The 57671-nt window shown below is 57.2% G+C and carries 48 protein-coding genes, 4 tRNA genes and 1 riboswitch (1 of these 53 only partly in view); of the genes, 33 read left to right on the forward strand and 19 right to left on the reverse strand.

The annotated features are described in order from the left end of the window. Together D6Z24_RS20655 and D6Z24_RS20660 are read right to left on the reverse strand one after the other, a co-directional pair. Nucleotides 1–1678, reverse strand: the 5' portion of a protein-coding gene (locus D6Z24_RS20655) for an aldehyde ferredoxin oxidoreductase family protein (protein WP_129127844.1). The gene continues 125 nt to the left of window position 1, outside the view; only the first 1678 of its 1803 coding nucleotides appear in the window; the start codon lies at nucleotides 1676–1678; its stop codon lies off the left edge, out of view. Between the two features lies 1 nt (nucleotide 1679). After that, the gene (locus D6Z24_RS20660; RefSeq protein ID WP_129127845.1) at nucleotides 1680–2159 is read right to left on the reverse strand and encodes a 4Fe-4S dicluster domain-containing protein; all 480 of its coding nucleotides are present in this window, start codon (nucleotides 2157–2159) and stop codon (nucleotides 1680–1682) included. Between the two features lie 207 nt (nucleotides 2160–2366). Further along, nucleotides 2367–2443: riboswitch (cyclic di-GMP riboswitch) on the forward strand. Between the two features lie 72 nt (nucleotides 2444–2515). Here D6Z24_RS20660 and D6Z24_RS20665 point away from each other — a divergent pair. After that, the gene (locus tag D6Z24_RS20665) at nucleotides 2516–3385 is read left to right on the forward strand and encodes a response regulator (RefSeq protein ID WP_129127846.1); all 870 of its coding nucleotides are present in this window, start codon (nucleotides 2516–2518) and stop codon (nucleotides 3383–3385) included. 166 nt (nucleotides 3386–3551) lie between these two features. Here D6Z24_RS20665 and D6Z24_RS20670 read toward each other — a convergent pair whose 3' ends face one another. Next, the gene (locus D6Z24_RS20670; protein ID WP_129127847.1) at nucleotides 3552–4217 is read right to left on the reverse strand and encodes a hypothetical protein; all 666 of its coding nucleotides are present in this window, start codon (nucleotides 4215–4217) and stop codon (nucleotides 3552–3554) included. 453 nt (nucleotides 4218–4670) lie between these two features. Here D6Z24_RS20670 and D6Z24_RS20675 point away from each other — a divergent pair, with 453 nt between their 5' ends. The 18 genes from D6Z24_RS20675 (at nucleotide 4671) to D6Z24_RS20760 (ending at nucleotide 28653) form a co-directional block, all read left to right on the forward strand. Then, on the forward strand, nucleotides 4671–5201 hold the full coding sequence (locus D6Z24_RS20675; protein WP_162605163.1) for a UpxY family transcription antiterminator: 531 nt from the start codon (nucleotides 4671–4673) through the stop codon (nucleotides 5199–5201). Between the two features lie 158 nt (nucleotides 5202–5359). Continuing rightward, on the forward strand, nucleotides 5360–5941 hold the full coding sequence (locus D6Z24_RS20680) for a hypothetical protein (RefSeq protein ID WP_129127849.1): 582 nt from the start codon (nucleotides 5360–5362) through the stop codon (nucleotides 5939–5941). Nucleotides 5942–6195: 254 nt separating this feature from the next. Further along, nucleotides 6196–7560: a right-handed parallel beta-helix repeat-containing protein gene (locus D6Z24_RS20685; protein WP_162605164.1), complete on the forward strand. Its 1365-nt coding sequence runs from the start codon at nucleotides 6196–6198 to the stop codon at nucleotides 7558–7560. 29 nt (nucleotides 7561–7589) lie between these two features. Then, on the forward strand, nucleotides 7590–9116 hold the full coding sequence (locus tag D6Z24_RS20690) for an oligosaccharide flippase family protein (RefSeq protein WP_129127851.1): 1527 nt from the start codon (nucleotides 7590–7592) through the stop codon (nucleotides 9114–9116). A gap of 47 nt (nucleotides 9117–9163) precedes the next feature. Continuing rightward, complete coding sequence (locus tag D6Z24_RS20695; RefSeq protein WP_129127852.1) at nucleotides 9164–10342, forward strand: glycosyltransferase; 1179 nt, start codon at nucleotides 9164–9166, stop codon at nucleotides 10340–10342. 133 nt (nucleotides 10343–10475) lie between these two features. Further along, entirely contained in the window at nucleotides 10476–11714 is a 1239-nt protein-coding gene (locus tag D6Z24_RS20700) for an O-antigen ligase family protein (protein ID WP_129127853.1), read from the forward strand. A gap of 262 nt (nucleotides 11715–11976) precedes the next feature. Then, nucleotides 11977–13014 (forward strand): glycosyltransferase family 4 protein, encoded by a 1038-nt coding sequence (locus D6Z24_RS20705; RefSeq protein ID WP_162605166.1) that lies wholly within the window; start codon nucleotides 11977–11979, stop codon nucleotides 13012–13014. A gap of 70 nt (nucleotides 13015–13084) precedes the next feature. After that, nucleotides 13085–15547, forward strand: coding sequence for a nucleoside/nucleotide kinase family protein (locus D6Z24_RS20710; protein ID WP_129127855.1), 2463 nt, complete (start codon nucleotides 13085–13087; stop codon nucleotides 15545–15547). Then, nucleotides 15544–16800: a glycosyltransferase family 4 protein gene (locus tag D6Z24_RS20715; RefSeq protein WP_129127856.1), complete on the forward strand. Its 1257-nt coding sequence runs from the start codon at nucleotides 15544–15546 to the stop codon at nucleotides 16798–16800. Before D6Z24_RS20710 ends, D6Z24_RS20715 begins: the two co-directional genes overlap by 4 nt. A gap of 35 nt (nucleotides 16801–16835) precedes the next feature. Next, nucleotides 16836–18047 (forward strand): glycosyltransferase family 4 protein, encoded by a 1212-nt coding sequence (locus D6Z24_RS20720; RefSeq protein WP_129127857.1) that lies wholly within the window; start codon nucleotides 16836–16838, stop codon nucleotides 18045–18047. Nucleotides 18048–18289: 242 nt separating this feature from the next. Continuing rightward, a complete protein-coding gene (locus D6Z24_RS20725) occupies nucleotides 18290–18949 on the forward strand; it encodes a WecB/TagA/CpsF family glycosyltransferase (RefSeq protein ID WP_198419577.1) in 660 nt (219 codons plus the stop codon). A gap of 105 nt (nucleotides 18950–19054) precedes the next feature. Further along, entirely contained in the window at nucleotides 19055–20569 is a 1515-nt protein-coding gene (gene xrtD / locus D6Z24_RS20730) for a VPLPA-CTERM-specific exosortase XrtD (RefSeq protein ID WP_246014709.1), read from the forward strand. Next, nucleotides 20570–22198, forward strand: coding sequence for an MraY family glycosyltransferase (locus tag D6Z24_RS20735; RefSeq protein WP_129127860.1), 1629 nt, complete (start codon nucleotides 20570–20572; stop codon nucleotides 22196–22198). It begins immediately after the preceding gene. Between the two features lie 29 nt (nucleotides 22199–22227). Continuing rightward, nucleotides 22228–24315 (forward strand): tetratricopeptide repeat protein, encoded by a 2088-nt coding sequence (locus tag D6Z24_RS20740; RefSeq protein ID WP_162605167.1) that lies wholly within the window; start codon nucleotides 22228–22230, stop codon nucleotides 24313–24315. Nucleotides 24316–24397: 82 nt separating this feature from the next. Continuing rightward, entirely contained in the window at nucleotides 24398–25000 is a 603-nt protein-coding gene (locus tag D6Z24_RS20745) for a polysaccharide biosynthesis/export family protein (RefSeq protein ID WP_246014710.1), read from the forward strand. A gap of 40 nt (nucleotides 25001–25040) precedes the next feature. Continuing rightward, the gene (locus D6Z24_RS20750) at nucleotides 25041–26192 is read left to right on the forward strand and encodes a porin family protein (protein ID WP_129127862.1); all 1152 of its coding nucleotides are present in this window, start codon (nucleotides 25041–25043) and stop codon (nucleotides 26190–26192) included. A 23-nt stretch (nucleotides 26193–26215) separates the two neighbouring features. Continuing rightward, nucleotides 26216–27778, forward strand: coding sequence for a GumC family protein (locus D6Z24_RS20755; protein WP_129127863.1), 1563 nt, complete (start codon nucleotides 26216–26218; stop codon nucleotides 27776–27778). 14 nt (nucleotides 27779–27792) lie between these two features. Further along, complete coding sequence (locus D6Z24_RS20760; protein WP_129127864.1) at nucleotides 27793–28653, forward strand: AAA family ATPase; 861 nt, start codon at nucleotides 27793–27795, stop codon at nucleotides 28651–28653. A gap of 255 nt (nucleotides 28654–28908) precedes the next feature. On the opposite strand, the gene D6Z24_RS20765 is transcribed toward D6Z24_RS20760, so the two are convergent. The 8 genes from D6Z24_RS20765 to D6Z24_RS20800 form a co-directional block, all read right to left on the reverse strand. Further along, nucleotides 28909–28993: transfer RNA gene (locus D6Z24_RS20765), tRNA-Leu, on the reverse strand. Nucleotides 28994–29049: 56 nt separating this feature from the next. Next, nucleotides 29050–29125: transfer RNA gene (locus tag D6Z24_RS20770), tRNA-His, on the reverse strand. 12 nt (nucleotides 29126–29137) lie between these two features. Then, nucleotides 29138–29214: transfer RNA gene (locus D6Z24_RS20775), tRNA-Arg, on the reverse strand. 22 nt (nucleotides 29215–29236) lie between these two features. Then, nucleotides 29237–29314 (reverse strand) — tRNA-Pro (locus tag D6Z24_RS20780). A gap of 306 nt (nucleotides 29315–29620) precedes the next feature. Then, nucleotides 29621–30214: an XTP/dITP diphosphatase gene (locus tag D6Z24_RS20785; RefSeq protein WP_129127865.1), complete on the reverse strand. Its 594-nt coding sequence runs from the start codon at nucleotides 30212–30214 to the stop codon at nucleotides 29621–29623. Beyond that, nucleotides 30211–30930, reverse strand: a complete 720-nt coding sequence (gene rph / locus D6Z24_RS20790; RefSeq protein ID WP_129127866.1) for a ribonuclease PH — start codon at nucleotides 30928–30930, stop codon at nucleotides 30211–30213. The genes D6Z24_RS20785 and rph overlap by 4 nt, the downstream gene beginning before the upstream one ends. Before the next feature lie 219 nt (nucleotides 30931–31149). Further along, nucleotides 31150–32265, reverse strand: coding sequence for a right-handed parallel beta-helix repeat-containing protein (locus tag D6Z24_RS20795; RefSeq protein WP_129127867.1), 1116 nt, complete (start codon nucleotides 32263–32265; stop codon nucleotides 31150–31152). Next, nucleotides 32262–33332, reverse strand: coding sequence for a sensor domain-containing diguanylate cyclase (locus D6Z24_RS20800; protein WP_129127868.1), 1071 nt, complete (start codon nucleotides 33330–33332; stop codon nucleotides 32262–32264). Before D6Z24_RS20800 ends, D6Z24_RS20795 begins: the two co-directional genes overlap by 4 nt. A 235-nt stretch (nucleotides 33333–33567) precedes the next feature. On the opposite strand from D6Z24_RS20800, the gene D6Z24_RS20805 reads away from it, so the two are divergent. Continuing rightward, nucleotides 33568–35799, forward strand: coding sequence for a vitamin B12-dependent ribonucleotide reductase (locus tag D6Z24_RS20805; protein WP_129127869.1), 2232 nt, complete (start codon nucleotides 33568–33570; stop codon nucleotides 35797–35799). 233 nt (nucleotides 35800–36032) lie between these two features. On the opposite strand, the gene D6Z24_RS20810 is transcribed toward D6Z24_RS20805, so the two are convergent. Then, nucleotides 36033–36866 carry a hypothetical protein gene (locus tag D6Z24_RS20810; protein WP_129127870.1) on the reverse strand — a complete coding sequence of 278 codons (834 nt, stop codon included), beginning with the start codon at nucleotides 36864–36866 and terminating at the stop codon, nucleotides 36033–36035. A gap of 842 nt (nucleotides 36867–37708) precedes the next feature. Continuing rightward, entirely contained in the window at nucleotides 37709–38362 is a 654-nt protein-coding gene (locus tag D6Z24_RS20815; RefSeq protein ID WP_129127871.1) for a fibronectin type III domain-containing protein, read from the reverse strand. 507 nt (nucleotides 38363–38869) lie between these two features. On the opposite strand from D6Z24_RS20815, the gene D6Z24_RS20820 reads away from it, so the two are divergent. From D6Z24_RS20820 to D6Z24_RS20835, 4 genes are all read left to right on the forward strand, one after another. Beyond that, nucleotides 38870–39829, forward strand: a complete 960-nt coding sequence (locus D6Z24_RS20820) for an SGNH/GDSL hydrolase family protein (protein WP_129127872.1) — start codon at nucleotides 38870–38872, stop codon at nucleotides 39827–39829. 332 nt (nucleotides 39830–40161) lie between these two features. Beyond that, nucleotides 40162–40608, forward strand: coding sequence for a hypothetical protein (locus D6Z24_RS20825; protein ID WP_129127873.1), 447 nt, complete (start codon nucleotides 40162–40164; stop codon nucleotides 40606–40608). A gap of 265 nt (nucleotides 40609–40873) precedes the next feature. Continuing rightward, complete coding sequence (locus D6Z24_RS20830; RefSeq protein WP_129127874.1) at nucleotides 40874–41521, forward strand: response regulator; 648 nt, start codon at nucleotides 40874–40876, stop codon at nucleotides 41519–41521. Nucleotides 41522–41558: 37 nt separating this feature from the next. Beyond that, nucleotides 41559–42467, forward strand: a complete 909-nt coding sequence (locus D6Z24_RS20835) for an AEC family transporter (RefSeq protein WP_129127875.1) — start codon at nucleotides 41559–41561, stop codon at nucleotides 42465–42467. A gap of 53 nt (nucleotides 42468–42520) precedes the next feature. Here D6Z24_RS20835 and rnk read toward each other — a convergent pair whose 3' ends face one another. Further along, entirely contained in the window at nucleotides 42521–42949 is a 429-nt protein-coding gene (gene rnk, locus D6Z24_RS20840) for a nucleoside diphosphate kinase regulator (RefSeq protein ID WP_129127876.1), read from the reverse strand. A gap of 902 nt (nucleotides 42950–43851) precedes the next feature. On the opposite strand from rnk, the gene D6Z24_RS20845 reads away from it, so the two are divergent. Genes D6Z24_RS20845 through D6Z24_RS20855 form a run of 3 tightly spaced genes read left to right on the forward strand, consistent with a single transcriptional unit; the run spans nucleotide 43852 to nucleotide 45591 of the window. After that, nucleotides 43852–45045, forward strand: a complete 1194-nt coding sequence (locus D6Z24_RS20845; RefSeq protein WP_129127877.1) for an MFS transporter — start codon at nucleotides 43852–43854, stop codon at nucleotides 45043–45045. Nucleotides 45046–45083: 38 nt separating this feature from the next. After that, on the forward strand, nucleotides 45084–45308 hold the full coding sequence (locus D6Z24_RS20850; RefSeq protein ID WP_129127878.1) for a hypothetical protein: 225 nt from the start codon (nucleotides 45084–45086) through the stop codon (nucleotides 45306–45308). Between the two features lies 1 nt (nucleotide 45309). Further along, nucleotides 45310–45591: a J domain-containing protein gene (locus tag D6Z24_RS20855; RefSeq protein ID WP_129127879.1), complete on the forward strand. Its 282-nt coding sequence runs from the start codon at nucleotides 45310–45312 to the stop codon at nucleotides 45589–45591. A gap of 12 nt (nucleotides 45592–45603) precedes the next feature. Here the strand turns inward: D6Z24_RS20855 and D6Z24_RS20860 are convergent, their stop codons facing one another. Beyond that, nucleotides 45604–46206: an outer membrane protein gene (locus D6Z24_RS20860; RefSeq protein WP_162605168.1), complete on the reverse strand. Its 603-nt coding sequence runs from the start codon at nucleotides 46204–46206 to the stop codon at nucleotides 45604–45606. A 525-nt stretch (nucleotides 46207–46731) separates the two neighbouring features. On the opposite strand from D6Z24_RS20860, the gene D6Z24_RS20865 reads away from it, so the two are divergent. From D6Z24_RS20865 to D6Z24_RS20890, 6 genes are all read left to right on the forward strand, one after another. Continuing rightward, nucleotides 46732–47019 carry a hypothetical protein gene (locus D6Z24_RS20865; protein ID WP_129127881.1) on the forward strand — a complete coding sequence of 96 codons (288 nt, stop codon included), beginning with the start codon at nucleotides 46732–46734 and terminating at the stop codon, nucleotides 47017–47019. Between the two features lie 13 nt (nucleotides 47020–47032). Continuing rightward, a complete protein-coding gene (locus D6Z24_RS20870; RefSeq protein WP_129127882.1) occupies nucleotides 47033–47659 on the forward strand; it encodes a LysE family translocator in 627 nt (208 codons plus the stop codon). Between the two features lie 595 nt (nucleotides 47660–48254). Further along, nucleotides 48255–50369, forward strand: coding sequence for a methyl-accepting chemotaxis protein (locus D6Z24_RS20875; RefSeq protein WP_162605169.1), 2115 nt, complete (start codon nucleotides 48255–48257; stop codon nucleotides 50367–50369). Nucleotides 50370–50461: 92 nt separating this feature from the next. Further along, entirely contained in the window at nucleotides 50462–50797 is a 336-nt protein-coding gene (locus D6Z24_RS20880; RefSeq protein ID WP_129127884.1) for a type II toxin-antitoxin system RelE family toxin, read from the forward strand. A 3-nt stretch (nucleotides 50798–50800) separates the two neighbouring features. Further along, the gene (locus D6Z24_RS20885; RefSeq protein WP_129127885.1) at nucleotides 50801–51925 is read left to right on the forward strand and encodes a glycosyltransferase family 61 protein; all 1125 of its coding nucleotides are present in this window, start codon (nucleotides 50801–50803) and stop codon (nucleotides 51923–51925) included. Nucleotides 51926–51941: 16 nt separating this feature from the next. After that, a complete protein-coding gene (locus D6Z24_RS20890; RefSeq protein WP_129127886.1) occupies nucleotides 51942–52376 on the forward strand; it encodes a PaaI family thioesterase in 435 nt (144 codons plus the stop codon). 13 nt (nucleotides 52377–52389) lie between these two features. Here D6Z24_RS20890 and D6Z24_RS20895 read toward each other — a convergent pair whose 3' ends face one another. The 4 genes from D6Z24_RS20895 to D6Z24_RS21890 form a co-directional block, all read right to left on the reverse strand. Further along, the gene (locus tag D6Z24_RS20895) at nucleotides 52390–53172 is read right to left on the reverse strand and encodes an enoyl-CoA hydratase-related protein (RefSeq protein WP_129127887.1); all 783 of its coding nucleotides are present in this window, start codon (nucleotides 53170–53172) and stop codon (nucleotides 52390–52392) included. 180 nt (nucleotides 53173–53352) lie between these two features. Beyond that, entirely contained in the window at nucleotides 53353–54471 is a 1119-nt protein-coding gene (locus tag D6Z24_RS20900; RefSeq protein WP_129127888.1) for a radical SAM protein, read from the reverse strand. 161 nt (nucleotides 54472–54632) lie between these two features. Then, complete coding sequence (locus tag D6Z24_RS20905) at nucleotides 54633–55406, reverse strand: IclR family transcriptional regulator (RefSeq protein ID WP_129127889.1); 774 nt, start codon at nucleotides 55404–55406, stop codon at nucleotides 54633–54635. Between the two features lie 193 nt (nucleotides 55407–55599). Next, nucleotides 55600–57603: a methyl-accepting chemotaxis protein gene (locus D6Z24_RS21890; protein WP_246014711.1), complete on the reverse strand. Its 2004-nt coding sequence runs from the start codon at nucleotides 57601–57603 to the stop codon at nucleotides 55600–55602. Between the last annotated feature and the right edge of the window lie 68 nt (nucleotides 57604–57671).

A 57671-nucleotide genomic window follows, 5' to 3' on the forward strand; every position in this document is an offset into this window, starting at 1 on the left:
GCAAAGGCTCCTCGAGGATGCGTTTCGGGAGGGTGTCCTGGGACGGGTCGATCCCGGCCTTCAGGTTGAACAGGCGCTCCAGGGTATAGATCCGGTCGCCGATTTCCATCATCTGCTCGTCGGAATAGCCGCTGCCGGTCGCCGCGTTGAAAAGCCTGGTCACCTGCGGAATGCCGATACCGAAGGTGGTGAAAAGGCATACCCCGGCGGAGTCAACCACCGCGGTCACGTCCTGGAACGCCTTCGCCCATACCGCCTTTCCGGCCACCGCCTCGGGATCGAGCTTCTCCGGGACGCCGAGGATTTCCGGGGAGACCAGATAGCCGCGCACGTGGCACGCACCGCGGTTACTGGTCGCGTACTCGAGCCCCATCCCCTGGATCGCCCTGCCGTCGTAGGCGGGGAACTCCTGCTTCTTCACCGACATGGAAAGCTCCGGCGCACCGCAGCTTTCCGCGAGACGGTAGGAACCAAGCCCCGCCCTGACACCGAAGCCTTCCCCCTTGCCGGTCATCTCCACGAGCTTGACCATCGCGTCCCCGTCGCCGAACTTAAGCGGCATCCCGGTCTCGGCGTCGCCGAGCAGGCCGCGCTCGTAGAGCTCCATGGCGCATGCCACCGTCGACCCCATGGTGATGGTGTCCATGCCGTACTCGTCGCAGAGGTAGTTCGCCTGGACGATGGCAGCGAGGTCCGAGACGCCGCAGGCAGCACCGAGCGACCAGAGCGTTTCGTACTCCGGCCCCTCCCCGGTACCAGAGAAGCGCGGGTCGGCAAGCCTGGTCACCCGCCCGCAGGCGATGACGCACCCCATGCACCCCTTGTTGCGCTTCAGATAGGTCTGCGCCAGGCGCTCGCCCGAGATATCCTCGGCCTTGTCGAAAGTCCCGCATTGCGAGTTGCGCGTCGGCATCGCGCCGCTCTGGTTGATGATGTTGACGAGGACCGCCGTCCCGAGCGCCGGGAGCCCCTCCGAGGTCACCGGATGCTGGCGCAGCATCTTCATGGTGTCGCGGGCCGCGGCGCGGAAGGCGGCGTTGTCTGCGGTCGCCACGCCACCGGTGCCGCGCACCGCCACGGCTTTAAGGTTCTTGCTCCCCATGACCGCACCGACGCCGCTGCGTCCGGCGGCCCGGTGCTTGTCGTTCACGATGCAGGCGTAGTGCACGAGCGACTCGCCGGCGGGGCCGATGCAGGCGACCTTGGCGTCGCCGTGGAATTCGGCGCGGATGGCGTCCTCGGTCTCGGCGGTGGTCTTCCCCCAGAGATGTCCCGCGTCGGCGAGCTCCGCCTCGCCGTTTTTGATCTTCAGGTAAACCGGGCTCTCCGCCTTCCCCTCGATGATGACGAGGTCGTACCCCGCGTACTTAAGCTCGCAGGGGAAGTACCCCCCCGAGTTGGAACAGGCGATGGTCCCGGTGAGCGGCGACTTCGTCACCACCATGTACCGGCCGTTCGCGGCGCCGTAGGTCCCGGTGAGCGGGCCGGTGGCGAGGATCAGCTTGTTTTCGGCGGAAAATGGGTCGACGGTCGCATCGACCTCGCTGGTTAAGTATTTGGAAGCAAGTCCGCGCCCCCCGATGAAGGCGGCCGCCCACTCCATGTTGAGGGGCTCAACGGTACAGCTCTTGTCGGTCAGATTCACACGCAGCACTTTGCCATGCCAGCCGTTTCCCATATCACACCTCCCCCTGGCCGTCTTTCATCGTTCTCGCGAATCTCAGCACCTTCTCCCTCAGCGGCAGATCCTCCTCGGAATACTGCAGGCAATGGGTCGGGCAGAAGGCGACGCACTCGGGGAAATCAGGGCCGCACAGGTTGCACTTGTCCGCTTTACCGGTCTCGTCCAGGTACTTGATCATCCCGAAGGGGCAGGCGCTGACGCATGTTCTGCACCCTACGCACTTCATCTCGTCCACGGTGACGATGCCCGACGCCATGTCCTTCTCTATGGCCCCCTTCGGACACGCCTTCATGCACCACGGCTCGTTGCACTGCATGCAGGTCACCGTGATGAACTGGGCTTCCTCCATGAACACCTCGTTGATGATGCGGGACTTGCTCGGCGCGAATTCGCCGCGATGCCTGAAGGAACAGGCCATCTCGCAGCTCTTGCAGCCGATGCACTTGGACGGCTCGATGCGAATCAGCTTTTGCATGATGCGACCTCCCTGAGTGAAAGTTTAACAACTATTACATAGAACCGGAAAAACTCCAGCTTGTGAGAGTACCCGAATCACAGAGCTATTCGTTGTCCTGATCGGTCAGGATCGGCGTCCGGAAGAAGTATGTCATTACCGCATCTTGTTTCATCTTGACAAAAGAAGGCCTATGAGTGTAAGCATAATGAAAATAATTTCAGCGATAAACGACAATACTAAACCATTCGCGAGAGTGGGGCGGAAAGCCTAAAGGGTCTCCAAGAGACAGCCGGGTTGCCGAAGTATCCAATGCGATATTCAGCCCCGGCTTTTTTGTGTCCAGAAGAGAAGCCGGAGCTACCAGGGAGGCCCCGATGAACCCACCAAATCAGGCGGCACAACAAGGCCAAGGGAGTTCCAGGAAGAAGCTGGGCGAGATTTTCGTGGAGCAGGGGATCCTGTCCGCCCTGACGGTGGAAAGGCTCGTTGCGTACGCCCGCAAGAAGGGAAAACGATTCGGGACCGTACTCGAAGAACTGGAACTGGTGACGCCGGACGAGCTTGCCGAGGCCCTTGCGCGGCAGCACAACCAGAAGTTCCTGGGCGACTTTCACCGCCACAGGTTTTCCGACGAACTGCTCAAGATGATTCCGCCCAAGGTGGCCATGGCGAACCTCGTCTTCCCGCTGAAGCTGCAGGGGAACAGGCTTGCCGTCGCGACCAGCGATCCCACCCTGCGCGATGTGCTGCAGGCCATCGAGAAAGAGCACGGCGTGACGGTAATGCCGTACGTCTCCACGCGGCGGGAGATCATGACCGCGATCAAGCTGCACTACCTGAAATCGACCCCGGCCGCAGCCGGCGACAGGAAAGCCGTGCTCGTCGTCGATGACGACAAGGCGGTGAGCAGCTTCATCTCCGCATCGCTTAGGCGCAAGGGTTATCATGCCGTGTGCGCCGGCGACGGCATGGAAGCCTTCCGCGAAATCATGTCGAACCGCTTCGACCTCGTGATCACCGACAAGGAGATGCCCAAGCTGAACGGTTACGCCGTTCTGGAGAGCCTGCGCACCTTCCCCGAAACCGAGAAAGTGCCCGTGATCCTGATCACCTCCACCGCCACGGTGGACGAGGAGGCTACCGCACTCAAGCGCGGCTTTTTCGATTTCATCCCGAAGCCGCTGCGCGAAGCCACCCTCGCCGTGAAAGTAGAGCGCGCCCTCGCCATGGCTGAGACGTATTAAGCGGCGCCGGTGCGCAGCCAGAGCGAAGGCTTTGGTCGAAGCATTGACTCATATGCTTGCGAGCACTGACAGTCAAAGAAAAACGAGGCCGCCGAATTCGGCGGCCTCGTTGGTGGGCAAGTTTTCCAGCACGCTTGCGGTTACCCGACTCTTTGGAACTGGGACCTCAGCTTTGCATCCGCCTCCTGACACCTAGCAGTCCGAGAAGGCCGCTGGCGAGCAGCCAGGCCGTCGCTGGGATAGGTGTTGTAGCGTAGAACGTGTCACCGGTCAGGGGTAGGACGTGAGCGGCCAGGAAGTTATCTTTGGCATTGAGCGCTATGATTTGGCTCAGGTCGGTTAGGTTCAGGCCATCCCACGTCAGGGTGAGGGTGACTCCATCAACGGCTCCCGCAAGCCCTTCGCTGCCAATCATGGAAAAGGTGTAGTTGAAAACGCCAAGACCATCCATGTTCCGTTCGGTGGGATTGTTGTAAAGCCCCCCAGGGTCACTGGTCCAACTGACCGTAGCTGGATCAGGAATCAGATTCAGGCCTATGGCGCCGAGTTTGTAACCATCGTAGGCGTCGAAAGTAAAGGTTGCCGTCGGACCGGAAACAGCGGCCGTTACGGTAGCGTATGGCCCTCCCGTAAGGCCGATGTTGCTGGTGCTCAAGGTATAGCTGTCAGAGCTCAATGCTAGTGCAGTAGTTGGTATGATCGTGAGGCAGGCGACCAATGTGAGGATGTTTCGAAATGACCATTTCATATTATCCTCCATCTGTTCACGAAGCCAGTTTGGTGTTGAAAATACTGTAATGATTACGGTAAACAACGGGCCGCGCACGGCCATCCCCAATCGCCACCACCACCTTTCATTTCGTACACGGCGTTTAGCATGCATGCTGGACTTGCCCACACAAGCATTGAACCACGTTTCAAAATGAGAGTCGCAGATGGATCCGACTTCTGTGTGTAAACAGGGTGTTATGGTCTCATCACTTTCTGTGTGACTCACAAAGTTTACCAAGATGCCGAGCCCATTCTATCCTCCCGCTTTCACTTTGCAAGCATGAGGTCAGCAGGCCCCATCGTAGTCACTTTTCACAGCCTTGCGTCTTTTTTTCTCACAGTGGAGCGGTTTGACAACGTGGGTTTGCTATCTAGAATTGCGTCAAATGAGCTGCTAAATCCATTACCAAAAGGCAGAATTGCAACTACATTCAACAGGCGGCCCGCGCTCCGACTGACGCTCTACTGAACCGTAGAGCACTCCCTCCAAGGGTCGGTCATCAGGAGACAGCCTTTGATACTCCCAGTAGACAGAGCGACGGGCGGATCTGCCGCATGGTTCGCCTTGTACGTGAAAGCGCACCACGAATTTGTTGTGCAAAAGCACGTTTGGGAAAAAGGATTTGAAGTATACCTCCCTACCATAAACAGGATGCGGCACTGGAAAGACAGGATAAAACGCATCGATTCCCCCTTTTTCCCCGGCTACCTCTTCACCCGATTGCTTCCCGTACATGACCAGTTTTTGGATTTATTGAAAACGCAAGGTGTCATCCGCATCCTTTCAACGGTCCCGGGGACACCCACTCCGGTGCCAGAAGCGCAGATCGCCGCCCTGAAGATCCTGCTGGCAAACGATCGTGAGCTGGACGTCCATCCGGAGCTGGAGCCTGGGAAGGTCGTGCGGATAACCAGAGGTCCCTTGAAGGGCGTGGAAGGATGCATATGTAGAAAGAACGGCCAGTTGTTCCTGCACGTAAACGTGACGATCATGGGAAGATGCGTTGCCGTGAAGATGTATCAGGATGAAGTGGAACTGGCCTAGGACAAAAGCCGACTCTGAGAAGTAGCCCCCTCCCCCATAGCGATGCAACGCTCGGCCATTCGGCAGGAGTTACCGAATGTGACTGACACGGCGAAGCTATACCCCTCCCCTCCCTATAAGTGCAATACTTTCCTCTCTGGAAGGAAGGAGTGCATGTCATGCTGAATCTGTCGAGACGCCCTCTCGGGAAGCTGTTAGTCGATGGCAAGCTTCTATCCCCGCATAACCTCGAAAGCGCCCTGACAAACCTAAAGCGCACCAAGGAACTATTGGGACAGACACTTGTCAGGATGGGGGTACTGACGTCGCCAGAGGTCGATATCACCCTTCACCTGCAAGGACACCTAAACCACATCGAGGACGCGGTAAAGGTTGCGGCAGGAGAGCGTCGGTTGCTTGGTGCCCTGCTAGTCGAGTCCGGCCAGATCGGCAGCGGACAGCTCGACCAGGCGATTGCCGAACAAAAGCGCAGCGGGGAGAGGCTGGGTGAGGTGTTTATCCGCCTCGGCCTGCTCACCAGGAGGCAGCTAACCGCCCTACTTGATTTTCAGCAGAGCCAGGATGCCACCGCCGAAAGCCCTTTAAGACTTGGAGAACTACTCGTTGCCACCGGGTACATCTCCCGCGAACAACTGGAACATGCGTGTGAGGGATTAGCTATGACCACAACAATAAATGGCCTCAGTTCTTGGGGAAGAGTAAAAATATTGTGTGTGTGTTACTTACAGCAATACTATTAACCATGTGCTGCACAGCTAGGGCTTTAGCAGTTGATTATTATGTCAGTTCATCGTTAGGATCAGACAATAATTCTGGGTTGTATCCTGATACACCATGGAAATCGCTGTACAAACTCAATCACACGATATTGAGTCCAGGCGACCATATATATCTGAAAAAAGGTGATGTTTGGCGCGAAGGCCCAGGCATAATTATTTCGTATTCAGGTAATTCTAGCAACAGCATTGAATATAGTACATATGGTAGCGGATCAATGCCGGTAATCAATGGGAGTGTAGTCTTATCTGGCTGGACTAATAGCGCAGAAGGTAAATTTTATTTAGATTATACTGGTACATGTGAAGGCTTGCTCCAAGATGGATTACCTCTTACTAGAGCATCTACCTCTGAGCTTTTGGATGGAAGCTGGTATTTTGATGGAGCAAGAATTTACTATAAACCTACAACCGGCTCTGCTAGTGACCATAGTGTCGAAGGATGCAAGCTGACCGTCGTCCAGATCCTTGCACAAAACTATGTTACTCTAAAAAATATAGCCTTTTATGGAGGGGCCGGCATAGGAGTAGGAGTGGTGAACTCTAGCAATATACAGATAATAAACTGCACAATTACAGCCAACGCTTGGGCTGGAATAGGAATAAAGAATGACCCGACTAAGGCCGGCTCGCCGAGTTCAAACATCTTAATACAAGGGAACACCATAGGCTGGAATGGAAACGGGATATACTTAATTTCAGAAAACGGAGCTGCAGGACTAGAAAAGATAAACGTAGTCGAAAATGTTGTGGAGTATAACGACTTCAATGAGGTCTGGAAACATAAGACCTTAGATGGTCACGGTCTTGGAGTCCAAAATACCAGCAATAGCTATTTCGGCAAAAATGAGTTTAGGTACAACAATACCGGACCTATAATCTGGACAAGTCTCGACCGTAGAAGTGACAACAATATCATTGCTAGAAACTACTCACATCACAACCAGAAATTTGGCATGGCCCTGACGGGAGAAGGTCAGGATAATAGCTCAAACAATAGGTGGATATACAATATTATTACAGATAACGGATCAAGAGATGGGTTCGATGGTGGTTTGAGGATAAACCGATCGAATCGTGGCAAAAATTTCTTTATTCACAATACCCTAGCACGAAATGACGTGAACATTTATCTATATTCTTTAACAGATTATGCAATTATCAGTAAAAACATATCTTTTTCACCTCTTTCATTCCATGTGTTACTCGAAGTCCCTTTGAGTCAAAATATTTTCGCAGAAAACCTTTACTTTCCTGATGGCACTGGTCTGTTCGGAATTCAGCTTTTAAGAACACTAAACTTCGCGGGGTGGCGTGCTCAAACAGGAGGTGAAAAAGGGTCTTCAGTCGGCGATCCATTATTTGCAGATACATCATTGACACGACCCGAGCATTTTGTCCCATCACCAGCGTCACCTGCCTGGATAAAGCTGCTTCCTCCAGTGGGAGCTCGCCCGAAAAGTGGACCGTTTTCTGTAACTACTTTGGAGCCCGACCTGCCGCTTGAGTACAATGTCGATTATTTCGGCCAAACTCCTGGCAACGCCCCCTTCAGAGGCGCTATTCAAGGATCGCTGCAATAACTCTACTTAAAGCAGCTCCCATTATCTAAATGCCCGGTGCACATTTAAACAAACGGCGACTCTTCATAAACATTCTAGGAGCGATCATCCAACCACTGGTCGTAACTAGTACTCTCCTTTTCCTATACCGATTCCTTCTTCGGACCATAGGTGTGGATAAAGTTGGAATTTGGTCACTAGTACTTGCCTCAACGTCAATTTCTCAGATTGCAAACATGGGTATGTCAGGAGGGATAGTCAAATTCGTAGCCAAATACTTTTCACAGTGTGAACCAGAAAAAGTAAATGGCGTGGTTCAAACTGCTTTGTTAGCATTAACAGTTGTGAGCGGGCTAATGCTTTTACTTTCTTATCCTGCATGTTACTACGTTCTATCTTTGGTCTTAACTTCAAACAGGTTACCGGAAGCATTAGCAGTCTTGCCTCATGCTCTTATTGCAGTTTGGATCATGTTGATAGGCACGGTTTTTCAATCTTGCTTGGACGGTGTCCAAAGAATGGACCTGAGGAGTACAACGCAGATAACAGGGGCGCTGGTCTACCTCGCGTTCTGCCTTCTGCTTGTGAGGGATTTCGGCCTGCTTGGCTTGGCATGGGCCAGAATCATCCAAAATTTCTACATTGTTGCCTCAAGCTGCTTTTTACTGAAAAGATATCATCCACAAATCTCACTTTTTCCACAAAGTTGGGACAGATCATTATTTAAAGAAATGATCGGGTATGGGACAAGCTTCCAGGTCATGTCGTTGATGAGCATGCTTTATGATCCAATTACAAAAGCGATACTTAGCAAGTTCGGCGAACTCACTCTTGTCGGATATTACGAGATGGCGTCGCGAATGGTAGCGCAACTGCAATCTGTCACTACCTCTGCCAACGGTGTCATTGTTCCTGTTGTAGCAGAATTACAGGAAAAATCACCGGAGAAGATCAAACATCTCTATCTAACTTCTTACCAAGCAATGTTTTATATATCACTACCGTCATATTCGTTTGTGATAATGATCGCACCTTTTGTTTCCAAGTTATGGATAGGCCATTACGAACCAAGCTTTGTAATATTTGCAACATTTCTCACAGTTGGATGGCTTCTTAATTCCTTGAACAGCCCGGCCTACTTCGCTTACCTTGGAACAGGCGATCTTTACTGGAATACGTTCTCACATGTCACCATCGCAGTTTCTAACACACTCATAGGAATTTTACTTGGCCTTATTTTCGGAGGGGCAGGAGTTGTTGCAGGTCGAGCGTGCTCCATTGCACTAGGGAGTTGTGTAATAACCAGTTCATTTCACTTCAAGAACGGTATCTCATTGAAGGATTTGTTGCCAGAATCAAGTAGGTTAATGTTCAGCGCCTGTTCATTGGGTATTGTCGCCTCTATTTCATTAAATTTGTTATACCACGTTTCATTTGATTCAATAAGCGCAGTTTACAGTTTAGTTTTAACTGTAGTGTCTTTACTTATCCTGACTTCAATGTGGTTTCATCCAATCAGGCATGAGATTTGGTTACAAATCAATGCAAGTTTTAGAAAAAACATTGACGTACTGTGAAGCTTAAAACGGTAGCATCCTCTTTTATCACAACAAGGAATACCAACATGTTTAAAAGCATATTCATAACGGCCTCACAGGGAGACGAAGGCCAAAACTTCGAACATATCATGAGGGTCATTTTCCTAAGCAGATTCTCAGCACTCACCATCATAGTCACATCTGGAGCAAATTTTGACCGCTACCTTCATCCGGGCACCAAGACCGTCAGATCTCCTTTTTCTGGGAAATTAGGCCTGATTTTTTACTCAACTTACTGGTTATTTAAGCACCGTAAGTATCTGGATGATGCCATATTAGTTTGTGAGCCCACAGTGACAGGTGTGGTAGGTTTCATCGCAAAACACTTCGCCAACATCAAATGGATCGTTGACGTTTGGGATATCCCCATTAGACACATCAAGAGTCCTGACACAGTAAACGGACTTGCTGAATTCCGCATCGCGCTCACCAGACGAGTCATGAGGTTGGTCTACAAAACTGCAGATCTGTTTATTGTGGGTATCAAAACTAATTTTCAGTTTGAATTTTACCGAATTCCAGAGAGGAAGATCCTTGCTTGGCAAACCACAATATGGTTACCAGAACAAAGTATGGACGCAAGCGATAATGAATTCTCTCCATTCAACGTGTTATGCATGAAGAGTTTGCATTCTCATGAATGCGGTCTGGATATCCTCCTGCGGGCTTTTTCAATATTTAAAGCTCAAGCACCAGATTCTCGTCTTTGGATCATTGGGAAAATTAGAGAGGATGCTGAATCCTCGATTAAACAATTTGCTGCCGTCGAGGATGTAGAGTATTTTGGCTTTTTGGAGCATAAGCAATTAATGAACATGATCAGGCGAGCAAATGTCTGTGTCATCCCATGGCGCAATGAGGTTGACAATGCTCAACTTTATCCAACCAAGGTAATGGAGTATATGACAGAAGGGAAAGTTGTGCTCGCAGCTAAAGTCGCTGGAATTTCTGAGATGATCGTAGATGGAGAAGACGGAATCCTACATCGGGCTGGAGATGCTGATGATCTTGCAGGAAAGTTGTTCACATTATACAAGGACAAGGAACTAAGAAAACGTTTAAGCGATAACGCAAGGAAGTACCATCCCAGATTTGACACCATACGTAAACACGAGGAAATTTTCAATGCGCTCAAAAGGCTGGTAAATGACGATTCAGCCACTGATCTAACCGGAATCAGGCCCCTAAATTTGCCTTCAAAGTAAATACATGTACTAGCTGTGCAAAGTGTAAATCACGAACAAAACAATCGTGAAAAACAACCATTTTATAATAGCAGCCACCACTATTTGCTTTTTCGTCCTCAGCCTATTTCTGCCAGGACCGCGGGACTGGTTCATGTCTTTAAGAAGAAAGCCGCTTGTGGCGTTCCTCGTATTCCTGTCACTCGTCGCAGCAATCTTTCTAAGCGGCGCACGAGAGGGTAAAGCCGTGGGTGACGAACTAATTGACGCGCTGCGTCTTCTCCGAATCATCATTCTTTCCGTAATGTGTACAATGGCGCTATTGGCCTATCTATTGAAAAGTAAGCGAGCTAGCGCCAGTGCCAGTTTATTCTTTTTCGCCATTTACGGTCTTCTTGCGATGTTGTCAGGGACTTATTCCTTATTCCCAATGTTATCCATGTATAAAGCATTTGAAGTAATCACATTTGTGGCTTTAGGGCTCGCGGTAGGCGCCTATCTCCACACGTGGCGCGATATAGAAGATGCAGTTAATATTGTTCTCGTATCGGTATGGTACCTCGTACTTTCTGCCTCGGTCGGAATAGCACTTGCCCATAAAGAGGCGTTGGGCAATCCGCTTGTTGATAACTCTTTTACATTTACCTTTGGAGGTGTTTTCCCAGCCATCAATCCAAACTCCCTGACACAATTTTCCGGGATCTTAGCCGTGTGTGTCATTTCTTGGTTGTTCACTCAGCAAAGACACAATAGTTACATAGGACTCTCAATCATTCTCTGTGTCAGCATCACTACCATGATCCTGGCTCATAGCCGCACCTCACTGTTTGCTTTTATAGCTGCCACGACATTGGTGGTTATAACATACAGGAAAATACTTTTAGCTGCTTCATTCATAACCCTGGGAGCGTTTATGACATTAGTTCTCCCTTTATGCGACTTCTTGATGAGTTATTTTATGAGAGGTCAGTCGTCTGAGCATTTCACCTCTCTCACAGGACGTACTCTTTTCTGGCCCTTAGTCCTTGACCAAGTTTATAAATCTCCCATCGTTGGACATGGCTTCTATGCCAGTCAGTTTATGCTGTTCGGCGTGCCGAGCGTCGACAATACGTATCTTGAGGTATTACTCGGACTTGGAATTATCGGGCTTGCTGCCTTTTCGATCGTTGTCGCAAGCGTCACGTACAACATCTGGCTATCCAGACATAAAGCGTGCACTGGGTCGCTTGAACATCGGCTGATTTGGACAGAAATCGCCGTGATCTTTATTTTCCTTTTCTTTCGTAGTTTAACAGGCCCATCCTTTCAAAATCTCAACTTTAACCTTACGATTTTTGTTTTCGTAATGGTCTGTGCCTCTGCCATTCGCCGTATAGTCGTCCATCAATAAACTAATCTGCGGCCACGGGTAGACCCGATCAGGTCGCTCCCTACAGCGACTCCAAGTATGGAACCAGAAACCCGAGCGCTTCTCCACACAAAATGAACGGCTCAACATGTTAAAACTTCGAAATGCTACCGTTGGTTGGCTTGTGCCAATTCTAGGCTCAGGCGGTAGCCTTCTATACAATCAATCCTTGTTTGAATCTCTTTCGGAACGCTGCCACTCTTTCCGTGTATTTACGACCGAATTCCATGGAGACAAGGAGCCTTTGAAATTCAAAGTTGAATGCCTTGGCGGAATCAGAAGGATGTACCCGCCCGAAAGGATAGCCAACCAGGGAACACAGGGGCGCCTTGATGAAATCTGCCTGATCAATCCTGCAGTAATGGCACCTCTACGCTATTACCGCCCTGACCTTCTCATAACGAATGAATTCAGCCTCTTGTCCCTTTACGCAATAATTTATCGTCTACTATTTAATGGAGTCCGCGTATTACTGGTGATGGAAACACGGCCTTGTTTTGCCCAAAATAAACTAATATCACTTCTTAGGCGGGTACTTCGTACTGCAGTAGCCAATAATGTTGATGTCATCCTTACAAATAACCTTGAGGGACAGGATTATCTTGTCGATGTATTGCATGCTCCAGAGAGAAATATTGTAGTACGCCCTTATGTAGTATCTGATATGGCATTAATGTCCGGAATAGCAAGAAACGATCTTTGTAAAGGTCAACCCTCAAGGAAGTCCCCCCCCACAATACGTTTCCTTTTCGTAGGGCGTCTAGTCGAACTGAAAGGACTGCAGTATGTACTAGATGGTATGAAGTTACTTATGCACAAGTATCGTGGGCGTTTCATATTTGATGTCGTGGGAGATGGACCATACAGAGAAAACCTGGAGCAACAATCCCACGCTTTGGGATTATCCGATCACGTTGTCTTCCATGGAAAACAACCATATTCTGGATTATGGGCGTGGTATAAGGAAGCCGACGTATTTTTATTCCCAACGTTAGGGGATTATCGGGCCTTGGCACCGTTCGAGGCAATATCCATGGCACTGCCAATCATAGCTTCTATTCATGACGGTGGCATCGGAGAAACCGTTGACGAGGGGCGAAATGGATTTTCAATCGAACCGCGAGATACCAAGGCTTTGGTCGAAATCCTCTCACGCTTTCTGGAGTCGCCAGCTATTATCCCCCATTTCAGCAGGAGGTCACTCGAAATTGCTTCTGCCTACACCTTGGACAAGGCTGTAGACTCCTTAGCCTATGCATGCGAGAGAGCACTGCATTCCTGATGTTGTTCCCCAAGCAACTCCTTCCCTTTACGTACACTCAGGCCATTAGAGAAGAAGAAGGAACATCGCTATGACAGGAACTGAAACGTCTAGATCATACCTCCTTTTGGCGATTCTCGAAAGGATTGAGGCAAGACATGTCCCCTACGCCATCTTAACGCCCGCTAGCGGTCAGGTCCCTGACACTACTTCCGATGTTGATCTGGCGCTTGATGCTGATCCTAGAAGCACAATAGAGCCTATTCTTCTAGAAATGCAGGGTCTAGGAGAGGTTAAGATCCTTCAGCGGTTGTACTACGAGGTGCCGGCAGGCTTTTGCTACACATTGGTTTCAAACGAGCAACAAAATCAAGATATTTTGTCCCTCGATTGCCTCTGGGATCCTTATGGCATCAGTCGTTACAACATAAATACTCTTGAGTTGGTGGCAAGACGGGTAAAGGAGCAATGGGGGTACCGGGCTAGCGATGTAGACCTTGCCGTCTATTTTTTGAAAAAAAGAGCGGCCAAAGCTGCCCATTTCATGCTCACTACTAACAAGAGCCAACTGGACAATCTACAGCAAATTCTTCAACGACTGCAAGCGGCGGATTACCTTATAATAAAAGAGAGTTTCCAAGGCTGCGATACAGAGGGAATCATCAAATCCATTGGGACAGCAAAAACCTTAAAAGATGCCAACTCAGCAATAATGCGCGTTTGGCAAGCCTGGGGAAAACATCGCTGGAGTAGACACCCGTTGCTGTGGCTTCACAGTCTGTGGAGAAACTTTCTCCGGCTGACTCACCGACTGTTACACCCCACGGGCCTTTTCGTAGTTCTTGTGGGGCCAGACGGTTGTGGAAAATCCACGATCGCCCAAGCCGTAACCCAGAAACGACCACGAATATACAGGCGATCATGGTCTTTCCATTGGCGTCCCGGTTTTCTGCCAAAACTCTCCAGATATATGCAGAGACCAACTCCAGCGAGTCCTGAACCACAACGAGAAGCCGTTTACGGAACAGTCACTTCATTTGTGAGGTATCTATACTATCTTACCGATTTCACATTTGGCTATTGGTTTCTGGTCTACCCACAAAAAGTGGCAACCGCCCTCATTGTCGGCGAGCGATGGTATTATGACATCATCGTTAATCCGCAACGCTATGGCTTCCGCCTCCCTTCTTCTGTTTTGCGGTTTGGACAAAGATTTGTGCCGAGACCTGATATTGTTTTTATGCTGAAGGCTTCAGCGACTGAAGTTTATAGACGCAAGCCAGAATTGACTACCGAAGAAATCAAGACTCAAATTGATAAATTCGATCTTCTTCTCGTCAACGAGCCAACAGTTGAAATTGACACGGGAACAGATGAATTGAGTTCAATCCAGAGGGTACAGTTCGAAATTTTGGAAGAATCAGCACGGGTTACCGGTCAACGTCTTAAACACGTTCTGACATGGGTTGGATTTGGGCCCCGTTCCGGCACCAAAGTCTGGCGACACCCCAAAGTCCCCCCACGGAGAGCGCTACAATTGTATCATCCCGCATCAACGACAGGGCGGTTGGCAAAATCTGTCGCGTCAATTCTCCCATCCCCTCTGTCCACCCGTTTACTCTTCCGCACATTGCCATCATCAGCAGTAGTTGAAAGGCTGTGTCAATATTCCAAGACAATACAAAGTATCTTATCTGAGCCAACAGCCACAGTCAGTTTTGCCACAGGCACTCCAGGACCGCACCGCAAAACGGTAGCCCAGGTCGCAGTGGACGATACAGTAAGCGCGTATGTCAAGCTCGACATAAACAACACACTTAAAGTACTTTTTGATACAGAGAACGCTGCCCTGACGTTAATTACTAAATCTCAAGCGACTCCATTCAGGCATCCCGTAGTTCTCTATGACGCAATAGTGGAAAACATTCGGTATTTATTCCTTAGTGGGCCAGAAAATGGTTCACACGCACGACATCTAAAACCGGACCACTTGGACAGGTTGTTTCTTACGTACTGGATAGATGCAGAGTCAGCATCAATTCAGTTAAACGACCTCCTTACGAACATTGTCACACACTATTACGAAAGCGCCCTCCCCTTAGTTCTGACTAGCGCCATAGACTTCGTGAGAACCAGTTTCAAGGAAAGCGCTGCGCGTGCGTGGCCCAGCCACGGAGACTACGCCCCGTGGAACACCCTGCTGCTCAGTGACAACTCCCTCTATGTATTTGACTGGGAATATTTCGATGTCCAAGCGCCTGCATTGCAGGATTTCTTCCACCGAATTTTCATGCCGGCCAAGTTGAGTGAATCTCTCTCCCCGAAGCAACTCATCATGCGCCTGCTGTCCATACGCAATGACACCTTTTGGGGGCCGATACTGGACTATTCAGGAGTGCGCGATCATGAGTTACCCGGGTATCTAATGCTTTACCTGTTGAGGCAGGTAACCCGTCAAGAAACCGTTGCCATTTCAGAAAACACCTCCACGTCCTATGTCCTCGCCTGCATACACAGTCTCCTTTTGCAATCAAACTATCCAGACATCACATGAAAGTACTCGTCTCCGCCTATGCCTGCGAACCCAATAAAGGTTCAGAACCAGGAATTGGATGGAATCTGGCAAAACAAGCTGCCCTGTTCCATGAAGTATGGGTGCTGACCAGAAGGAACAATCGCGAAGTGATTGAGGAGGAAATGCGTTTAAATCCTTGCACGTCTTTGCACTTTATATACATAGATTTACCTGGTTGGTTTTGTTTTTGGAAAAGAGGCGCAAAAGGACTCCATATTTACTACTGTCTCTGGCAGGTTGCGGCTTACCGTCACGCAAAACGCCTTCTTAGAGAAATCGACTTTGATCTAGCACACCACCTGACGTTTGGCAACGTCTGGCTCCCCACCCTCCTTTGGAAGCTACCAATTCCTTTTATTTGGGGGCCACTGGGGGGGTACGAAACAATTCCTCTGACATTTTGGAGGATGTTCAAATTGAAATGGAAGTTGTTTGAATTCATCAGATGCCTAATTCGGTTCTGGGCACGCTATCTTGATCCTTTAACCATGAGAACAGGGGAAAAGGCGTCAATTATAATAAGTCGCACTTTTGAGACCGAATTAGCATTGTTAAAAGCATTTCCAGGCAAGATTCGATCTATGCCAGGAAATGGTCTTAACAGATACGAAATTGAAGATAAATTTTTGAGTTATTGCAACCCAATTGATACGCCCATACTCAACGTGCTAATGGTGGGAAGAATGATCCACTGGAAAGGATTTGACATGGGAATCCAGGCCTTTAAAAGATTGGCTACGGCTAACACTGCCGCAAAATTACATATTGTCGGATCAGGCCCGGAAGAGAAACACCTGAGAAGCCTTTGTTCGTCCATTGGTATCGGCGAGAAGGTCATTTTTCACGGCCAAACGAGCCACCAGGAAGCCTTGGGCCACTTTGAAAAAGCTGATATTTTACTACACCCAAGCCTGAAAGACTCTGCCTGTTCCGTCATCTTTGAGGCCATGGCAGTCGGAATCCCGGTAGTTTGCTTGAATTGCGGGGGGCCTGGCGAGGTCGTAACTGAAGCATCCGGCATCAAGATCACTCTCAAGAACCCACGTCAAGCAGTAGAAGATTTAGCCGCAGCGCTCATTCATCTAGGCAATGACAAGGCGTTGAGGCAGGCGCTCGGCGCTGAGGGAAGAAGGCGATTGGAAGAGTTTCTCTGGGAGCAGCAGGGATACGCTCAAAGGGAACTTTACATCGAAGCTGTCTCTGCCGAGGCATTCAAACACAGGCAGAATTAGTCGGCAAAACCAATCGAAGACCTTCTAGCAAAGCAATGAATATTATCTTAGGTCATAACTACTATGGTTCATCATCACCCAGTGGCGAAAACATGGCTTTCGATGCGGAGGTCTTGTTATTGCGCCAGCACGGACACACGCTTACACAGTTAGTGCGGCACAATGACGAGATTCGAAACCAGGGAGTGTGGGGCTGCGTACGTGGCGCGCTGAGTGCTCCTTGGAATCCTTTTAGCGAATGGGCCACAGAACAGTTAAGCAGGACGAAATCATTTGATATTCTCCATATCCACAACACTTTCCCACTTCTCTCACCTTCAGTATTTTATGCCGCAAAGAACTCAAGGCCAGCAACGGTTCTAACCCTTCATAACTTCCGAACCTTCTGTGCAGCCGGCATCCTGATGCGGGAGGGACGTCCATGTACCGAATGCCTTGATAAGCGAAGCGTTGGCCCAGCCTTACGCCACAAATGTTACAGGGGTGGAATCTTCGCAACGGCCCCTCTGGCGACTATGATATGGCTTCACCGCACACTGAAAACCTGGGAGAAGCAGGTTGACGCTTTTATAGCGTTGACCGAATTCCAGAAATATATCCTCTGCAATGCCGGACTCCCTAGCGCCCGTGTATTCGTAAAACCCAACTTTTACCCTACCCCTCCAGAGCCATTGCCGTGGGGGGAAAGAATACGCAAGGTTGCGTTTATCGGGCGGCTCAGTGTTGAAAAAGGCTGCAACGTCCTCATAAAGACGTGGAAACTGTGGGGCCGTGAGGCACCACTCCTCGAGATCATTGGAGATGGTCCTGAGCGTTCAAAACTTGAAGATTCAGTATCTGCTGCCGGTTTATCTAAAAAGATAATTTTCCGAGGCCAATTATCCTTCAATGAGGCACAGACAAGGCTGTCAACGGCTCGCCTGCTAGTAATCCCATCGCTCTGCTTCGAGGGGTTCCCAATGGTCATTCGGGAAGCCTTTGCTTTCGGCATCCCAGTAGTAGCTTCCAGACTTGGATCAATGCCTTGGATAATTGCAGAAGAGAGTACGGGGACACTATTCCAGCCAGGAGATGCCAAAGATCTCTTAGACAAGATACAAAATATTTGGGAAAATGATCACAAATTATCAACTATGGGTACAAACGCAAGAGAATCATTTTTGCAAAAATATACAGCAGATGTTAACTACAATGAGCTTATCCAAATTTATCAATTTGCCATTGATTACAGAAATAAAAAATTTTAGCAAAATAAACAAACGTCATCTGTCTCACTCAACGTTACTACACTTAATCACTTTTTTCATAAAATGTTACTTCACATTTCTCAGAAGGTTCTCAACCCCGATGCCATAAAATTATTTTTATCAAAATGACACAACACACACCGGTGGTTGACATCTTTGGATATCAAGTCAGCGCCCGCGGCGTTAGCGGCGACATTGAACAAGCGTGTCGATTGATTTTCGTGGGACACCACGGACAGTACATGGCCTGCGCAAACCCCCATTCACTCGTGATCGCATCAAGAGACGCACCTTTCCACACAGCCCTTCTGCAAGCGGATCTTCTGCTCCCAGATGGCGTAGGAATTGTTCTCGCTTCGCGAACTCTCAATCAAACTACATTGAGTCGGGTTGCAGGCTTCGAGTTTTTTTATGGGCTCACAAAGACTTTAGATCGGTTAGGGGGGGGACGATATTTTTTTCTCGGCTCTTCAAATCATGTCTTAAATGAGATAACAGTACGACTGAATCGTGAATTTCCATCGATAACGGTATGCGGAACACTCTCACCTTCATTCACTAAAGAGTTTAGTGACACAGAAAATGAATCGATAATTTCAGCGATCAACGCATCTAAGCCAGATGTTTTGTGGGTGGGCATGACTGCTCCGAAGCAGGAAAAGTGGATATACCGGAACAGGAACAAACTCACCGTGCCGTTTATCGCTGGAATCGGAGCAGTGTTTGATTTTTACGCCGGTACCAAGAAACGCTCCTCCGTTTTTTGGCAGAAGGTTGGACTTGAATGGCTCCCCCGTTTTTTGCATGAACCTTGTCGACTTTGGGAGAGGAATATGAGATCGACCCCCATATTCCTTTACTGGATCGCCCGTGAAAAATACAAGATTCTCTTCAAGCGATAGACCATCCCCGCACGCCCGGTTTTATGGACGCACTTACCGCCCTGGTAGAACGCTCCGCCTCACAACAACGGCATCCTGACCTGTAACGTCATGGGAATTTCCTTCATGCATCAGCGCGTGTTGGCAAGCATCTACCTGATTCTTTTGTTACTCCTGTTCAGGGAGAGCACCTCCTACTTGATCAGGATGTGGAACGGTGAGGAGCATACCTACTGCTATGTTGTCCCGTTCATCGTGGGATACCTCCTCTGGGATAAGCGCTGCATGTTGAGGGCTCGCCCCTCAACTCCTTCCGCGTGGGGGCTACTGCCGTTGGGAGTCGGGATTTTGCTCTACCTGTTAGGGGATTTGGGAGGGGAGTTCTACACGCTCTTCCTCTCATCCTGGTGCATGGTAGCAGGGCTGCTATTGATGCACCTCGGATGGCAAAAGCTCCGCGTTATCCTGTTCCCCCTGCTCTTCAGCATGGCCATATTCCCCTTTCCGGGTCTCATCAACAACACCCTGTCCCTCAACCTTAAGCTGGTCTCCTCGGCGCTCGGCGTGCACATCCTGCAGGTATTGGGCGTCACCGCGTTTCGCGAGGGCAACGTGATCGACCTGGGCTTCACCCGACTGCAAGTGGTGGATGCCTGCAGCGGGTTGCGCTACCTGTTGCCGTTGCTAATTCTCGGGGTGTTGCTGGCCTATTTCTTTCGCGCGCCGTTTTGGAAACGTGCGCTGCTGGTTGTTTCGACCGTCCCGCTGACCATCATCGTCAACGGTATGCGTATCGCTAGTGTGGGGCTGCTCTATCCCGTCTTCGGCGCACAGGTGGCAGAAGGATTTTTCCACGATTTTTCCGGCTGGCTGATCTTCATGGTGAGCCTTGTGGCCCTGCTTGGGGAAATGCGGCTGCTGAAACGGCTCCCGGAAAACCCGGCTGAACCTTCGTCCCCGAAATGCAGCCGTCACGACATCGCTGCCGGCGGCGCTTCGGCGCTCTGGCTCAAGTGGTGCGCAGCCCTTCTGCTGGCCGGGCTGGTGATAACGGTGAGGGTGGTGGATTTCCGTGAGCGGGTGCCGCTGGCCAAGCCTCTGTCGGAATTCCCCCGATCCCTCGGCCAGTGGCAAGGAAATCGATTGACGATGGAACGCGCAACTCTTGATTCCCTCAAACCGAGCGATTACCTGCTGGCTGATTTCAGGGACACCGGTGCCAAAACGGTGAGCCTGTACGTGGCATATAACGAGAGCCAGCGCAAGGGCGAATCAAGCCATTCACCCTCCAGCTGCCTCCCCGGAAGCGGTTGGCTCTTTGAAGGTTCCGGACTGACGATGCTCCCCATCGGCCCCCGTGGCGAACTCTGTTCTGTCAACCGGGCCGCGCTGCAGAAAAACGGCGAGAGGCTTCTTGTCTACTACTGGTTCCCCCAGCGAGGGCGGGTGCTGACGAACATGCTTGAACTGAAGCTTTACGCTTTTTGGGACGCACTCATGCTTCGCCGTACCGACGGGGCCCTCGTGCGATTGATTACGCCTATTGATGCCGGTGAACAGGCCGCCGATTCGGAACGCCGGGTTGCCGACTTCGCCCGGCAGGCCATGCCGGTCCTGGCAACGTTTCTGCCGAGTCGTTAAATGAACCTACTGACCACACTCATCGCATCGATGCTGCTGACAGCCGTGGCCATCCCGATCCTGTCACGGGTGGCGCTTTGGTGTAACCTGGTCGATCTCCCAAACGAGCGCAAGGTGCACAACCGGCCGATCCCCAGGGTGGGAGGCCTCGCCATGGTGCTGGGAACCTGCGCGCCGCTCATCCGCTGGGAATGGGGGAACGAGTTCCTGCACGCCTACCTTGCGGGCGCGCTGGTCCTGGTCCTCTTCGGCCTGGCGGACGACCTGTGGGACATTTCCCCACTCTGGAAATTATGCGGCCAGTCCATCGCCGCAACGGTAATCATCGTCGAGGGAGGGGTGCGCATCGCGACCCTCGGCTCGTTGTTGCCCGCATGGCTGACCGTCCCGGCCTGGATGCTGACGGCATTGACCCTGATCACCATCGTCGGCGTGACCAACGCCATCAACCTGGCGGACGGGCTGGACGGCCTGGCCGGGGGGATTAGCCTGCTGTGCATCGCCGAGATCGGCTTCATGGCCTGGCAGGAGGGCGACGCCATCATCTGCCTCATCGCCGTGGCGCTTTGCGGCGCCATCTTCGGCTTCCTGCGCTACAACACCTTTCCCGCATCGGTCTTTATGGGAGACACCGGAAGCCAGTTCCTGGGCTTTTCGGCGATCACGCTCGCACTGTCCCTGACCCAGGGTGTGACGCCCCTTAGCCCGGTCGTTCCGCTGCTCATCCTCGGCTTCCCGGTTCTCGACACTATGACGGTGATGACAGGGCGCATCGCCCGGGGATGCTCCCCTTTCGCGGCCGACAAGACCCACTTCCACCATAACCTCCTTGCCCTGGGCCTGCACCATACCGAATCGGTCCTGGTGATCTACCTGATCCAGGTCTCCCTCGTGGTGGCGGCCTATTACCTGCGCTTCTTCTCCGACTGGCTCCTGCTCGGAGGTTATCTGCTCTTTTCGACGGCGGTGCTTGCCCTTTTTGCCCTGTCGCGGAAAAGGAATTGGGAGCCAAGGCGCACCCGGGCGTTGACGCGTGTCAAGGAGCGCCTGCGCGTCATGCGCGACGAGACGCCGGTGGTCATCTACATGTTTCGCGCGTTGTGCTTTCTGTACCCGGCGCTACTCGTTCTGACCTTCGCCTTGTCAGGACCTCCCAGCACCCCTTTTGCCCTTTCGGCCGTTGTGTTCATGCTGGCGCTGGCCGCCATGCGTTTTTTGCTCCCGGCGGGCTTTGAACCTCTGCTCCACGCCATCATCTACCTAATCGTCCCCTACGGGGTCTACCTCTCGGGGCAGTGGCTCGACAGCCAGGCGCCCCTTGCGGCCAGGGCATGCAACGTCGTGTTCGGCCTCGTCACGTTCCTTTTCATCCTGGTCCCCAAGGTGACGCGACGCAACGCGGCCTTCAAAAGCACCCCGATGGATTTCCTCATCGTCTTCCTGGCCGCGGCTGCGCTGCTGCCGGAAGCGGCGACGCCCGATTTCAGGCTCGGCATGGTCGCAGTGAAGATCCTGATCCTCTATTACGGCTGCGAGGTGCTGATGGCTGAATTGCGAGGGGAGTACGCAGTCTTGGCGGGCGGCACGGTAGCCGCCCTGGCGATACCGGTGGTACGGTGGGCCGTGTGATGCCATTCATATCGGCAAGGGAGGACGATATGCCTCGCGCAACGGTAGTGCTCGTGCTCGCGCTGCTCACCTTCCTGAACGGGTGCAGCAGCCCCGACGAGAAGAAGATGCGTTTCTACAACAAGGGGAAGGAACTCATGGACAAGGGGGACCTGGTAAAGGCCTCCCTGGAAATGAGGAACGCCATCCAGATCGACCCGAAATTCGCCGACGCGCATTACCTGCTGGGCCTGGTTGAGTTGCGCAAGGGGAACGTATTCCGGGCCTTCCAGTGCTTCCAGAAGGTCGTGCAGATCGCCCCCGACCACCTAAATGGCCAGGTGGAACTGGGCAAGCTTCTTTTGCTTCTGGACGAAAAGGGGAAGGCCCAGGCCCAGGAAAAGGCCGACCTGGTACTCAAGGCGCGCCCGGACCACGGGGAAGGGATGATGCTGCAGGCAGCCATCCATATGGTCAGAAAGGACTGGGGACGGGGGCGCGAAATACTCGAGCGGCTGATCGCGGGAGGGGTAACGAAGCCGGACGCATACCAGAGCCTCGCCCTGGCGCGCCGGGCCATGAAGGATGACGCGGGTGCCGAGGCGACACTGAAGGAAGGGGCGCGCAGGAATCCGACCTCTGTCGGCATCCTGAAGTCGCTGGCGGATCTTTACGCGGCGAAGAATCGGGTGGACGACGCTGCGGGGAGCATCAGCGAGATGATGAGGCTGGAACCGGCCAAGTACGGGTACGGCATCACCCTCGCCGGCCTGTACTGGGATGCCGGCCGACTGGACGACGCCCGCGCCCTCCTGGCAAAGCTGCGGGCCACGCACCCCAAACATGAACAGTGCCTGCTGGACCTGGGACGGTTCTACTTGCTGCACCGGCAGCAAAACGAAGCCGAAGCGCTTCTCAAAGAGGGGATCGTGAATGTTCCTGAAAGCTTCCGTCTCCGCACCGCGCTTAGCGAGCTGTATGCGGCAACGGGAAGAAACGAGCAGGCAACCGTCCTGCTCAAGGAGTGCATCGCTCTCGCCGGGAACGCCAAAAAACCTGAAGCGATCCAGGCAAACAACCTGCTCGCCCGCGGCTGCTTCCTGAGGGGCGAGCTCGGCGCGGCGGAAGGATACCTGGCCGAGGTGCTGAAAGCGAGCCCCCGCAACATCGACGCCACCTACCTGAAGGGGCGCATACACCTGGCAAGGAAGGAAGGCCTGGCGGCGATGACCGCTTTCCGCACCGTCACCAGTGACCGCCCCCAGGAAATCGACGGCTACCTGTTCCTGGCCGATGCCCAGCAGATCAACGGCGAGCCGAAGCTGGCCCTGGAAACGCTGCAGCAGGCGGAACGGTTGGAGCCGGATTCGCTGCGGGTCAACCGGGCCTTCGCGCGGTTGTCGTTGCTGCAAAAAGAGTATCGCCAGGGGGAACGGAGAATGACGCAGTACCTGGCAAGGCACCCTGACGACCTCGAGGCGCAACTGGAGTTGGGCGACCTCCACTTCCTGGCCGGAAATTACCGCGGGGCCGAGACGGCGTACAGGCATGTGAAGCAAAAGGCGCCCGGTTCGCCACTCCCTTACTGGCGCCTTAGCGACCTGCATGCGCAGGAAGGGAACCCGGCACGCGCCGCTTCGGAAATGGAAGTCGTGGTCGGCAAAGTGAGCCCCGACAACGTCCAGGCGTCACTCGCCCTGGCAGGCCTCTACGCGCGCGCCTCTCAGGTGTCGAAGGCGAAGAAAACCTACGAGAGGCTTTTCGCCAGCCATCAGAAAGAGTGGCGCGTAGTGAACGATTACGCATACTTCCTCGCCGAAAACGGCGGTTCTCCCGCCGACCTGGAGCGGGCCGGACGGCTGGTCGGCGATCTGGCGCGAAAGCGGCCGGACGACCCGAGCCTCCTGGATACCCTCGGCTGGATCGAGTACAAACGCGGAAACTACCCAAAAGCGATGGAACTGCTGGAAAAAGCGGACGCCAGGCGACCGGGGCACCAGACGATAAGCTACCACCTCGGCATGGCATGCATGCGTGTGGGTAAAAAAGACCAAGCCCGCAACTGTTTGAGCAAGGCGCTGGCAGGGGGTGATTTCCCGGAGAAACAGACTGCATCCACGATGCTGAGCCAGCTCTGACATCGGCAGAACCGGCCATGCCATGCCTAAACGGTGCATGCGCCGTGAAGATCAGAACCTCACGGCAGAAAGGGGATCAGCCATGCTGGAAACCGTCAGTTCGGTCATGCTGAAGATCGTTTCGCTAGCAGTCACCGCCGTACTCTGCCTTGGCGTCAGCTGCGCCCAGGCGGCCCCTCCCGCGGCGCTCCCCACCACCGTCGGCGAGTACCTTGTCGGACCGGGGGACATCCTGGGCATCGAGGTATGGAAGGATCCAAGCCTTACTAGGACCGTGGTCGTCCTCGCCGACGGCAAGATCGTTTTCCCGTTGATCGGCGAAGTGGCGGCTGGCGGCAAAAGCGTGGCAGCGCTCAGAAGCGAGCTCGCAGAGCGGATCTCGATCTATGTCCCGGAGACGAACCTGACCCTCGAGGTGAAGCAGGTGAACAGCCTGTTCGTCTATGTCCTTGGGCGGGTGAACAACCCCGGCCGGCTCCAATTGAACGGTAATGTCAACGTCCTGCAGGCACTCGCCATGGCAGGAGGGCTCAACCCCTACGCCAAGCGGGGGAGCATCAAGATATTCCGGGAGGAAGATGGCGCAACCCGGATCATCCCCTTCGACTACGACGACGTGACAAGCGGCGCACGCCTCCAGGACAACATCACACTCAAACGCAGCGATGTGCTCTTCGTGCCGTAGCAACCCCAAGGGGATTTGGTGCGCCGGGGCCGTTTGCGCCATGCTGCTCCCGCTGGCTCACCCCGCGGCGGCGCCCGCTGCCCAGACCGCGCTCACCCCGTCGCTGTCAGTGATGCAGGAATACACGGACAACCTTTTCACCAGTTCCTCTCACCGCTTCCAAACCTTCATCTCCCACGCCAGACCCGGGATACGCGTGACCGGCAGGAACGAGCTCTTGAGCGGTTCCCTGGCGGCGCGGCTCGATGCGCTGCATTACAGCAGGGACAGCCAGATGGACAAAGTGGACCAGATCTATGAAGGGAACGGCACCTGGCGCCTGACGCCGTTGCTCGCCCTTGCCGCTGACGCTTCATACCGGAGGGAGTCGTGGCCCGACCGCGAAATCGAGAGCAGCGGCCAGCCGCTAAGCAGTGCCAGCCGACGCCACAATTACGGAGCCCGGGCCGAACGCCGTGTCGGCGAACTGACGTCGGTCCTCCTTGACTACCGCTACGAAAGGATCGACTACGCCCGTGACGATGCCTTATCCGACGTGACCGTCCAGAGCCTTGGGGCCGCCCTTGGCTACGACGCGCAGCGGCTTCTATCCCTGCTCAAATTACGCTGCGCCCTGCGTTTCAGCCGCAGCGAGTACACGGCCTCGCTCACCGAGAACTACGAGTTGAGCGTCGGCGGCAGCATGCAGTTAAACGAACTCTGGTCCTTCTCCGTCGATACGGGGGGACGCTACACGAAAACCGAGCTCCAGGGGGCCTCACTTCCCACCTACAGCATGGCGCACCACGGCGCCGGATGGACCTTCAGGGGGGCGCTTGATTACACAGGGGAGAAGTTCAACGGGAGCCTCGCATACGCAAGGGAACTCAGCAACGCGTCGGGAAGCTACGGAACGTCTGTGGAAAGGAACATCGTGACCCTCAACCTGCGTCAACGGATCAGTTACCAACTCTTCGCGCTGGCCGGTGCCGGGTACTACCGAAGCAAGGCGGATGCGGTCTCCGCACTTCTTGGGAACGCGGACGAGTCCAGCGTGCGGGGCTCGCTGTCGCTGCGCTACGAGTTCAACCGCAGCTTTACCGCAGACTTAGGCTACGAATGCTTTCTCCTCGACAATGAGAGCCCGGCCGGGACCGCCTTCCGGAACAAGCTGTTCGTTCAGCTGACGGCCCGGACCGATCTTTTCGAGTGAAGTGTCAGGACAGGGAGGGTGCAGTGGACAGCGAAATCAAAAGCGTTCAGGACATCGTGGAAATTCTCAAGAGGCGCAGGCGTCAGCTCCTCGTTCCCGCAGCGATCATCCTCCTGGTTGCCGTCGTTGCCGCCCTGACCCTGCCGCGGAAGTACCGCTCGACCGCAACGATCCTGATCGAGGCGCAGGAAGTGCCGAGCGAGTACATCAAGGCGAACATCACCAGTTTTGCGGATCAGCGACTGCAGGCGATCAACAAACGGATCATGGGGACGCCGAGGCTCATCGATTTGATCAAGCGGCTGAACCTGTATGCGGATCTGCGCAACAAGGTATCCCTGGAGGACGTGGTGGCGGAGATGGTCAAGGACATCAAATTCACCACGATAAGCGCGGACGTCATCGACCCCCGCTCGGGCAGACCGGCCCAGGCGACCATCGCGTTTTCCATCAGCTACACCGGCACCACGCCGGAGGTCGCACAACAGGTGACCACCGAACTTTCATCGCTATACATGGAGGAAAACCTCAAGGAACGGGAGAAGCAGTCCCTTGGGACCTCCAAGTTTTTCCAGGGCGAGATGGAGGCGGTCCAGGCAAGCCTTGCCGACATCGAGGGGAGAATCGCGGCATTCAAAAAAAGGAACATCCAGTCGCTTCCCGAGCTGTCGCAGGTCAACATGCAGTCATACGACCAGGCCGACCGCGACATAAGGCAGCTGAACGACCAGATGAGAACCCTCAGGGAGAGAGAAGAGTTCCTGCAAAGCCAGCTGAGCAACGTGCAGCCGGAACTCGCCGCGAACGACAAGGAGGCGCTGAGGCAACTTCATTTGAGGCTGGCCGATCTGACCAGCCGTTTTTCCGACCGCTACCCGGACGTGATCAAGACGAGGAGAGAGATTGCAGAGCTAGAGCAGCGGATCCGGTCAGCCAACCGTGAGCCGGCCGTAGGTACGCCGGACAACCCGGCCTACATCAACCTGCAATCCCAACTGGCAGGAACCCGTTCCGAAATCGAATCGGTGAGGCGCCAGATTGCCGACACCGCCAAGCGGCGTGCAAGCTACCAGAGCCGGATTTTCGCGACCCCCCATGTAGAAGAGGCGTACAAAAGCCTGATGGTCGAGCGGAACAACCTGCAGCAAAAATACGACGACCTATCCAAAAAATCCATGGACGTCAGGATGGCCCACAGCATGGAGAAAGAGCAGCTTGGCGAGCGTTTCACCCTGGTCGACCCGGCCCGGCTGCCGGAGCGCCCCTTCAGCCCCAACGTGCCGGCGATCATCCTGATCGGACTGGCACTCGGCATCGGCTCGGGGGTGGGATGGGCGGCCGTAAAGGAGGCCTGCGACCAATCGGTCAGATCAGCGGACGCTCTCGCCGAGCTCACCGGCGTCACGGTCCTCGTGACCGTCCCGCACATCGTCACCGCGACGGATCGGGGCTCAGCCAGGAACAGGCGCTACCTGGCCACGGCCCTGGTAGCCTTTGGGGCCATCATCGGCCTCGTTGCCGTACACTACCTGGTGATGGATCTGAATGTCCTCTTGACGCAGATTTATCGCAAATCGCCAGGTTAGAAGAGGAGACCATCATGTCCATGGAGAACAGTGCCGACGCGGTTCGGCTCATAAAACTGCCGGAGATGGCGCAAAAGCTGCAGGAGAACGAGGCGGCCGCCCACCTGGAGCCGAAGGAAATGGAGCAAGTGATTGCGCCTTCGGAGGAGCAGGAAATGGCGGAAACGTCATGGGACAAGGCGAAGGTCGGATGGCTTTCCCCGGTGTATTCCGTCTCCCGTACTGTGCGACTCGACATGCAGACGGTGCTTAATAACAGATGCATCGCGATTGACAACCGGATCCCGGAGGTAGAGACGTACAGAATTCTGCGCGCACAGATCATGAGCCGATTTGAGGAAATGGGGTGCGGCAAGACGCTGATGGTCACCAGTGCCGTCCCGGGGGAAGGAAAGACAACGACGGCGATCAACCTGGCCATTACCCTCGCCAAGGAGTTCAGCCAAACGGCCCTGCTGGTGGATTGCGACTTCCGGCAACAGCACGTGCACCGGCTACTTTGCTATGAGAGCAGCAAGGGGCTCATTGACCACCTGCTGCATGACGTCCCGTTTTCGGAGATCGTAGTCTGGCCCGGGATTGAAAAGCTGACTGTCGTCTCCGGCGGCAAGACGATGAACGGATTCAGCGACCTGCTCGGTTCCCCGAGGATGCGCAGCCTGACCGAAGAAATGAGAGACCGCTACCCAGAGCGGTTCATAGTTTTCGATGCACCGCCGGTTCTTTCCTGCGCCGACACCATGGCGCTGGCCCCGCTGGTTGACGGCATCATCGTCGTGGTCAGATCAGGCAGGACACCTAGAAAGGAAATCGTAAATGCCATGGCCAGGTTGCCTCAGCGCAAGATCATTGGGGTGGTCCTGAACCAGATGTGAGTCGATCACACCGTCGCACTTCGCCAGCACAGCGTGCAAAGCCGCCTTGCCGCAAAGCTGTCGAACTTGCGGCACACACAGAAGAACCGGCAAACCGGGCATCAGCCGAGGTTGCGAACTGATCCCCCGGATAGTGCAGACTTGAAGCAAGCCGCACCCCCAGAGGGGGCATGATAGGTCGCACGAAAGGTTACACGAACTGCTGCACAAACAAAAAGGGTTACCCCGGAAGAGGTAACCCTTTTGAATGACGGGTGGTGCGAGAGAGGGGACTTGAACCCCTATACCTTGCGGTGCCAGATCCTAAGTCTGGTGCGTCTGCCAATTCCGCCACTCTCGCAAAATCGTACGCTTGAAACGACAAACCCCGCTGTTAACGGGGTTGGCCTTTATGGTTGGGGTGGGTAGTGGGATTCGAACCCACGTATGAACGAGTCACAGTCGTTTGTGTTAACCGCTTCACCATACCCACCATATTCAGTTGTGGCACGCCTGAGAGGGTTCGAACCTCTGACCTACGGCTTAGAAGGCCGTTGCTCTATCCAGCTGAGCTACAGGCGCAGAAGTAAAGCCTGCTGTTGAGTGGTCGGGGTGAGAGGATTCGAACCTCCGGCCCCCTGCTCCCAAGGCAGGTGCGCTAGCCAGGCTGCGCTACACCCCGATTCAAGAAGCACGTTTATAGCACAGCCTCTGGAGCCGCGCAACACCTTTTTTATGCCCCCCGAGTTTTTCTCGAAGCCGTTTTACAACCCCTTCAAGGTAAAGACGCGAAGCAGCAAAGACACAAAGAGGATATGCAAAAAAGATAATATTTACCCAGCCTTGCCTTCCTTGCATCTCCGCCCATTGGCTTATTTGCGTTGATAGGCAAAGCCCTTTCTTGCTTTCGAAGGGACTTTGACCTTATCCCCTTTATCCCCTTTATCCCCTTCATCCCTGTTAAACGGTTTTCCGCTTTGCTTGCGTCTTAGCTGCTTTGCGTGAGTGCCTCTTTGAGCATCTGCATGGCGCGTCCGCGGTGGCTGATGGCGTTCTTGATCTCCATGGGAAGCTCGGAGAAGGTCTGCCCGTACTCCGGTACCATGAAGAGGGGATCGTAACCGAAGCCCCCCTCCCCCCGCGGCGCCTCCAGGATCACCCCGGCAAGGGCGCCGTCGAAGGTCCGGCAGGTCCCGTCGGGAAGGCAGAGCGCTATGACGCAGTGAAACGCGGCGCCCCTCTTCTCCATCGGAACGCCCTCAAGCTCGCGCAAGAGGAGCGCGTTGTTGTCGGCGTCGGTCGCCCCCTCACCGGCGAAGCGCGCCGAGTAGACGCCTGGGCGACCGCAGAGATGATCTACGCAAAGCCCCGAGTCGTCGGCAAGAACCGGCCGCCCGGTGCAACGCGCCGCGGAGAGCGCCTTCTTTATCGCGTTCTCCTCAAAGGTCGCCCCGTCCTCCACGACGTCCGGGAGATCGGGGAAGTCGGCCGGCGAGAGTATGGTATCCACCACGCCCCGCAACAGTTCTCCGAACTCGCGCAGTTTCCCCTTGTTTCCCGATGCGACCAGGAGCTCTTTCATGCCTGAAGCGCCTCTCTCTGGATCTCGAAGAGACGGGTGAGCCCCAGCATGGCGTGGCCGCGCATCGCGTCCATCTGGTCGAGGGTGAAAGGCTCCGCCTCGGCCGTTCCCTGCACCTCGACAAAACGCATCGAGGAGGTCATCACGAAGTTCATGTCCACCTCTGCCGAGGAGTCCTCGGGATAGTCGAGGTCGAGGAAGGGGGTTCCATCGACGATGCCGACGCTCACCGCGGCGACCGCCTCGCGCAGCGGGCTCTGGGAGAGTTCCCCGGCGTCGACCAGGGTCTGCAGGGCGTCGGCCAGCGCGACGTAAGCTCCGGTGATCGAAGCGGTGCGGGTGCCGCCGTCGGCCTGGATCACGTCGCAGTCGATGAGGATGGAGCGCTCGCCCAGTTTTTCCAGGTCGACCACCGCGCGCAGCGATCTGCCGATCAGGCGCTGGATCTCGTGGGTGCGTCCGGAGAGTTTCCCCTTTGCCGACTCTCGCTGGTTTCTGGTGTGCGTTGCGCGCGGCAGCATGCAGTACTCCGCGGTGACCCAGCCCGTCCCCTTACCTTTCAGGAAGGAAGGGACCTTGCCCTCGATGGTCGCGTTGCAGATGACCTTGGTGTCCCCGAACTCGATCAGCACCGATCCCTCGGCGTGTTTCAGGTAATTGCGCGTGATTTTTACTTCCCTCAATGCATCAGCCGCACGGCCGTTTCTGCGTGTCATAAAGCTCCTTTAAAACCGGTTCAACGTTCAACGTTCAGCGTTCAACGTGTCATTTGCCAACCTTGCAGCAGTTACGTTAATTGTTTGCTGGTTCTGTATACCCGCTCGAACAAGCGCGGATACTATCATTTTCTCGTACAGCGGTCCGTGCCGCCACGTCTGCCCTAGCTTTCAGCAAAGGTCAAAGCCCTAACGTTGAACGCCGAACGTAGAACGGCTTCACCGCTTCGGGTTCACGTTCACCCTGCCCCGTCCGCCGTTGTCGTAGATCTTAGGTCCACCCTCGCCCCAGCGGTTGTTGGGGACGCGGAACTCCTCGTTGCCTGCGTTGTAGATATCATGCCCGCCGTTACCGGAGATCACGTTGTCCCACGCTACTGCGGAACCGTCGAAGACGAGCACTCCCTGTGCACCGTTGCCGGTGATCACGTTGTCGCTCACCCTCACCCGCGAACCGGTGAGCGAAAGCCCGTAGTCGCTGTTTCTGGCAAGCTTCGCACCGGTCACGCTCCCCTCGGTCTCGAACAGGGTAACGCCGCGGCCGTTGTCGAGCACCGCCCCGCCGGCGAGCTTCAACCTGCAGCTGTCGCAGGAAAAGGCGGAGCGGTTCATGGCAAGACTTCCGTCCTGCAGGTAGATCGAAGTGTGCCGCGCCTCGATACCGACCCGGTTGCCGACCACGCTCACGCCGCGTACGGTCGCCTCGCTCTGCAAAAAGCTCATGCCGGTGTCGCAGTCGGAGGCGCCCCCTCCCTCCATGGTCACAAGGGCATCCTGGAAACGCATCCCGGTGGTGCTGCGCTCGGCGCGCACCCCCTTCAGGGTCACGTTCGCGAAAAGCGCTTCGACCCCGGCGGCCGCCCCTTCGATGCGGCAGTTTTCCAGGAGGTTGTTCTTCTCGCTACCGAGTAGGACGATCCCCTGCCAGTCACCGGCGGCGGGCGCCGCGAAGAGCGACGTGAAACGGATCGGCTCCTCCTTGCTCCCGGAGGCGACCAGCCGTCCTTGCACCACGAGGACCGGGTCCCCGGCCCCTTTCTTGAAACGAACCACGGTCCCGGGCTCGACGGTGAGCGTCGCCTGTGGGGCCACGGTCACCGCCCCCTCGACAAGCACCTCCCCCTTCCAGACGGTGTCCTCGGCGAGAACACGGTCGGCAAAGGTGCTCTGCGGCTTGAACGGCGCCTCGGCGCGCTCGGGAGCGGGAGCGGGAACGGGGGCAGAAGCAGGCGCGGTCGGCGCGGCGGCGGCGGGAGTATCGGCGGCCTGGGCCTGATGGCAAAAAAGGGCCGCCAGAAGCAGCCCGTGGATAAGTAGTATGGGATATCTCTTCATTTTGGTGGTATCTGCAGGCTTTCCTGGTGATAGACCTTGTTCTTGCCGCGGCGCTTGGCCAGGTAGAGCAGGGAGTCGACGATGTTGAACAGCTCGTCCATCTTGTCCGCGTTGTCCGGGTAGCTCGCGACACCGATACTCACGGTGACGCCGCGGTTCGCCCCGTCCACGGGCCTCTTCGCGGTCCCCTGCTGCACGCTGTCACGCAGGCGCTCCGCGGCGAGGATCGCCTGGTCGAGGCGGGTTTCGGGTAAAAGCACGATGAACTCTTCGCCGCCGTAGCGGAAGGCGACGTCTACGGAGCGGATCGTCTGCAGGATCAGCTCCCCCATGAGCTCGAGGAGTCTGTCGCCCGTGGCGTGACCGAAGCTGTCGTTGTAGCTCTTGAAGTCGTCCACGTCCATCATGATGATCGAGAACGGCTTGTGGTACCGCTTGGCGCGCGCCATCTCCTGCCGGAAGTACTGCTTGAAGTAACGGTGGTTGTGCAGTCCGGTGAGCGAATCGGTGATGGCCAGAAGCTTGGTCCGCTTGTGCAGCGTCGCGTTATGGATCGCCATCGCGGCGAAGGACGCGAGAATCGAGAGGAGGTTCAGCTTGTCGCGGTCGAAGCACCTAGGCTCGAAGTCATCGAGATAAAGGATGCCGACGATGCGTTCCTGGAAAACGAGCGGAACACACACAAGCGAGCGGATCCCTTCCTTTAGGGCAATCGGGTTCTTGAAGAACGGGGTCTGCTGGGTGTCCTCGATGTAAAAGATCTCGCCGGCCAGAAGCACCTGCTCGGTGAGCCCTCCGGGGGTCACCTCCCAGCGCTCCTTCTTCACGAAATCGGCGGTGAGACCCGAGTGCGCGTGCAGGCTAAGCTCGCGCCTCGCATCGTAGTAGAGCGCGACGCTCCCCGCCGGGGTGCCCGCGAACCGCATCGCGCTCGTCAGGATCGCCTGCAGCACCGTGTCCAGATCCAAGGTAGAGACGACGGCTTTGGCGACCTCTATCAGATCCTTGAGCCCCTTTACCTGGGACTCAAGCGACTCCTTCTGGCTATTGCAATCACACTGGCTCATGGAGCCTCCGGGAAGGAAAATTAACCCGTCATTAATAACACAGCGGGGCTCCCGTTGTAAATGCCCCTGAGGCGTAAACACCGGCATTTTCGTTTTTTATGACGGCCCGAAATTTTAATCTATTAACGCTTGACTTCGTCATACATCTTGTGGTTTATTTCTCGCCGCCCACTAAATGTGGTATTGAGCGATTCGCATGGCGACATGATAATTTATCCAAGGAGAACGAAACGTTATGAAGAAGACCGCCGAAAAGGGACAGATCCCGGGCCTCACCAAGAACGCACAGACAGTACTAGAGAAGCGCTACCTGAAGAGGGACCAGTCAGGCAAGCCTCTTGAGACCCCCGCCGACATGTTCCGTCGCGTGGCGACCGCGATCGCCCAGGCCGACGCCGTCTTCGACAAGAAAGCCGACCTCTCCGCGCTCTCCGACAAGTTCTACGCGATGATGACCAACTTCGAGTTCCTCCCGAACTCCCCGACCCTCATGAACGCGGGGCGCGAGCTTGGGCAGCTCTCCGCCTGCTTCGTGCTTCCGGTGGGCGACAGCATGGACGAAATCTTCGAGTCGGTCAAGCACACCGCGCTGATCCACAAGTCCGGCGGCGGCACCGGCTTCTCCTTCTCCCGCCTGCGCCCGGCCAACGACGTGGTCATGTCCACCACCGGCATCTCCAGCGGCCCGCTCTCCTTCATGCGCGTCTTCGACGTCGCCACCGAGACCATCAAGCAGGGCGGCACCCGCCGCGGTGCGAACATGGCGATCCTGCGTGTCGACCATCCCGACATCATGGACTTCATCATGTGCAAGAACGACCAGCGCCAGCTGAACAACTTCAACATCTCCGTCGGCATCACCGAGGAGTTCATGAAGGCCGTCGACGCGGACCGCGACTACACCCTGATGAACCCGCGCGACAAGAAACCGGCCGGCAGCCAGAACGCCCGCAAGGTGTTCGCGCGCATCGTGAAGCAGGCCTGGGAAAACGGCGAGCCGGGCATCATCTTCCTCGACCGTCTGAACAAGGACAACCCGACCCCGCACATAGGCGAGATCGAGTCGACCAACCCCTGCGGCGAGCAGCCGTTGCTTCCGTACGAGTCCTGCAACCTGGGCTCCATCAACCTCGGCAAGATGGTGGCCGGCGGCAAGGTGAACTGGGACAAGCTGAAAGAGACGGTGAAGACCGCCGTGCACTTCCTCGACAACGTCATCGAGGTGAACAACTACCCCTTGGCCCAGATCGACGAGATGACCCGCTCCAACAGGAAGATCGGCCTCGGCGTCATGGGGTGGGCCGACATGCTGATCATGCTCGGCGTCCCCTACGGCTCCGAGGAGTCCATCGAACTCGGCGAGAAGGTGATGCAGTTCATCAACGACGAAGGGCACGCCGCCTCCCGCGAGCTCGCCAAAACCCGCGGCGCGTTCCCGAACTTCAAGGGTAGCGTGTACGACGTCCCCGGCGGCGCCGCGGTGAGAAACGCCACCGTCACCACCATCGCCCCGACCGGCACCATCTCCATCATCGCCAACGCCTCCTCCGGCGTCGAGCCGCTCTTCGCCGTCTCCTTCGTGCGCCAGGTGATGGACAAGAACATCCTCGTGGAGGTGAACCCGCTCTTCGAGAAGATCGCCAAGGACCAGGGCTTCTACAGCGACGAGCTGATGCAGCGTATCGCCGAGCACGGCACCGTACAAGACATCAGCGCCATTCCCGAGGACGTGCGCGACGTGTTCGTCACCGCCCACGACATCACCCCCGAAGAGCACATCACCATGCAGGCGGCCTTCCAGCGCCACACCGACAATGCGGTATCGAAGACGGTCAACTTCCCGCGTGAAGCGACCATCGAAGACGTCGAGAAGGTGTACCGTCTCGCCTACGAGATGAACTGCAAAGGGGTGACCATCTACCGTGACGGCTCCCGCGACGAGCAGGTTCTCTCCGTCGGCAAGAAGGAAGAGCCGAAGGTTGTCGCGCCGATGACCGCGGAAGAGAAGCGCAACAAGCGCGAGCGTCCGAAGGCGCTCAAGGGTTGGACCTACCAGATGCAGACCGGCTGCGGGCCGCTGTACATCACCATCAACGAAGACGCCACCGGCCTCTTCGAAGTCTTCACCACCATGGGCAAAGCAGGCGGTTGCGCCGCCAGCCAGTCCGAGGCGATCGGTCGCATGGTGTCGCTTGCCTGGAGAAGCGGCGTGCAGGCACGTCAGGTCGTGAAGCAGCTCCTCGGCATCTCCTGCCACAGCCCGAGCGGTTTCGGCGACAACAAGATCCTTTCCTGCGCCGACGCAGTCGCCAAGGCGATCCAGTCGCACCTGGCGATCACCGGCCATGGTGAAGTCGTCGAAGCCCCCGCCTTCGAGAAAGGCGCCTGCCCCGAGTGCGGCGGTGTCGTGGAGCACGAAGGCGGCTGCGCCGTCTGCCGCGTCTGCGGCTACTCCGAGTGCGCGTAGCGAGGTAGTTTGAAGGGACAGCTGCGAGGGGTCTTAAAGACGCGCTGAGCAAAGAGTAAAAATGAAGTAGCATTACACGAAGGGGGCCGCATGCATGTGCGGTCCCCTTTTCGTTTTCGAACCAGCCCTGATGCCCCCCCCTAGCCTTTGGCTTACAAAATATCCCGACCTGAAAAAACGCCCGCTTCAGCATGTCCTGAAGCGGGCGGCTACTACCTGATTCTACTCTCCTGCTAGAAGAGGTAATACAGGGAAAGCCCGGCGCGGTAACCGTCCACGGATTCGAGGCGGATGTCGGATCCTTTTTCTTTCTGGTCAGTGGCGACTACGTAGGCGACGCTCGGAAGCAGATAGAGGTTGTGCGCCATCTGGATATAGCTGGCAAGTTCGAAGTTGAATTCCTCATTGGCCGTAACATTGCTCGTTGAGGTGTTGAAGTTGGCGTCGATCTTCGCGTCGAGGGTCACCGTATGGTTCATTTCCTTCTCCAGGCCCAGAGAGATGGTATGGGTGTCCTGCTCGCCGTGATTGCGAATGGTGGCGCGATAGATGGCATACGGGGTGTTATGATCACCCAGGTTGGTGCTCGCGGCGATGAAGGGGCTCACGTCGGTGGTGCCGGTGCCGGCGTCATCGTTGCCTGCCGTATCGAATTTGAGGCCCAGGCCCGCAACCACCGTGAACGGCTCTTCCTCACCGCCGAGCAGGCGGTATTTCGCCTGGAGTGCGAAGTCCCCAAAGCCGTCCCGTTTCTCATACTCGGGCTCGAGCCCGTCAACCTGCACTTTCATCCGTTCGCTGAAAACGTATGGCATGAAAGCGGACACTTCCAAGCCGTGCCCAAGGCCGACACCGAGGGAGTAGATGGATTCCGTAGTGTTCGTAAAAATTTTGCCCGATTCAACAGCGCCTTTCACGTCGCCGCTTGCGTGGGCGTACTCGAACTGCGCCTGTGCCTCAACTTGGTTCTTATTGAGAACCTCCGTGACGAGCAATTTGTGCTCCGCGTGGGCCGCGCCCGCGGTCAAAAGCACTCCTCCCAGTACAGCCGTAATCATTTTCTTCATGTAGCAGTCTCCTCCTTCATTGAAATTCATCACCGCCGCCTGCCTCACATTTCAGAGCTTCAACCATGCAGGGCGACGAAGGCAAAATATTTTAATACAACAAATGATCGTGACAAACAACGTTAAATGCCTGAGATCCTATTAGGAAGACATTCCTCGTGTGACGGAAGCGTTCCGTCGCCCGGCGAATGCGTTCCTCGGGGCACGGAAGCGTTCCGTCGCTCAACGAATGCGTTCTTCGGTGCACGGAAGCGTTCCGTCGCTCAACGAATGCATTCTTCGGGTCACGGAAGCGTTCCGTCGCTCAGCGGATGCATTCCTCGGGGCACGGAAGCGTTCCGTCGCTCAGCGGATGCATTCCTCGGGGCACGGAAGCGTTCCGTCGCTCGGCGGATGCATTCTTCGGGGCACGGAAGCGCTCCGTCGCTCGACAGATGCATTCCTCCGGGCACGGAAGCGCTCCGTCGCTCAGCGGATGCATTCCTCGGGGCACGGAAGCGTTCCGTCGCTCGACGGATGCATTCTTCGGGACAGGGAAGCGTTCCGTCGCTCAGCGGATGCATTCCTCGGGGCACGGAAGCCTTCCGTCACTCGACGGATGCATTCTTCGGGGCAGGGAAGCGTTCCGTCACTCAGCGGATGCATTCCTCGGGACACGGAAGCCTTCCGTCACTCGACGGATGCATTCTTCGGGGCAGGGAAGCGTTCCGTCACTCCAAGAATGGGTTCGCGGACCGAGGGGCCTTCCGGATGTTGAACGGATGATGTGACAAGATGCATGGAGGCGGGGGCCGGTCCCCGCAGCATAGGGACCGGCCGATTGCTGCGGTCACGTCGGCGGGCTAGGTAATAACGATCCCAACGGGTTCACTCCACGGACCGTACTCGTTGTTGCCGACACTTCTGACTCTGAAATAATACCAGGTCGCCCGTTCCCGATTGCCAATGATGGTCCGAACCAACGTCAACTGAGCGTAATCTTCGAATGATTCTTCCCCCTGCGGATGTCCCTTGCAAATCTGCAATTGGTAGGAACCGGCCCCGGGGTCTTTATCCCAACTCACGGTGACCTCCCCGATTTGCGGGCCGTTCTTCACCCTAAGCACGTGGCCTAAAAAAGAAACGGGCCGGGCGTAAATCCTTTTAGTCTTTTCCTTCAAGGTGAAGCCGTTGTTATGAAGCCACGCCTCGTCTTTATCCTTCTTTGCCCTGATCACGAGGTAGGCGGCGTTGATATAAACATCGTCCACCGCCGCCGAGGTGGCCATCTGGAGTCCTTTCGTCGTGCGCAAGTTAAGCGCCAAAGCCTTCTCCCATTCATTCGCGATGTTTTCCTTGTGGATCCTGAATTGCGGTGACGTCGGCACCCATGAGTCCATCAGGGTACTGATCTTGATGTGCGCAGCCTGTAAAGTGGCGGCATCATCGAGCCACGTCACAAATTGCGGAGGGGCCATACTCGCATGGTTCATCACGAATCTGTCCGTAGGGTTCATGTCTCTCCTCCCGTAAAATGAATTTTCTCCAATCTACCAGAGCATTCCACGCCGTCAAGTGGCTCGTCTCACCACCGCTCCCCCCCATACCCGGTGGATCGCTTAACGAATGCCCGTGGCGTAGCGTCACGGGTCGGAAGCCGCACCGCATGAAACAAGAAGCAAAGTAGTAACGAGGGTGGCATTAAGACGGACGCGCTGAGCATGTAGTATTGGACCTATCAATGCGGGTACTATTGGTTTGTGGGGGGATGCGCGCCGGAATGGAAACGATGCTGACTGCCGCCGGAGTTTGGCTGGCAGGTCACGGGGCAAACCAGCAACGGAAGTAGTGCCGTCTCAGGCGGACCGGGGAAAAGATGTGGGCTTACTGTATCAATAAAAGTTGCAGGAAGCACTAAAAGTCATAGACTTGCACTCATTGCACCTGCAGAAAGGAGGGTAGGCGGCTCGAGCAGGATGGATCTTTAGTTGCTGTCACAAGCAGTCACTCAAAAGGAGGATTCTATGGCAACGATTCTTCCCAAGCTGCGGGCAACACTGGGGCTTCTTCTGGTCTTCTCACTTATGGTACCGGCGTGGGCCGGGGCACAGACATCATTCAACCGGATCATCGTCTTCGGCGACAGCCTCTCCGACCCTGGCAACGCATTTGCCATCTCCGGCACGGCAAACACACCTCCCTACCAGTTCCTCGACGAGTTGCTGATACCAGACAGGCCTTACGCAAGAGGCGGCCACCACTTCAGCAACGGCATGACCTGGATCGAGCAGTTGGCACGTCAGCTCTCGCTTTCGGGCAACACCCGTCCGGCCTTCCGCGACTTCGGGGGCGCCGCGACCAACTACGCAATCGGCGGGGCCAGGGCATGCGACAAGGCAGGCAAGGCAACCATGAGCTACGAGGTAAACACCTTCCTCAACGTTTTCGGCGGCCACGCCCCGGCAGACGCCCTTTACGTCATTGAATTCGGAGGCAATGACATAAGGGACGCCCTCGATGAGCAGAATCCCGGCATCATCGATCAGGCGGTGTCGTCGGTACAGTCAAACATCACCGCCCTTTACAACGCAGGCGCCAGGAAGTTCCTGGTCTGCTTCGCTCCGGATCTCTCTCTTACCCCGGCGCTCATCGCTACCGACAAAGTAGTGCCGGGAGCGGCTACCGCAGCCCGCCAGATATCGCAATACTACAACTACCTGCTCGACTACCTTCTGACCTCGATGTCCTCCCAGCTAGCCGACATGGAGGTGGTAAGAGTCGACCTTTTCAGCACGCTGGGAGAAATAGTCGGCAACCCGGCCGAATTCGGACTCAGCGTCGTCGACGCCACCTGCGTCACGCCCGGCTTCGCCCCCTACGCCTGTAGCACTCCCAACACCTTCCTGTTCTGGGACGGCATACATCCAACGGAGAAGGTGCATTCCATTTTTGCGCAACGGGCGCTGTCTGAGCTGGTTAAGTGACCGGATGCAAAAACCGGAGCCTCTCGCAGAGGAGCTCCGGTTTTTGCCGTCGGCCCGATGCAGTCTCCTGCCCACCCTCTTTTCAATGCAATTCATGCAGCTAATCAGAAACTTACACTCTTTTTCATGCATCAAAGAGCTTGACTTCATCTCACTAAGACATACTCTTTTGACAGAGGTCTGTGATGCATGGTCCTCTTTAATCATTGCCGGATACAAGGCGCTGCTCCACTGATACAGATCTCCCCGACTTTAAGCAACAAGGGGCGTCGACCGGGCCGGAAAACCCGGCACCCTTTTGCCGCACCGAAATCGGAAAAGGAGGGACGATCATGAGATCTAAAGGGACAGTTGCCTCAATGACGACAGCGGTGATCTTGCTGCTCGCGGTGCTCGCCGGTTGTGCCACGGAGTTGAGCGGACCGCAAAAAGCGGAGCTCAAGTGGTACCGCAACAACGGACTGGCGGTCCAGGAGAAGGATCCCGCTACGGCGGCATGGCTGGGCATCCTTCCTGGTGGAGGGTCCTTCTATACCAGGAACTACGGCATAGGCATCGTCAACCTGCTTTGCTGGCCGATATCCGTGGCATGGGACCCGGTCAGCGGGTACAACGGTGCCGAAACGCTCAACTACATGAGCACGGTATCGGTGGTTGAGAAGAAACGCAACAAGGAGATCACGACGCTCGACTCGAAACTCGCAGCGGGTACCATCTCAAAGGATGAGTACCTGAAACTCAAAAACGAGTGCGAGAAGCGCTACTCACCGGAGATCTAGACATCTGACAGCGCCACAACACCCGCAAGAGACTTACACGAGAACCCGCGGCGGCGGGTTCTCGTGTTTTATTTCCCCACTTTTCCTGCCTTTGCAAAAAACTCGGCGCTGCCCGTACCGACCTCCCCAACCGGTCCCTTCATTCCAAGGCACCGCTCCTTCGACGACGATCACTTGACCATCGGACCTTTTTTGCATTGGCAAACTCCCCTTTTTATGAAATGGTACTTGGCCTAGCGGGAGATCAGGTCTTTCGGGAGCACCTATGAAAAAGATACTCGCCGTAGAAGACAGCAAGGTGTCGCAGGCCCATCTGCGCGACATACTCGAAGGCGCATATGAGGTCAGGGTGGAAGAAGACGGCGCATCGGCGCTCTCCGCCGTGGTGGAAATGCCCCCGGACTTGATTCTGCTCGACGTGAACCTCCCGGTGATGAACGGCTATGACGTTTGCCGCCGGTTGAAGGGTGATGTGAGGACGCGCGAGATCCCCATCATATTCCTCACCGGCTGCGATTCCGGGGGGGAAAAGGTGAAGGGGTTCGAGGCAGGGGCGGACGACTACATCGTGAAGCCTTTCCACCCCGAGGAACTCCTGGCGCGGGTCTCACTACACCTCGCTTCGAGGCGTGAAAAGCAGATGGCCCTAGAGCTCGAAAGGCTCAAGTTGCTGCGGGAAATGGCGGTCGCGATAAGCCACGAATTCAACAACCCGCTCACCGCGATCCTCTGGCACCTCCGCCTCGCCTCCCGCGATGTCGGCGATGAAGAAAAGGTCCGGACGCATCTTTCGGACATGCAGCTTGAGCTGGACAAGATACGCCGCATCGTGGCGCGACTGGCGGAAGCGTCCAGGGACGCGAAGACGGAGTACGTCATGGGCGAGGCTATGATAGACGTGAACCGGATCTGAGTTGCCGGTTGCGGCATTGCAGGAGAATCAGGCAGGAATGGAAAATTTCATCATCATCGGCGTGTTCGTACTGCTCGGGATGCTCTTTCGCCGTCTCGAGGCCTTCCCGAAGGATTCGGCGCAAGTGCTGAACATGTTCGCCCTCTACGTGTCGCTGCCGGCGCTTATCCTCCTCAAGGTGCCGCAGATCGTCTTCTCACGCGACATCCTCACCGCCGCGCTCGTGCCTTGGGGGATGCTCTTCCTGTCGGTGGCCGCAGTACTCGGGGCGGCACGGCTGTGGCACTGGGATCGTGCATCGGTCGGGGTGCTGCTCCTCGTGGTACCGCTAGGCAACACCTCGTTTCTTGGCGTCCCCATGGTCCAGGCTTTCTTCGGAGCGGCCGGCCTTCCCTACCTCATCATCTACGACCAGTTGGGAACCATGATCATCATGGTGACCTACGGCTCGATGATTCTTGCCCTCTACGGCAAGGACGGATCGGTGCGCCTGTCGGCCATGGTGCGCAAGATGCTTCTCTTCCCCCCCACCATCGCCCTGCTGGTCGCCCTTGCCGCCCGCTCCTGGCCTTACCCGGAGAAGCTCGCCCAGGCGCTGCAAAACGTCTCTCTCACCCTCGTCCCAGTGGTCATGACGGCGATCGGCCTGCAGATGAGGCTGAGACTGCCGCGCAGGGTGCTCGGGCCGCTTGCCTTCGGGCTGTCGCTGAAGCTCGCGGCGGCACCGCTCCTCGCCCTCGCGGTCTGCCGGATGGCGGGGGTTGCCGGCATGGTGGTCGACGTGTCGATCCTCGAAGCGGCCATGCCGCCTATGGTGACGGCCGGTGCGCTCGCCGTCGTCGCCGGGATGGAGGCCGACCTCGCCGTGGCCATGATAGGGATAGGCATCATCCTCTCCTTCGGAACCATCCCCGCCGTCTACTGGCTGACACGCCTCACCGCCTGACACCATGCTCCCCGCCGGGACTGCGCCTCCGGCGGGGCTTGCTCTGACCGCAGTTACAGGTGGAAATCTCCCGCCGCTTCAGGCTGGTAGAGGACCTTCTTCACCTTCAGCTTCTTCTTTCCGCCGGGCACCGCCCAGGCGATGCGATCGCCGGCACGATAGCCTATCAGCGCGGTCCCTACCGGGGCTAGCACCGATATCCGTCCCTTTTCCAGATCTGCGTCTGCCGGGAACACGAGGGTATATTCCAACTCCTCGCCGGAATCGAGATCCTGCAGACGCACCCGCGAGTTCATGGTTATGACGTCAGGGGGGATGCCCGCGGAGGGGACCACCTCTGCCCTTGTCAATTCCTGCTCCAGTTCCGCAAGGTATCTGCCGTCGCGCGACGACCTTTGTTCGACACCGCCGATCATCTCCTCGAGACGCTCCAGGTCGAACTCCGTGATGAATATCTGCCTACCCTTACCGCTTTGCTTCATTTTATTCTCCTTTTTTCGGGCAATAAAAAACCCCCGCGGGCTCATGCCGGCGGGGGTCTTGGTGTTGGTCTGTACGATAAAAGCTAAACCCTTCCCTCCGGCACCGACATGGAACGTGCGAGACCGCGCAGCAACGCGGCTGCGGTCAGGCGGGTAAAAAGGGCGGCATGAAAAAGACGGGTTGAGATCACGGCTGTGTTTTCCTCGAATCTTTTAGTCGTTAAGGTTCCCAACCCTAGCATCTTTGCATGTGGGCGTCAACAAGGGGAGGCGGTCCGGCAGTCGGGGGAGTTCTCACCCGCTTGCTTTGCCCGTGCGATAAGGAGTTCCTGCCGGACTTTTAGCGGCGGGCAGACTGCGGTGCGGACCGAAGGTCCCTGCAGCAGGTCTCCATCTTCTCGCGTAACGCCTCCATGACGCCCCCTACCACCTGGTGAAGCAATCGGACTTGCAGAATAGCGCTATGAGCGCGATCGCGAGCCAGATGCAGCATATGATGAAGATAAGTACGGCCATGTCCCTCCCCTTGAACTCTTATTCTGACTGAAGTAGCCCCACTAAACCTGCCGTCGCCGCGCCCAGGGTTCCCGTTTTTACAAAGGGAACAAAAGCGCTCCGTTGCTCACCCGGATGCCAGGCAGGCCAGGCTAAATCCCCCCTCGTCAGGCTCACGCAGTGCTTCGTGGGAAGCTGCACTCCCGTTCCCCAGTATTCTCTGAAGAACCTTTCCCAAGCCTGACGGTAACTGTCGCAACCGCTCTTTCGGGGATGCTTCCGTTGCCCAATCATATATATACAACTTCTTGAATGTCAACAGATTCATGCCCGCTCCGGTCGACTGACGCCGCCGATCGTCCAGAATCTCCTTGCAAATTCGCACGTGAGCGGGTACGGATGCTGTGATGAATAGTCTCTCCGGGAACATACGAAAGCTCTACGTCTTCTCTTTCCTGCAGATGATGCTGTTTCCGATGGCGATCATAACCCTCTTCTGGAAGGACCACATCGGGCTTTCGCTGACCCAGATCCTGCTTTTGCAAAGCATCTTCTCGGTGGCGACCCTGGCACTCGATTACCCGGCCGGCTACATAAGCGACCGGGTCGGCTACCGCTGCGCCCTCAACATCGCCGCGGCCCTCGGCATGGCGGGCTGGGGCATCTACATCTATGCGAACTCCTTCACCACCGTGCTGCTGGCGGAGATCACCCTCGGGATGTCGCTCTCCTTCATAAGCGGCTCGGACAGCGCCCTTCTCTATGAGACGCTGCGCGCACAGGGGGACGAGCGTTCCTACGCCCTGCATCAGGGACGCATGCACGGCTTCGCCCAGATCGGCGAGGCAGCCGGAGCGGTGATGGCCGGGGTGATCTACGCCTTCGAGCCGAGGCTCCCCTTCGTGCTGCAGGTCGCGGTATGGGGAGCCGGTCTCGCCGTCACGAGCCGCCTTGTCGAAACGCCACGGGAGCATACGCCCGCCCGCTCCCATCTCGCCGAGGCGATCGCCACCGCACGCTACGCCTTTAAGGAGAACCGGCACCTGCGCTATACGATCCTCCTCAACACGGTGCTGGGGGTCGCGTCCTTCTACCCGGTCTGGCTGATCCAGCCCTACATGCAGCACGCCCGCGTGCCGGTCGCCTGGTTCGGTCCCGTCTGGGCCGGCGCCAACCTCACCGTGGCGCTTTGCGCCTTGGGGAGTCACCGGCTGCACAACCGCTTGGGCGACCGCGGCATGGTGCTGCTCTTTCTCGCGCTGACGGCGGCGGGGTACCTAGGCCTCGGACTCTGCGCGGGGATTTGGGGTTTCCTCTTTTACTACCTGCTCACCTGCATGCGCGGCTTCCGGGGACCGATGATGCTCTCCCACACCCAGCAGGAGTCATCGAGCGCGAACCGGGCGGCGACCCTCTCGCTGCAATCGGTCTCCTTCAGGATTCTTTTCGTGGTGAGCGGTCCGCTGGTGGGAAAGCTGGCCGACGCGGCGGGGGTGGCGCGCAGCTTCTACTTCCTCTTCTACGCATTTATCTTCACCCTTCCCCTGCTCGCGGCCCTTTTCCTCAAGAACGCGCCGCGCCGGGAGGCCGAGGTGCCATAGTGCAGCGGGCGGGAGACCCGGCCGCAAAGGAGCAGAGCATGAACTACCGAGCCATAGCGAAAAAGCTGTTGCAGGAACAGCCGCAGACCATCGCGGTCCTTCTCGCCCGTCTCCCGGCGCAAGACGCCGGCGAGATCGTGAAGCTCCTCCCCGACTTCGTCCAGGCCGATCTCGTGCAGCGGATCGTGCACATAGAGCGCTTGCCCGACGAGGTGTTGGCCGAGATAGACGCGACGCTGGACGCTCTCTTTAGGAGCCGCTGACATGACCTACGTGAACCTGCAGGAGGCGCTGCAGATACTGGGGCTTGGGGAGCGGGCGACGCTGGGCGAGATAAAGGCCCGGCACCGGGAGCTGGTCAAGCGCCATCATCCCGATGCCGGTGCGCAGGGGGACCCGGAAAGGATCCGCCTGATAAACGCGGCCTACCGGATCGTTTCGGAGTACGTAGCAGGGTACCGCTTCTCGTTCACCGAGGACGAGTTCTACGAACAAAACCCCGACGAGCGGCTGAGGAACCAGTTCATGGACTTCTACCGGAACTGAGCAACCGGCAGCTTAGAAATCGTAACGCACCCCGAACATGACGTTGCTGGAACCGTAGGAGAGTTCGGTACCCTTCAGGCTGAAGTCTTTTGCCGCGCCCTGGTAGCGGTAAGAGAGGTCCAAGGTGATGTGCGGGGCCGCCTTTAAGGCCACGCCGGCCATGGCCTGGTACCCGAAAACGGTGTCGCTCGCATGCTCTTCAGTGTCGGAGAGCCTGCCGTCGAGCAAACCTATACCCGCCCCAAGGAAGGGACGCACAACCGACTTGATCGGGAAGTCATAGAAACCATTGAGCATGTAGCTCATCACCCTGAGATCCCCCTCGACGGGCACCGCACCCATCCCTACGAGATCGATGGTATCAGTATCCGCCTTTCGATAGCCGAACTCGGCCTCCAGGCGGACTCCGTTCTCCCACTGAAATCCGACGCTGGCCCCGACGGCAAAGCCCAGGTCATAGGTAAGGGTTGTCGTCTCGATGCCATCGTTGAAATCACTGTCATGGAAGAATGCGACTCCACCGTTGACCCCAACATAGGGGCCTGCCTGCGCTGCAGTTGCGACAGCGGTAAGTGCCGCCATCAGTAATGCTGCCGTGAGAATCCGTAGTTTCATGCGACTGTCCTCCTTTGCTGGGATCGGCTCGTAGAGCCCGCATACCGCGGACGCGGAATATGCAATCTCACTTGAAACACAAAGCATGCCTTTTGTAAGCATGCGAAATCACTACCGCGCTTCCTTGCTGAAAAAACATTAAGTGTTCCATTTTTTACTAGCAACTTGTCACTCGCGGTATTTTTGAATTATTACTGCCATTTAAAGACACTGTAAAAATTTTCACGTGTGCATTTTTTTACGAATCTTACAGAGGACGCTTGAATGTAGATACAGTCGTTGACTGCGAGTAACAGTAAAGAGTGTTGGTTTTGGGACATTTCATACAGCAACGGCGCAAAACACATACAATAAAGTTAGTAATACAAAATGAAAAGCCCCCCTTCCATCATCACCTCCGGCACGCCCCTCTCCCTGGCACCGATATGCACCGTTGACAACTTTGACGAAAAATAATACATTGTTTTAGCAATCCGGCACCACCGTCGCGTTTGCTGGAGATGTGGTGCTACGGGGGAGCAGAGCTTGAAGCATCCGGCTATCCGCCCGAAAAAACAGACCGAGTTCGTGAAGGAGCAGGAAATGGGCATGGCATTACAGTGCAAGTTCTTCGGCCACATCATCAGCGTCGACAAAGCGCTCGCCATACGCGAGGGCGCTACGGCAGAACAGAAGTACTCCCTTCTTTTCGAATGCGACAAATGCGGCAAACCGGTCCGCCCGCGCGCGGCGGGAGACAAGCACGTCGCGCACTTCGTGCATCTCAAGGAAAACCCCGAGTGCGGTTACGCCGAGCCCCCCAGGGAATACTGACCACCGCGCCGCGATGAAGCTGCTCACCCTCTTCTTTCTGGTCTCATTGGCGTCAACCGCCATCCCCGGACCGGCGGTCCTGTACGTGACAACGCAGGGGATGCGCGGCGGCATGCGCTCCGGACTTCCGGCCGCACTAGGCATCCTTGCCGCCGACGCCTTCTATATCGTCCTCTCCGTGACGGGACTCTCCGCGATACTCGCCGCATCGTACCAACTGTTCACCATCATGAAATGGGCCGGCGCCGTCTACCTGGTCTACCTGGGCGTGCGGATCTTGCTTTCGGGGCTCTCCGCTTCGGTTGCGCGGCAGACAGCCACAGCCAACTGCGGCACGGGTCGCTCCTTCCTGGGCGGTTTCGCCCTGCACGCGGCAAACCCGAAGGCGCTTTTGTACTTCGGGTCCCTCGTCCCGCAGTTCGTGACGCCGGGCAAGCCGATTGCCGTCCAACTTGCCGCCCTCGCGCTCATTCACCTCTCCACCGCTTCCTGCGTGCTCATCATCTACGCAGCGTCTTCCTCGCGTTTAGGTCGCTGCAGCGTAGGCTCGGGCGTCTCCCGGTTGCTGCGCTTCGCGGCCGGCGCCTCTCTCATCGGGGCGGGGGTCTCCCTCGGATGCCTGAGAAGAAGCAGCCCCTAAAGTAAGTCCCCCCATTTAAATCAAATCCCCCTGCCCCCCCTTTGCCAAGGCTACGGGGGGCAGGCTCCCCCTTCGCAAAGGGGGGAACGCGACGCCAGTTGCAGCGCTTCGTGGACACTCTTGTTGTTCGTGGACACTCCTGTTGCCATCCCCGGAATTCCCGGATGAACCTCACAAGGGGGGGGAACCTGAAGCCGAGTGCGGCACTTCGTGGAGACCGACGCCCTGTTTTCCCAGAATTATCTACAGTACCTTTCTACTGGCCCCTGCCCGCAAAGTTCCTTCGTTTCGCCACTTAAGAAGTTATTGACCGATCGCCATCTGTTATTGAAAAATAAAACGGCCAGTCGATAAGTTACAAGCAGGATACCGTATACATCAAAGGCCGGGATCGCGCTTTATTTTCTTCCCGGCCGTGTGATATATACGTAATTTTAAAATTACGTTACCGAATATTGCACTACAAACCGCACCACGACAATCACCAAGTGAAACGGTTAATTGTGCATGTCTTATCGAAAAGCTTTTCATGCACGACAACATCCAACTTTTATACCGGCAACGACCGCTTTCTAAGTTACGACAAGGATCACAGGTGAATTTGAGCATCGTAAAGAAGGGCACCATACTGACCGTCACCATCGTCATTACCGCGGTGAGCGTCACCACGTACGTCTCTTTGGCCAAAATGAGGCGGGAGATGGTGCGCGTGGCCACCGCGTCACAGGAAAGCAGGCTCAACACCTTTTGGGAGCTGCTCAGGCAAAAGGGAGCATGCCGGGTCGAAGGGAGCCGCCTGATGGCGGGGGACTGCGTCCTAAACGGCGACAACGAGCTTCCCGACAAGGTGGCGAAGATCTGCGGCGGGACGGCCACCATCTTCATGAATGACGTCAGGGTGGCCACCAACGTAGTGAAGGAGGACGGCAGCCGAGCGGTGGGGACGAGGCTCGAGGGTCCCGCCTACGATGCCCTCTTCAAGAAGGGGGAAGGTTACCGTGGCGTCGCGCCGATCCTCAACACCCCCTACTTCACCGCCTACGATCCGATCCGTGACAACAGCGGGCAGGTGATCGGCGCTTTATACGTCGGGGTGAAGACCGCGGATTTCCTCCAATCCTTCGAACACACGCGAACGACGGTGATCGCCCTGGCATTTGCCTTCACCCTTTTCGCCAGCTGCATCGCCGCCTGGTTCACGCGCCTGCTGCTCGCCCCGCTGAAGAAGGCGGTTTCCATCACCGAGGCCGTGGCGACGGGGGACCTCACCGTGGCGATTCCGGCGGGTGGAGACGACGAGGCCGGTAAACTCCTCGAGTCGTTGAGGGCAATGGTGACCGAGCTGCGCGGCATGATCAGCAGGGTGAGCGGGTCCGCGGAAAGCGTGCAGGGAATATCGGCCGACCTCTCCGCCGAAGCCGCGGGTGCTGTGGCGGCCGCGCGCCGCCAGCAGGGCAAAGTGATCGAGACGTCGTCCTACGTCGAGACCATCGCCGGCAAGGCCGAGGAGATCGAGAATGAAACGCAGCGGCTCGCCCGTGCTGCGTCGGAGTCCTCCGCATCGATCCTGGAGATGACGGCGACAACGGAGGAGGTAGCCCTCAACGCGGAGCGACTCACCTCGCTGATCGCCGAGGTGACCGCCTCGATCATGCAGAGCGCGAGCGCCAGCGGCGAGATCGGCGAACACACCGTGGCGCTCGTCTCCTCCTCCATGTCGACGGCGTCATCGATCCTGGAGATGGAAGCGGCCACCAACACGGTAAAGGGAAACGCCGTGCTCACCGCAGAGGTGGCGGAGGTCGTGGAACAAGACGCCCTCAAGGGGGTCGAGGCGGTACGGGCGATGCGCCAGGGGATAAGCGAGATCCGCGCCTCGTCCGGGGTCACCAACCAGGTCATCACGACGCTCACCGCGAGGACGCACGAGATCGGGGCGATATCCTCCGTGATCGACGACATCGCCAAGAGAACCTCGCTGCTCGCGCTGAACGCAAGCATCATCGCGGCGCAGGCCGGCCAGCACGGCAAGGCTTTCGCGGTGGTCGCCGAGGAGATCAAGATGCTCGCCTCGAGCACCGCCCGTTCCACCAGCGAGATAGCCGGCCTGATCGCCGGCGTGCAGGAAGAGACCGAGCGGGCGGTGAACGCGCTCAAGGAGACGGATCAGCGCATCGCGGCGGGAGAGGAGCTGAGTTCACGCTCCGGCGACGCCCTGGAGAAGATCGTGAGCGGCGTCTCCACCGCGAGAAGCCACATAAGCGGCATCGCGCGGGCCACGGCGGAACAGGCGAAGGGGACGGGCCTCATCCGGGAGGCGATGGACCGGGTGACCGACATGACCGAGCGGATCGAACGCGCCATCAGGGAGCAGTCCGGAGCCAAGGAAGCGATCATGGTTGCCTCTGAGCAGATGAAAGAATTGGCCGCACAGTTCCAGTGGGCGACCCGCGAGCAGAGCAAGGTGGGGCGCGACATCTCAAATTCGATCCTGGACGTCTCGGACATGTCGCAGAAGATCGAAAAGGCCTGCGCGGTGCAGGCCAAGGAGAGCACCCAGATCGCAGCGGCGGTGGCCGAGATCAACGCCGACGCGGACCGCTGCCTGCAGGCCGCGGCGCTTCTCGAGGCGGGGGCGGCGAAGCTCACCGGCCAGGTGGGCGTCCTGCGTGAGGGGACCGGCGCCTTCAGGCTGCAGGGAGGCCATTGAAAGAAGAGATGCGGTGTGCTAGCATCGGGCCCGGCCGCACGTCAGGAAAATCCCGACGGCTCCCGGAGCCGTCCGATGCCGAAGAGGTCGTTATGACGCCCTTTAGTTTTTTCGCCACCCCTTCCTTCAAGACGAAGATCGCGAAGATCGAAAAACACGACCCGCCGGGTCACGCGCGCATCCAGTCGGTCATCGACCGGCTCCTTTTGAACCCGAGCGACGCCGACGGCTGGATGCACGGAGAGTACCACGGCCGCCTGAAGAAGTACGTGGGGCGGCGCGACTACCGGCTCATCTACCACTGGTGCGAGCTCTGCCGCAAGGAAGGGCACAAGCTTCACTCCCAATGCGGCTTCTGCTCCGAAGTCACCGACAACAGCGTCATCTTCTTCGACGTCTACCACAAGAACGAGGCGAACAGGCTCTAGGCCATGAAGGCAAGCGAAACGACGGCAAAAAGGCGCCAGCAGCTTTTGCGCTTCATATCGAGGGACCTGCTCGGGCCGGTGGTGGGCAGGATGCCGAAATCGAGCATCGAGTCCCTTGAGAAGGCCTCGTACTTCCCGAACATCCGCAGACACATCCTCGACATCATCCCGGTAACCGACGCGCGCATCGTGAAACACGAGACCCGCGCCACGTATCCACCATTCATAAGAACCGAGGCGGTATTCAACAGGCGCAACCTCTACCTCTTGAATGACGCCACGGTTTCCCCATTCTCCGGCATGGCCTGGATCGGGAACCGGATCATCGAAGAGAGCGTCGGTTCCCTGCGCCGCATCATGGACTGGGGGGACGTGCTGCACGAGCCGCTCCTGCCGGTGACCGCACTTGCGAGTGCGGAGCCTGTGGTGGTTTGCCACCCCGCAAACTACTTTCACTGGCTCATGGAGGTGCTGCCGAACCTGCTTTTCACCGTTGCCAGGTTCCCCGAGGTGAGGATCGTTCTCCCGGAAGAGGTGCCGCGCTACGTGAGCGAAGGGCTTTCCACCGCGCTCGGCACCGACGCGGAGAAGCGCTTCATCCGATGTCCGGGCCCGGTACGTGTCGAGCGACTGGTGGTGCCGCAGTACCACACCCAGCCGGAATTCACCGATCCCCGGGTGATCGCCATGCTGCAAAGCGCGGTGAAGGGGAAGGTAGTGGCGGATGGGGCTCTACCGCGTGCAGGACGCGGCGGCAGGATCTACGTCTCGAGGGGGAAAAGCAGGCGGCGGTTGGCCGGCGAAGAACTGCTGGAGCAGCGGCTGAAGGAGATCGGCTTCACCATCCTGCACTGCGAGGATTTATCCTTCGCCGAGCAGATACGGGTCTTTCACGATGCGGAGACGGTGGTGGGGACGCACGGCGCCGGCCTCACCAACGTGGTCTGGTCGCAGCCGGGGGGCCGCGTCATCGAGATCTTCGCCAACAACTACGTCCTCGACTGCTACGCCTGGCTGAGCTTCAGCCGCGGCATGGAGTACCGCCACGTCGTCTGCGACACCGGGCACCGGATCGACGAGAAGGCCATGGACGAGGTGCTTAGCATGTGCGGGGGGGAACGACCATGAGGGGGGAAAGCGACAGATGTACGACTACGAGGAGCTGGTAAGCGCTGACCGGCCGGGATTCCGGCTGCCGGGATGGATCGCCTGCGCCCCCTTCGAGGAATACCTGGGGATGCGGATCGACGAGGTGAGGGACGGCCGCGCCGTGCTCAGCATGCCGTTCAAGGTGAAGCTCGCGCAGGGAAAGGGGCTCATGCACGGCGGCGCGGTCACCTCCATCGCCGACACCGCCGTCGCCATGGCCATCAAGAGCATGGTCCCCGAGGGGACCGACTTCGTCACCGTGGAGATGAATCTGAAGTTCCTCGCCCCGGTACATGAGGGGACGGTCCGTGCCGAGGCAAGGGCAGTCCCGCAGGGGGAGAGAAAGATCGCAGGGGAGGCCGACATCTACAACGGCGAGACGAAGGTGGCCGAATTCCGCGCCCTCTTCGTGATCAAGAAAAAGGGGTGATCCCCCCGCCCCGTCAGCGGTCCTGGAACTCCGGCGGCCGCTTCTCCAAAAACGCCCCCATCCCCTCCTTCTGGTCGAAGGTAGAGAAGCTGTAGCCGAAGAGCTCCGCCTCGTAGAAGCAGGCACGCGCAAGGTCCATCTCCAGGCCGTGCACGACCGCCTCCTTGCAGAGCCTCGCCGCGACGCGCCCCTTGGAGGCGATCTTAGCCGCCAGGGTACGCGCCTCTAAAAGCAGTTCATCCTGGGGGACCACCCGGTTCACGAGCCCTATGCGCAACGCCTCGGCGGCGTCGATCATCTCCCCGGTCAGGATCATCTCGAGCGCCCTCCCCTTGCCGATAAGCCTTGGAAGCCGCTGCGACCCGCCGAAGCCGGGGAGGATGCCGATGTTTATCTCGGGCTGGCCGAACTTCGCGTTTTGCGAGGCGAGGCGGATGTCGCAGGCGAGCGCCAGCTCGCACCCGCCGCCGAGGGCGTAGCCGTTGACGGCGGCGATGAAGGGCTTGGAGGAAGCCTCCATCGAGGCGAAAATGCGGTGCGCCAAAAGCGCGAGTTCCCGCGCCTCGGCCGAGATCATGTCACGCATGACCGCGATGTCCGCACCCGCCACGAACGCCTTCGCCCCCGCCCCGGTCACGATGACCGCCCTTACCTCCTGGTCCCGCTCGATCTCGACGACGACCTGCTCGAGCTCCTCCAGGGTACCCCTCGTCATCGCGTTCATGGCCGTGGGGCGGTTGATCGTCACCGTTGCGATGCGATCCGTCACTTCCAGCAACAGGTTTTCCAGTTCCATATGCCCTCCCGATATTAAGAGCTTCCGTGCCGGACGCGCGGACGTAGAGACGCAGCTTCTTTGCGTGCGTTATTAATGAGCATATCGGGTATTAAGCGACTGGCAACTACGGCATTAGGACAAGGAATTGAATCAACAATGAACAACCGGGCATTTTCACCTCTGAAGGCTCGGCACACGCTACCCGTAGATCCCTCTTCTCATCCGCTCCTGCATCAGCTCGTGCATCCGCGCATCGACATTTTCGGGCGTGACCCCATTTCTCAGGCAGATATCGCGCACGGCGGCTATCCGCCCGGTCTCCTTCAGTTGGTCCAGCCGCAGCAGGTGCCCGGTCCGCTTCCCCACCTGGAAATACATCCGCTGCTCCGGCTCAAGCTCGAGGAACCTTCTCGGCACCGCGGCCATCCGCTCCCTGCAGCCGGGGAGGTCGCAGTTCAACTCCTGGAAGAGGTTGTAGCCGTGGTCGCTTCTGACCGAGCTGGTGATGCCGCCAAGCCCTTCCAGGAACGTGAGGATTTCCCTCGCGAGCACCAGGTCCGGCGCGAAGCGGAAATCCATGTCGTTCGAGGGGAAGAGATCCTGTCCCTCCAGGATGTGCAGCGTCCTGAAGCGGATGAAGTCAGGGTTGATCCTGTTGATCACCTCGGCGCTCTCCTCGGCGTGCTCCCGCGAAAACTCCGTCCCGCCGAGCCCGGCCAGGAAGTACTCGGAGAGTTCCAGCCCGGCCCCCTTCACCTTCAGGCCGGCCACGATCTGTTCCTCCTTCGTCACCCCCTTTCGCACCAGCTTTAAAAGCTTGTCGGAGCCGGTCTCCATCCCGACGTGGATCCGGTTCAGCCCGGCGGCGGCGAGCTCCTTGAGGGCTGCGTCCGGTATGCGGGCGAGACTCGCGGAGCGTGCGTAGCAGGTGATCCTCTTCACCTCCGGGAACCGCTCCTTCAGGTGGACGAGAACCCGCACCAGGTGCTCCGGGCGGTAGGTGAGGGCGTCGGCATCCTGAAGGAACACCGATTCCATTCCCGAGCAGTACCAGCTCCAGGCCGCCGGCACCTCCTGCCGGTTCCCGACCAGTGACTGGAGCGGCTCGCCCGCAGCGATCCTTTTGATGAAGTGATGAATGCAGTCGATGTCGCGGATCACCTCCTCCGGCGGCCGAATGGAGAACTTCCGCTTCTTGTAGAGGGAGCAGAAGGTGCACCGGTTCCAGGGGCAGTTCCGGTTCACGCGGATGAGGAGGCTTTCCGCCTCGCTTGGGGGACGTATGGGGCCCTGTTCGAACCCTGCGTATGCTCGCATGGCGATCTCCTGAAACTCCCGGCTATCTGTTCAGCAACTCCACCGCCAGCCCCACCCCGTCGAGGGAGGGGAGAACTGGAAATGTTCGACTTCGGCAGCGCATATGTATTGAACCCATTTCATCCACAGTCGGCCGTCGCCCGTTTCGCGACCGGCGCCGTCTAATACCCGAACCTGGCCGAGATGTCGGCGGCGCCCTGTTTCAACAACGGCACCAGCTCCCGCTCCATCCGCTCGAGCGGGAAACGCTGCGAAGGCCCCAGGATGCTGAGCGCACCGATGACGCGCGAGGTGTAGTCGCGGATCGGCGCTCCGACACTCGTCACCCCCTCGTTCAATTCCTCCATCTCGACCGCGTACCCCTGCTGGGCGACCAACCGCAGTTGGTGTCTCCAGCGCTCCGGATCGACGATGGTGTGGGGTGTGTGCTTTTCGAATTTGTTGGTGGAGGCATACCTGACGATGGCCTCCTCGGCGAAGTGGGCCAGGAGGGATTTCCCCGGCGCGGTGCAGTAGGCGGGGAGCTGCACGCCGAGGGGGGGCATGACGCGCAGGTTGTGATCGCACTGCACGGCGTCCAGGTTGATCACGCTGTAGTCGGACATGATGGAGACGCAGGCGGTTTCGTTGCAGGCGGTGACAAGCCGCTCCATAACACCACGCGACCTTCCCAGCCCACGCTGCCTGAAGGCGTTTTGGGAGAGTTCGACCGTCTTGAAGCCGAGATGGTACCGTTCCGTCAAAGCGTCCTTGCCGAGGTAATTGTGCACTTCCAAGGTGGCCAGCAACCGGAATATGTTGTTTTTGGGCAGCCCGAGGCGGCGGCTCAGCTCGGTCAAGCTGATTTCGTGGTCGTCCCCGAGGAACTGTTCCAGAACGTCGAGCGCCCGGATGACGCTCCGGTTGAAGTCCGTTTTTTCCTTCCCCTTTTTCATGGCCCGCTTCCTCTGAACGCCCCCCGCGGCTGCCCGACAAAACCATATAATGGTATTTGCGCACTTCAATACCATATACAGTTTTCCGTGTCAAACAACTAAAGACATCCGGGGGGGTGTTCAGATTCAGCGGCTGGAAAGTGCTACCTCGATGGGGCTACGTTGCAACGGCGCGCCCTGATGTTCCGGCCCATCAGGCGAGCCGGAACCGGCCGACCAGGCGCTGCAACTCCTGCGCGGTGCCGTTTAGCTGGGCCGCGGCGACGGCGGACTCGCGTGCCGACGAAGCGGTACCCTGCACCACGTCGGTCACCTGCAGGAGGCTTTGCGAGATCTCGGAGGTGGTGGCGGTCTGCTCCTCGGCCGCCGTGGCGATCTGGTTTATCTGCATGGTGAAGGCCTCGATGCGCTCCCGGATTCCGGCAAGTGCCGCCCCCGAGCGGGAGGCCTCGTCGGTCCCCGCCTTCACCTCCTGCACCCCCTGATCCATCACCGCCACGGCGTCCTTGGTCTCCGCCTGGATCGCCTTGATCATCACGCCGATCTCCTGGGTGGCCCTGGTGGTCCGTTCGGCGAGTGCCCTCACTTCGTCGGCCACGACGGCGAAGCCGCGCCCCTGCTCTCCGGCGCGGGCCGCCTCTATGGCGGCGTTCAATGCCAGGAGGTTCGTCTGGTCGGCGATGTCCTCGATGGTGCCGATGATCTCCCCGATCTGGTCGCTGCGCGCGCCGAGGCTCGCCACGGTCGCCGTCGACTCCTGCACCTTGGCCGCGATCTGGTCCATCACCGCAACCGTTCTCCCCACCACCTCCATGCCGTTATGCGCCGACTGGGTCGCCCGCTGGGCCTCCTCGACCGCCATCTGGCAGTTCTGGGCGATGTCGTTGGAGGTCGCCGACATCTCCTCCCCGGCGGTCGCAACACCTGCGGTCTTGCCGACCACCTCGTCCGCGCCGGTCGCGATCTGCTCGGCCGAAACGCTCACCTGTGCCGCGGCGGCGCTCACCTCCCGGGCGGAGTCCGACACCCTGACCAGGATCTGCCTGAGCGAAAGCGCCATGGCATCCACCCCCCTGGTGAGGCGCTCCACTTCATCCACCGGCTCCGCCGCGTCCTCCGTCACAGAACCGACCGAGGCAAAGTCCCCGGCGGCATAGCTCGCGATCCCATCGAGCAGGCGCACCACCGGGCGGGTCACCCACCGGCGCACGAGCAGGGTGGATACGCCGACCAGCAGGAGGCAGACAACGGCGATGGAGCCTGCAACCGTGTTCCGCACCACGTGGGCCACGGCGTGGAGCTCTTCATCGGCTGCGCCGATGCAGACGATCCAGTTCCACTCGGGGAAGTACCGAAAGAACAGAACCCTTTCCTCCCCCGTCCCGGCCGCGGCGTAGCGGCTCACCCCCGACTTCCTGAGCACCATATCCCGGACCGACTTGCCGACCTCCGCGGGAAGCGCCGCGGCACTCGCCGGCTCGATGACCATCTTCCCCTGGTCCGGTCCGTCTTTCGCCTCCAGAGCGAAGGCGTAACCGGATTTCCCCACCACGGCCCCCTTGAACCGTTCCTTAAGCGCCTTCAGGCCGTCGGTGAAATCAAGCCCGACGAACAGGGTCCCGATCACCCGCCCCTGGCCGTTTTTAAGCGGCAGGTAGCGCGTCATGTAGTCCTTGTTGAAAAGGGTCGCCTTGCCGGTGAAGTCCTCGCCGTTTAAAAGGCGCCGGTAGGCGGGGTGGTTGCGGTCGAGCGCGGTACCTAGGGCGCGGCTGCCGTCCTCCTTCGTCAGCGAGGTGGCGACGCGGATGAAATCGTCGCCGCTTCTGACGAAGACGGTGGCGACACCCCTGGTCGCCTTGGTGAAGCGGTCCACGATCCCGGTGTTCCCGTTAAGGACCGTGGTGCCGGCAAGCATCACCGGAGTTTCCCGCTCTCCGGTCCTGACCGTACTTGAGTGGTCCACCTCGAAGCTTCCGGGGAAACCGGAACGGAAGAGGTCGCCGAGTTTCACGGCGCCGTCGCTGAGCGCGCCATGGTAGGAGGACATGGAGCTTACCAATAGCTCGGTCTGCAGCGCGAAGTGCCGCTCGGCGTCCCCGGTTACCCGCCTGCTCACTGCGGCGGTGAGGACCGCGGTCAGAACTGCCATGACGGCGATGATCACCACCCCCTGCCCCACTCCCAACTTGGTTGCCAACGAATACCTCGAAGCAAGCGACATATACCCTCCCTGGCTTTGTCGTGGTGCGCGGAGGCCGGCCGCTT

Source organism: Geomonas oryzae (assembly GCF_004117875.1).
GTDB classification, from domain to species: domain Bacteria; phylum Desulfobacterota; class Desulfuromonadia; order Geobacterales; family Geobacteraceae; genus Geomonas; species Geomonas oryzae.

Excerpts from the sequence above, each read along its gene's own strand:
- D6Z24_RS20890 (WP_129127886.1), top strand. The coding sequence starts at position 51,942 with ATGTACGACTACGAGGAGCTGGTAAGCGCTGACCGGCCGGGATTCCGG.
- D6Z24_RS20900 (WP_129127888.1), bottom strand. The coding sequence starts at position 54,471 with ATGCGAGCATACGCAGGGTTCGAACAGGGCCCCATACGTCCCCCAAGC.
- D6Z24_RS20885 (WP_129127885.1), top strand. The coding sequence starts at position 50,801 with ATGAAGGCAAGCGAAACGACGGCAAAAAGGCGCCAGCAGCTTTTGCGC.
- D6Z24_RS20835 (WP_129127875.1), top strand. The coding sequence starts at position 41,559 with ATGGAAAATTTCATCATCATCGGCGTGTTCGTACTGCTCGGGATGCTC.
- D6Z24_RS20905 (WP_129127889.1), bottom strand. The coding sequence starts at position 55,406 with ATGAAAAAGGGGAAGGAAAAAACGGACTTCAACCGGAGCGTCATCCGG.
- D6Z24_RS20825 (WP_129127873.1), top strand. The coding sequence starts at position 40,162 with ATGAGATCTAAAGGGACAGTTGCCTCAATGACGACAGCGGTGATCTTG.
- D6Z24_RS20725 (WP_198419577.1), top strand. The coding sequence starts at position 18,290 with ATGGCCTGCGCAAACCCCCATTCACTCGTGATCGCATCAAGAGACGCA.
- D6Z24_RS20850 (WP_129127878.1), top strand. The coding sequence starts at position 45,084 with ATGAACTACCGAGCCATAGCGAAAAAGCTGTTGCAGGAACAGCCGCAG.
- D6Z24_RS20860 (WP_162605168.1), bottom strand. The coding sequence starts at position 46,206 with ATGAAACTACGGATTCTCACGGCAGCATTACTGATGGCGGCACTTACC.
- D6Z24_RS20880 (WP_129127884.1), top strand. The coding sequence starts at position 50,462 with ATGACGCCCTTTAGTTTTTTCGCCACCCCTTCCTTCAAGACGAAGATC.
- D6Z24_RS20795 (WP_129127867.1), bottom strand. The coding sequence starts at position 32,265 with ATGAAGAGATATCCCATACTACTTATCCACGGGCTGCTTCTGGCGGCC.
- D6Z24_RS20810 (WP_129127870.1), bottom strand. The coding sequence starts at position 36,866 with ATGAAGAAAATGATTACGGCTGTACTGGGAGGAGTGCTTTTGACCGCG.
- D6Z24_RS20720 (WP_129127857.1), top strand. The coding sequence starts at position 16,836 with ATGAATATTATCTTAGGTCATAACTACTATGGTTCATCATCACCCAGT.
- D6Z24_RS20740 (WP_162605167.1), top strand. The coding sequence starts at position 22,228 with ATGCCTCGCGCAACGGTAGTGCTCGTGCTCGCGCTGCTCACCTTCCTG.
- D6Z24_RS20760 (WP_129127864.1), top strand. The coding sequence starts at position 27,793 with ATGTCCATGGAGAACAGTGCCGACGCGGTTCGGCTCATAAAACTGCCG.
- rnk (WP_129127876.1), bottom strand. The coding sequence starts at position 42,949 with ATGAAGCAAAGCGGTAAGGGTAGGCAGATATTCATCACGGAGTTCGAC.
- D6Z24_RS20895 (WP_129127887.1), bottom strand. The coding sequence starts at position 53,172 with ATGGAACTGGAAAACCTGTTGCTGGAAGTGACGGATCGCATCGCAACG.
- D6Z24_RS20670 (WP_129127847.1), bottom strand. The coding sequence starts at position 4,217 with ATGGCCGTGCGCGGCCCGTTGTTTACCGTAATCATTACAGTATTTTCA.
- D6Z24_RS20680 (WP_129127849.1), top strand. The coding sequence starts at position 5,360 with ATGCTGAATCTGTCGAGACGCCCTCTCGGGAAGCTGTTAGTCGATGGC.
- D6Z24_RS20845 (WP_129127877.1), top strand. The coding sequence starts at position 43,852 with ATGAATAGTCTCTCCGGGAACATACGAAAGCTCTACGTCTTCTCTTTC.
- D6Z24_RS20695 (WP_129127852.1), top strand. The coding sequence starts at position 9,164 with ATGTTTAAAAGCATATTCATAACGGCCTCACAGGGAGACGAAGGCCAA.
- D6Z24_RS20710 (WP_129127855.1), top strand. The coding sequence starts at position 13,085 with ATGACAGGAACTGAAACGTCTAGATCATACCTCCTTTTGGCGATTCTC.
- D6Z24_RS20735 (WP_129127860.1), top strand. The coding sequence starts at position 20,570 with ATGAACCTACTGACCACACTCATCGCATCGATGCTGCTGACAGCCGTG.
- D6Z24_RS20715 (WP_129127856.1), top strand. The coding sequence starts at position 15,544 with ATGAAAGTACTCGTCTCCGCCTATGCCTGCGAACCCAATAAAGGTTCA.
- D6Z24_RS20665 (WP_129127846.1), top strand. The coding sequence starts at position 2,516 with ATGAACCCACCAAATCAGGCGGCACAACAAGGCCAAGGGAGTTCCAGG.
- rph (WP_129127866.1), bottom strand. The coding sequence starts at position 30,930 with ATGACACGCAGAAACGGCCGTGCGGCTGATGCATTGAGGGAAGTAAAA.
- D6Z24_RS20800 (WP_129127868.1), bottom strand. The coding sequence starts at position 33,332 with ATGAGCCAGTGTGATTGCAATAGCCAGAAGGAGTCGCTTGAGTCCCAG.
- D6Z24_RS20815 (WP_129127871.1), bottom strand. The coding sequence starts at position 38,362 with ATGAACCCTACGGACAGATTCGTGATGAACCATGCGAGTATGGCCCCT.
- D6Z24_RS20685 (WP_162605164.1), top strand. The coding sequence starts at position 6,196 with ATGCCGGTAATCAATGGGAGTGTAGTCTTATCTGGCTGGACTAATAGC.
- D6Z24_RS20750 (WP_129127862.1), top strand. The coding sequence starts at position 25,041 with ATGCTGCTCCCGCTGGCTCACCCCGCGGCGGCGCCCGCTGCCCAGACC.
- D6Z24_RS20820 (WP_129127872.1), top strand. The coding sequence starts at position 38,870 with ATGGCAACGATTCTTCCCAAGCTGCGGGCAACACTGGGGCTTCTTCTG.
- D6Z24_RS20830 (WP_129127874.1), top strand. The coding sequence starts at position 40,874 with ATGAAAAAGATACTCGCCGTAGAAGACAGCAAGGTGTCGCAGGCCCAT.
- xrtD (WP_246014709.1), top strand. The coding sequence starts at position 19,055 with ATGCATCAGCGCGTGTTGGCAAGCATCTACCTGATTCTTTTGTTACTC.
- D6Z24_RS20745 (WP_246014710.1), top strand. The coding sequence starts at position 24,398 with ATGCTGGAAACCGTCAGTTCGGTCATGCTGAAGATCGTTTCGCTAGCA.
- D6Z24_RS20660 (WP_129127845.1), bottom strand. The coding sequence starts at position 2,159 with ATGCAAAAGCTGATTCGCATCGAGCCGTCCAAGTGCATCGGCTGCAAG.
- D6Z24_RS20805 (WP_129127869.1), top strand. The coding sequence starts at position 33,568 with ATGAAGAAGACCGCCGAAAAGGGACAGATCCCGGGCCTCACCAAGAAC.
- D6Z24_RS20785 (WP_129127865.1), bottom strand. The coding sequence starts at position 30,214 with ATGAAAGAGCTCCTGGTCGCATCGGGAAACAAGGGGAAACTGCGCGAG.
- D6Z24_RS20855 (WP_129127879.1), top strand. The coding sequence starts at position 45,310 with ATGACCTACGTGAACCTGCAGGAGGCGCTGCAGATACTGGGGCTTGGG.
- D6Z24_RS20690 (WP_129127851.1), top strand. The coding sequence starts at position 7,590 with ATGCCCGGTGCACATTTAAACAAACGGCGACTCTTCATAAACATTCTA.
- D6Z24_RS20700 (WP_129127853.1), top strand. The coding sequence starts at position 10,476 with ATGTCTTTAAGAAGAAAGCCGCTTGTGGCGTTCCTCGTATTCCTGTCA.
- D6Z24_RS20870 (WP_129127882.1), top strand. The coding sequence starts at position 47,033 with ATGAAGCTGCTCACCCTCTTCTTTCTGGTCTCATTGGCGTCAACCGCC.